General features: G+C 66.4%; 51 protein-coding genes and 1 pseudogene (1 of these 52 only partly in view). 14 read left to right on the top strand and 38 right to left on the bottom strand.

The genetic code is table 11. The annotated features are described in order from the left end of the window. Window positions 1–98: 98 nt before the first annotated feature. Window positions 99–1043 carry an outer membrane protein assembly factor BamE gene (locus V8683_RS05150; RefSeq protein WP_411187100.1) on the bottom strand — a complete coding sequence of 315 codons (945 nt, stop codon included), beginning with the start codon at window positions 1041–1043 and terminating at the stop codon, window positions 99–101. Between the two features lie 135 nt (window positions 1044–1178). Between V8683_RS05150 and fur the strand changes: the two genes are divergently transcribed. Next, on the top strand, window positions 1179–1607 hold the full coding sequence (gene fur, locus V8683_RS05145) for a ferric iron uptake transcriptional regulator (RefSeq protein WP_411187102.1): 429 nt from the start codon (window positions 1179–1181) through the stop codon (window positions 1605–1607). Window positions 1608–1701: 94 nt separating this feature from the next. Here the strand turns inward: fur and V8683_RS05140 are convergent, their stop codons facing one another. Continuing rightward, window positions 1702–2217: an ureidoglycolate lyase gene (locus tag V8683_RS05140; protein ID WP_411187104.1), complete on the bottom strand. Its 516-nt coding sequence runs from the start codon at window positions 2215–2217 to the stop codon at window positions 1702–1704. Window positions 2218–2243: 26 nt separating this feature from the next. Continuing rightward, window positions 2244–3578, bottom strand: coding sequence for a C4-dicarboxylate transporter DctA (locus V8683_RS05135; RefSeq protein ID WP_411187106.1), 1335 nt, complete (start codon window positions 3576–3578; stop codon window positions 2244–2246). A gap of 233 nt (window positions 3579–3811) precedes the next feature. Here V8683_RS05135 and V8683_RS05130 point away from each other — a divergent pair, with 233 nt between their 5' ends. Continuing rightward, complete coding sequence (locus V8683_RS05130; RefSeq protein WP_411187108.1) at window positions 3812–4540, top strand: FadR/GntR family transcriptional regulator; 729 nt, start codon at window positions 3812–3814, stop codon at window positions 4538–4540. 79 nt (window positions 4541–4619) lie between these two features. Here V8683_RS05130 and gap read toward each other — a convergent pair whose 3' ends face one another. Both gap and tkt read right to left on the bottom strand, forming a co-directional pair. Next, entirely contained in the window at window positions 4620–5630 is a 1011-nt protein-coding gene (gene gap, locus V8683_RS05125) for a type I glyceraldehyde-3-phosphate dehydrogenase (protein ID WP_411187110.1), read from the bottom strand. Between the two features lie 122 nt (window positions 5631–5752). Continuing rightward, window positions 5753–7795 carry a transketolase gene (gene tkt / locus V8683_RS05120; protein WP_411187112.1) on the bottom strand — a complete coding sequence of 681 codons (2043 nt, stop codon included), beginning with the start codon at window positions 7793–7795 and terminating at the stop codon, window positions 5753–5755. Between the two features lie 386 nt (window positions 7796–8181). Here tkt and speE point away from each other — a divergent pair, with 386 nt between their 5' ends. The 3 genes from speE to V8683_RS05105 all read left to right on the top strand — a co-directional run bounded on the left by speE (window position 8182) and on the right by V8683_RS05105 (window position 10324). Beyond that, complete coding sequence (gene speE, locus V8683_RS05115; RefSeq protein WP_411187114.1) at window positions 8182–9045, top strand: polyamine aminopropyltransferase; 864 nt, start codon at window positions 8182–8184, stop codon at window positions 9043–9045. A gap of 105 nt (window positions 9046–9150) precedes the next feature. Beyond that, window positions 9151–9564, top strand: coding sequence for a VOC family protein (locus tag V8683_RS05110; protein WP_411187116.1), 414 nt, complete (start codon window positions 9151–9153; stop codon window positions 9562–9564). A 19-nt stretch (window positions 9565–9583) separates the two neighbouring features. Further along, the gene (locus tag V8683_RS05105; protein WP_411187118.1) at window positions 9584–10324 is read left to right on the top strand and encodes a 16S rRNA (uracil(1498)-N(3))-methyltransferase; all 741 of its coding nucleotides are present in this window, start codon (window positions 9584–9586) and stop codon (window positions 10322–10324) included. A gap of 110 nt (window positions 10325–10434) precedes the next feature. Here the strand turns inward: V8683_RS05105 and V8683_RS05100 are convergent, their stop codons facing one another. The 3 genes and pseudogenes from V8683_RS05100 to V8683_RS05090 all read right to left on the bottom strand — a co-directional run bounded on the left by V8683_RS05100 (window position 10435) and on the right by V8683_RS05090 (window position 14258). Further along, the gene (locus V8683_RS05100) at window positions 10435–11028 is read right to left on the bottom strand and encodes a barstar family protein (protein WP_411187120.1); all 594 of its coding nucleotides are present in this window, start codon (window positions 11026–11028) and stop codon (window positions 10435–10437) included. A 16-nt stretch (window positions 11029–11044) separates the two neighbouring features. Continuing rightward, window positions 11045–11323, bottom strand: a pseudogene (locus V8683_RS05095) (ribonuclease); the annotation flags it as partial. A gap of 640 nt (window positions 11324–11963) precedes the next feature. Beyond that, window positions 11964–14258: an NADP-dependent malic enzyme gene (locus V8683_RS05090; protein ID WP_411187122.1), complete on the bottom strand. Its 2295-nt coding sequence runs from the start codon at window positions 14256–14258 to the stop codon at window positions 11964–11966. Window positions 14259–14447: 189 nt separating this feature from the next. On the opposite strand from V8683_RS05090, the gene thiL reads away from it, so the two are divergent. From thiL to V8683_RS05070, 4 genes are read left to right on the top strand one after another with little or no spacing between them, the layout of a single operon-like run. Beyond that, window positions 14448–15455 (top strand): thiamine-phosphate kinase, encoded by a 1008-nt coding sequence (gene thiL / locus V8683_RS05085; protein WP_411187124.1) that lies wholly within the window; start codon window positions 14448–14450, stop codon window positions 15453–15455. Continuing rightward, on the top strand, window positions 15445–16020 hold the full coding sequence (locus V8683_RS05080) for a phosphatidylglycerophosphatase A family protein (RefSeq protein WP_411187126.1): 576 nt from the start codon (window positions 15445–15447) through the stop codon (window positions 16018–16020). The genes thiL and V8683_RS05080 overlap by 11 nt, the downstream gene beginning before the upstream one ends. 41 nt (window positions 16021–16061) lie before the next feature. Continuing rightward, window positions 16062–16562 carry a CinA family protein gene (locus V8683_RS05075; protein ID WP_411187128.1) on the top strand — a complete coding sequence of 167 codons (501 nt, stop codon included), beginning with the start codon at window positions 16062–16064 and terminating at the stop codon, window positions 16560–16562. 27 nt (window positions 16563–16589) lie between these two features. Next, window positions 16590–17126 carry a cupin domain-containing protein gene (locus V8683_RS05070; protein WP_411187130.1) on the top strand — a complete coding sequence of 179 codons (537 nt, stop codon included), beginning with the start codon at window positions 16590–16592 and terminating at the stop codon, window positions 17124–17126. A gap of 67 nt (window positions 17127–17193) precedes the next feature. Here the strand turns inward: V8683_RS05070 and pyrF are convergent, their stop codons facing one another. The 14 genes from pyrF to V8683_RS05000 all read right to left on the bottom strand — a co-directional run bounded on the left by pyrF (window position 17194) and on the right by V8683_RS05000 (window position 31957). Continuing rightward, window positions 17194–18009: an orotidine-5'-phosphate decarboxylase gene (gene pyrF, locus V8683_RS05065; RefSeq protein WP_411187132.1), complete on the bottom strand. Its 816-nt coding sequence runs from the start codon at window positions 18007–18009 to the stop codon at window positions 17194–17196. A 70-nt stretch (window positions 18010–18079) separates the two neighbouring features. Then, complete coding sequence (locus V8683_RS05060) at window positions 18080–19234, bottom strand: aldose 1-epimerase (RefSeq protein ID WP_411187134.1); 1155 nt, start codon at window positions 19232–19234, stop codon at window positions 18080–18082. A 241-nt stretch (window positions 19235–19475) separates the two neighbouring features. Continuing rightward, window positions 19476–20378: an SMP-30/gluconolactonase/LRE family protein gene (locus V8683_RS05055; RefSeq protein WP_411187136.1), complete on the bottom strand. Its 903-nt coding sequence runs from the start codon at window positions 20376–20378 to the stop codon at window positions 19476–19478. Beyond that, window positions 20375–21175, bottom strand: coding sequence for an SDR family NAD(P)-dependent oxidoreductase (locus V8683_RS05050; RefSeq protein WP_411187138.1), 801 nt, complete (start codon window positions 21173–21175; stop codon window positions 20375–20377). Before V8683_RS05050 ends, V8683_RS05055 begins: the two co-directional genes overlap by 4 nt. Window positions 21176–21194: 19 nt before the next feature. Continuing rightward, complete coding sequence (araH, locus tag V8683_RS05045) at window positions 21195–22223, bottom strand: L-arabinose ABC transporter permease AraH (RefSeq protein WP_411187140.1); 1029 nt, start codon at window positions 22221–22223, stop codon at window positions 21195–21197. 23 nt (window positions 22224–22246) lie between these two features. After that, complete coding sequence (gene araG / locus V8683_RS05040) at window positions 22247–23758, bottom strand: L-arabinose ABC transporter ATP-binding protein AraG (protein ID WP_411187142.1); 1512 nt, start codon at window positions 23756–23758, stop codon at window positions 22247–22249. A 115-nt stretch (window positions 23759–23873) separates the two neighbouring features. Then, a complete protein-coding gene (locus V8683_RS05035; RefSeq protein WP_027795884.1) occupies window positions 23874–24881 on the bottom strand; it encodes an arabinose ABC transporter substrate-binding protein in 1008 nt (335 codons plus the stop codon). A 163-nt stretch (window positions 24882–25044) separates the two neighbouring features. Continuing rightward, on the bottom strand, window positions 25045–25824 hold the full coding sequence (locus V8683_RS05030; protein WP_411187144.1) for an SDR family oxidoreductase: 780 nt from the start codon (window positions 25822–25824) through the stop codon (window positions 25045–25047). Then, complete coding sequence (locus V8683_RS05025; protein WP_411187146.1) at window positions 25821–26522, bottom strand: 2-dehydro-3-deoxy-6-phosphogalactonate aldolase; 702 nt, start codon at window positions 26520–26522, stop codon at window positions 25821–25823. The genes V8683_RS05030 and V8683_RS05025 overlap by 4 nt, the downstream gene beginning before the upstream one ends. 48 nt (window positions 26523–26570) lie before the next feature. Then, entirely contained in the window at window positions 26571–27626 is a 1056-nt protein-coding gene (locus V8683_RS05020; RefSeq protein WP_411190448.1) for a 2-dehydro-3-deoxygalactonokinase, read from the bottom strand. A gap of 32 nt (window positions 27627–27658) precedes the next feature. After that, window positions 27659–28588 carry an IclR family transcriptional regulator gene (locus V8683_RS05015; protein ID WP_411187148.1) on the bottom strand — a complete coding sequence of 310 codons (930 nt, stop codon included), beginning with the start codon at window positions 28586–28588 and terminating at the stop codon, window positions 27659–27661. A 431-nt stretch (window positions 28589–29019) separates the two neighbouring features. Next, window positions 29020–29409 (bottom strand): RidA family protein, encoded by a 390-nt coding sequence (locus V8683_RS05010; RefSeq protein WP_233862175.1) that lies wholly within the window; start codon window positions 29407–29409, stop codon window positions 29020–29022. A gap of 70 nt (window positions 29410–29479) precedes the next feature. Further along, complete coding sequence (locus tag V8683_RS05005) at window positions 29480–30979, bottom strand: N-acyl-D-amino-acid deacylase family protein (RefSeq protein WP_411187150.1); 1500 nt, start codon at window positions 30977–30979, stop codon at window positions 29480–29482. 30 nt (window positions 30980–31009) lie between these two features. Then, window positions 31010–31957: a MurR/RpiR family transcriptional regulator gene (locus tag V8683_RS05000; RefSeq protein ID WP_411187152.1), complete on the bottom strand. Its 948-nt coding sequence runs from the start codon at window positions 31955–31957 to the stop codon at window positions 31010–31012. A gap of 106 nt (window positions 31958–32063) precedes the next feature. Between V8683_RS05000 and V8683_RS04995 the strand changes: the two genes are divergently transcribed. Further along, the gene (locus V8683_RS04995; RefSeq protein ID WP_411187154.1) at window positions 32064–33356 is read left to right on the top strand and encodes an amino acid deaminase; all 1293 of its coding nucleotides are present in this window, start codon (window positions 32064–32066) and stop codon (window positions 33354–33356) included. Between the two features lie 22 nt (window positions 33357–33378). On the opposite strand, the gene V8683_RS04990 is transcribed toward V8683_RS04995, so the two are convergent. After that, a complete protein-coding gene (locus V8683_RS04990; protein WP_411187156.1) occupies window positions 33379–33843 on the bottom strand; it encodes a MarR family winged helix-turn-helix transcriptional regulator in 465 nt (154 codons plus the stop codon). 29 nt (window positions 33844–33872) lie between these two features. Next, complete coding sequence (locus tag V8683_RS04985) at window positions 33873–35468, bottom strand: MDR family MFS transporter (protein ID WP_411187158.1); 1596 nt, start codon at window positions 35466–35468, stop codon at window positions 33873–33875. Window positions 35469–35578: 110 nt separating this feature from the next. On the opposite strand from V8683_RS04985, the gene V8683_RS04980 reads away from it, so the two are divergent. Then, complete coding sequence (locus V8683_RS04980; protein ID WP_411187160.1) at window positions 35579–36448, top strand: EcsC family protein; 870 nt, start codon at window positions 35579–35581, stop codon at window positions 36446–36448. Here V8683_RS04980 and V8683_RS04975 read toward each other — a convergent pair. From V8683_RS04975 to V8683_RS04965, 3 genes are all read right to left on the bottom strand, one after another. Beyond that, entirely contained in the window at window positions 36418–37383 is a 966-nt protein-coding gene (locus tag V8683_RS04975) for an alpha/beta hydrolase (protein ID WP_411187162.1), read from the bottom strand. The genes V8683_RS04980 and V8683_RS04975 overlap by 31 nt on opposite strands. A 55-nt stretch (window positions 37384–37438) precedes the next feature. After that, the gene (locus tag V8683_RS04970; protein WP_411187164.1) at window positions 37439–37873 is read right to left on the bottom strand and encodes a CHRD domain-containing protein; all 435 of its coding nucleotides are present in this window, start codon (window positions 37871–37873) and stop codon (window positions 37439–37441) included. Between the two features lie 174 nt (window positions 37874–38047). After that, window positions 38048–39169, bottom strand: a complete 1122-nt coding sequence (locus tag V8683_RS04965; RefSeq protein ID WP_411187166.1) for a porin — start codon at window positions 39167–39169, stop codon at window positions 38048–38050. A gap of 484 nt (window positions 39170–39653) precedes the next feature. On the opposite strand from V8683_RS04965, the gene V8683_RS04960 reads away from it, so the two are divergent. Next, window positions 39654–40598, top strand: a complete 945-nt coding sequence (locus V8683_RS04960) for a LysR family transcriptional regulator (RefSeq protein WP_411187168.1) — start codon at window positions 39654–39656, stop codon at window positions 40596–40598. Window positions 40599–40776: 178 nt separating this feature from the next. Here the strand turns inward: V8683_RS04960 and V8683_RS04955 are convergent, their stop codons facing one another. The 6 genes from V8683_RS04955 to V8683_RS04930 all read right to left on the bottom strand — a co-directional run bounded on the left by V8683_RS04955 (window position 40777) and on the right by V8683_RS04930 (window position 49056). Next, entirely contained in the window at window positions 40777–44493 is a 3717-nt protein-coding gene (locus V8683_RS04955) for an ATP-binding protein (protein ID WP_411187170.1), read from the bottom strand. A 32-nt stretch (window positions 44494–44525) separates the two neighbouring features. Next, window positions 44526–45257 carry an aquaporin gene (locus V8683_RS04950; protein ID WP_411187172.1) on the bottom strand — a complete coding sequence of 244 codons (732 nt, stop codon included), beginning with the start codon at window positions 45255–45257 and terminating at the stop codon, window positions 44526–44528. Window positions 45258–45435: 178 nt separating this feature from the next. Then, window positions 45436–46407: a threo-3-hydroxy-L-aspartate ammonia-lyase gene (locus V8683_RS04945; protein WP_411187174.1), complete on the bottom strand. Its 972-nt coding sequence runs from the start codon at window positions 46405–46407 to the stop codon at window positions 45436–45438. After that, the gene (locus tag V8683_RS04940; protein WP_411187176.1) at window positions 46404–47066 is read right to left on the bottom strand and encodes a helix-turn-helix transcriptional regulator; all 663 of its coding nucleotides are present in this window, start codon (window positions 47064–47066) and stop codon (window positions 46404–46406) included. The genes V8683_RS04945 and V8683_RS04940 overlap by 4 nt, the downstream gene beginning before the upstream one ends. 198 nt (window positions 47067–47264) lie before the next feature. Next, entirely contained in the window at window positions 47265–47792 is a 528-nt protein-coding gene (locus tag V8683_RS04935; RefSeq protein ID WP_411187178.1) for a single-stranded DNA-binding protein, read from the bottom strand. A 106-nt stretch (window positions 47793–47898) separates the two neighbouring features. Continuing rightward, the gene (locus tag V8683_RS04930) at window positions 47899–49056 is read right to left on the bottom strand and encodes an MFS transporter (RefSeq protein WP_411190449.1); all 1158 of its coding nucleotides are present in this window, start codon (window positions 49054–49056) and stop codon (window positions 47899–47901) included. Window positions 49057–49306: 250 nt separating this feature from the next. Between V8683_RS04930 and uvrA the strand changes: the two genes are divergently transcribed. Both uvrA and V8683_RS04920 read left to right on the top strand, forming a co-directional pair. Further along, window positions 49307–52210, top strand: coding sequence for an excinuclease ABC subunit UvrA (gene uvrA / locus V8683_RS04925; protein WP_411187180.1), 2904 nt, complete (start codon window positions 49307–49309; stop codon window positions 52208–52210). 140 nt (window positions 52211–52350) lie between these two features. Then, on the top strand, window positions 52351–53436 hold the full coding sequence (locus V8683_RS04920; protein ID WP_411187182.1) for an AI-2E family transporter: 1086 nt from the start codon (window positions 52351–52353) through the stop codon (window positions 53434–53436). A 74-nt stretch (window positions 53437–53510) separates the two neighbouring features. Here the strand turns inward: V8683_RS04920 and purU are convergent, their stop codons facing one another. From purU to V8683_RS04895, 5 genes are all read right to left on the bottom strand, one after another. Continuing rightward, window positions 53511–54380 carry a formyltetrahydrofolate deformylase gene (gene purU, locus V8683_RS04915; RefSeq protein WP_411187184.1) on the bottom strand — a complete coding sequence of 290 codons (870 nt, stop codon included), beginning with the start codon at window positions 54378–54380 and terminating at the stop codon, window positions 53511–53513. Window positions 54381–54439: 59 nt separating this feature from the next. Beyond that, window positions 54440–55309, bottom strand: coding sequence for an NUDIX hydrolase (locus V8683_RS04910; protein WP_411187186.1), 870 nt, complete (start codon window positions 55307–55309; stop codon window positions 54440–54442). A 6-nt stretch (window positions 55310–55315) separates the two neighbouring features. Continuing rightward, window positions 55316–55930, bottom strand: a complete 615-nt coding sequence (locus V8683_RS04905; protein WP_411187188.1) for a LysE family translocator — start codon at window positions 55928–55930, stop codon at window positions 55316–55318. Window positions 55931–55954: 24 nt separating this feature from the next. Beyond that, window positions 55955–56521 (bottom strand): adenine phosphoribosyltransferase, encoded by a 567-nt coding sequence (locus V8683_RS04900; protein ID WP_411187190.1) that lies wholly within the window; start codon window positions 56519–56521, stop codon window positions 55955–55957. An 88-nt stretch (window positions 56522–56609) separates the two neighbouring features. Next, window positions 56610–56659: the final stretch of a cation:proton antiporter domain-containing protein gene (locus V8683_RS04895; RefSeq protein ID WP_411187192.1), read on the bottom strand. It continues 1957 nt past the right edge of the window; the window shows 50 of its 2007 coding nt (coding positions 1958–2007); the start codon falls outside the window, past its right edge; the stop codon is at window positions 56610–56612.

Below are 56659 nucleotides of genomic sequence, written 5' to 3'. Positions count from 1 at the left end.
GGCGGCGGGGCCGGGGCGCTCGTCCCGGGGCACCCCCAGCTCCCCGGTGGGGGGGGGCGGGCGCTTCGCGCTGGGTCTGAAAACGATGGACAGCCGGATCAGCCGCCCGTTCCCGCCGCACCCGAAGCGCCTGCCGGTGCGGCCGGCACGGTCGGCGGGGCGGTAAGCGGCGTATTCTTCGACGGCAGGAGCTGGTCGGCGTTCGCGTCGCCCGTACCCTGGGCGCCCGGCGCCGGGCCAACCGGGTTCGATTGCACGCCCTGGAACTGCGGCGGCGGCGAGCGATGCAGTTGCACCTGCGACGGCATCGAGCCCACGTTCTGCGGCAGCACCGACGACGGCGGCGTGTTCGCGCGCACCGAAGGCGTTCCGCCAGTCGGCATCTGCACGGCGTCGGTCGCGCGGTTGGCGGCAGCGGCAGCCTGCGCGTTCGGGTTCTCCGGCAATGCAGCCGCGGCGGCGCCCACGCCCAGCTCGGACGTCGGCGTGCGCGCGGTGTCGGTGACGGTCGCGCCCACCGCCGTCGTGGCAGCTTCGGAAGCCGCGGACGCCGCGACGGCCGCGGAGGTCGGCGCCGGCGCGGCGGCCTTCTTCTTGCCGCTGCGGTCGCCGTCGATTTCGGCGAGCAGTTCGAGGTTCGACGGCAGATCTTCGCCGCCCGACCAGCTCGTGACCTGATCGCCGTCGAACAACACGACGAAGTCGCGCTGCTGGACGATGGCGGTCGAGCCGCGCTTGAAGTAGAAGATGTAGTCCCAGCGGTTCTGGTGGAACATGTCGGCCAGGAGCGGCGTGCCGAGCAACTGGCGCACCTGGGCGCGGGACATGCCCACCTTCATCTGCGACGCGGCTTCCTTCGAAACGAAGTTGCCCTGGACGATCGTGATCCGATACGGTGTGATGCTCTGCGCGATGCGCTGCGTCGCGCTGTCGTAAGTCGAGCAGCCTGAAAGCCCCGAAAGCGCCGCAGTAGCCAGCAGTGTGCACGCCAGGGCGCTCGAAAGACGGCCGCCCCGGCCGGTCGTTTTGGATTCTGGAATCATTTCCTCACCGTGCGGGCTTGTCGCGAAGCCGCGCTAGTTCTGCGAAGTTTTCTGTGAAAGTTTTGTCAAAGATGACCGGAACTGCAAACCGCATTAACATTAGAACCTAGCATTGTACTCCAGGGACTTATCGTCATGACCAATCCAGCCGATCTCAAGAACATCGGACTTAAGGCGACGCTGCCTCGCCTCAAAATCCTGGAGATTTTTCAGCACAGCCCGGTGCGCCACCTGACGGCCGAAGACGTGTACCGCAACCTGTTGAGCGAAGAACTCGATATCGGGCTCGCCACCGTCTACCGCGTGCTCACCCAGTTCGAGCAGGCGGGTCTCCTCACGCGCAGCAACTTCGAATCGGGCAAGGCCGTGTTCGAGTTGAACGAAGGCACCCACCACGACCACCTCGTTTGTCTCGACTGCGGGCTCGTCGAGGAGTTCTTCGATCCCGAAATCGAAAAGCGCCAGCAATCGATCGCCAACGAGCGGGGCTTCAAGCTGCAGGAACACGCGCTGGCGCTCTACGGGGCCTGCACGAAGGAAAACTGCCCGCACCGCAAGCACTAAGGCAAGCATCAGACGCGGTTCGGCGCAAGAAAGCGCAAACGCCACGGCATCGCTGCTGCCGTGGCGTTTGCTTTTCGGCGACGAACGAGGCCGCTTAGCCGATAGCTTCGGTCAGCGCCTCGCGCCTGAGGTGCAAGGGCTCGACGAGCGTGATCTCATCGCAGTTCGGCTCGCCATTGCCGCCGCGGTCGACCACGAGAAAATCGCTCACGCCGCCGAACGCGAGCAGCGGATGGTGCCAGACCCCGCGCGCGTAATTGACGCCCTGCCCCCCGGCCGCCCAGAACGCGCGCAGGCCGGCCGGATCGAACTCGCCCGCGGGCGCGACGACCACGGCGTAGCGAGCGCCCGCGAGCGGCACGAACGCCTGGCTGCCAAGCGGATGGCGCTCCATCATCGCGATCTCCACGGGCCACACGCGCGGCTGGGCCCGAAACACGTTCACGATCGCCCGCCCGCCCGCGGCGCCGACGTCGATCGACGCCAGATCGTGGTAGCGCTCGGTCGTGCCGCCGTTGATCGGGAAATGCCGGGCGCCCACGGTTTCGATCACGTCGCCGAACGGCGCGAACGCCTCGCGCGTGAGCGGTTCAATTTGCAGAATCTTCATCGTCGGTCTCCTGAGTGGCCCGGGAATCAAAGCGCGTGTGCGGGATTGCCGCCAGCAGCAGCCAGATCGCCGCCGTCGCCCTCGCCCGCCGGCACGTAGAGGAAACCCTCGTCGAAGTTGAGCACGCGCTTCGCGCGGGCCCGGTCGATGTCGTGCTCCCACACCGCCACCACGACGGTCGCGACGCAGTTGCCGATCAGGTTGGTCAGCGCGCGGGCGATGCCGACGAACCAGTCCACCGGCAGGATCAGCACGAGGCCGAGCACGGGAATCGCGGGAATGGCCGAGAGCGTTGCGGCGAGAATCACGATGGCCGAGCCCGGGATGCCGTGCGCGCCCTTCGAGGTCACGAGCGAGACCAGCACGACGACGATGAGATCGTGCAGCGAAAGCGGCGTGTTCGTGGCCTGCGCGATGAAGATCACAGCGAGGGTGAGGTAGATCGAAAAGCCATCGAGGTTGAACGAGTAGCCGGTGGGAATCACGAGGCCCACCGTGGAATCCTTCACGCCCATCCATTCGAGCTTGCGCATGATCTGCGGCAGCACGGCATCCGAGGAAGCCGTGCCCAACACGATCGACAGTTCCTCGCGCAGATAGCGGATCAGCTTGAAGAGGCTGAAGCCGGCCAGCCGCATGACGATGCCGAGCACGACCGCGACGAACACAAAGCAGCTCAAATAGAACACGACCACGAGCATGCCGATCTGCTTGAGCGACGCCACGCCATAGGTGCCCGTGGTGAACGCGACCGCGCCGAGCACGCCGAGCGGCGCAAGCTTGATGATGAAGCCCATCACGCGGAAAAACACTTGCCCCAGTTCGTCGATCAGGCTGTTCACGCGCTGCGCTTTCGGGCCGAGCAGCGAAAGCGCGCTGCCGAACAACACCGAGAACACGAGGATCTGCAGGATGTCGCCTTTTGCGAAGGCGTCGACTGCCGTGTCGGGGATGATCTTGAGCAGGAATGCTGCGGTGTCCTTGAGGTTCTTCGCATGCTCGGTGTAGGTGGCGAGCGAGGCCGCGTCGAGCGAGCGCAGATCGACGTTCATGCCGGCGCCCGGGCGTGTCAGCCAGGCCAGCACGGCGCCGATCACGAGCGCGATCGTCGTCATCGCCTCGAAATAAACCACCGACTTCAGGCCCACCCGGCCCACCTTCTTCAGGTCGCCAGCGTGCGCCATGCCGCTTACGACCACGCAGAAGACGATGGGCCCGATGACCATCTTGATCAGTTTCAGAAAGCCGTCGCCGAGCGGCCGCAGCGACTGGGCGAAATGGGGAAATATCGCGCCGACCGCGATCCCGACAACCAGCGCGATCATCACGCGCCCGAACAACGAGTTGAAGAACTTCGACACGACTTTCTCCGGTTGCAGGCCAACTGTTCATACTGGTCTGACCAGTACTGTTATGGTCGATAGTAGGAAGCCGATATACCGCCGTCAAGGAAGAAAAATTGAGTGTTTACCCGGGGCATGAAGCCGGATGCCAGTGACTTTGCACCCCGCATGAATACGCTCCCCAAGCCTGGGCAACGCGTCCGCGCGGCGGCCGACTACAATACCGGTCAGACCACGCGAGATCCGTCGCCATGAAGAACGTTCCGCATACCGTTACCGACGCCGCCGTTGCCACGATCCGCGAACGGATCGAAGGCGGCCTCTACCCGGTCGGCAGTCTGCTGCCCGCGCAACGCCAGCTTTCCGAAGAGCTGGCGATCAGCCGCGCGTCCCTGCGCGAGGCGCTGTCCACGCTCGAAGCGTTAGGCATGCTGACGATACGGGCGGGCAAAGGCGTCTACGTGACGAGCGCCGAGGCGACGAGCCCGCATCCCTGGCGCTTCGCCGCTCAGTCCTCGCTGCCGGACACGTACCAGATGCGTTACGCGCTGGAAGGGTTCGTCGCGCGCATGGCGGCTCTCGCGATCGGCGACAGCGACGTGGTCTGGCTGGAACAGAATCTCAATGCACTGCACGAAGCGCTCGCCTGCGACGAACTCGACGAAGCCGCGCAGCTCGACTTCGACTTCCACATGCGCATCGTGAGCATCGCCGGCAATGCGGCCATCGAATCGATCCTGCGCAGCAGCGCCGACATCATGAAGGAAAGCCAGCGCATGCCGTTCTACCGGCGCGAACTCGTACTCTCGACGCATCGCGAGCACGGCCTGATCGTCGCCGCGCTGAAGGCGCGCGACTGCGCTGCGGCCGGCGAGGCGATCGAGCGACATATCGCCAACGCGGCGCAACGCGCGGGGGTGTACTTTCCGACGCCGCCATCCCTCGCGCCCACATCTCAGGCGCACGCGGAGCGGGCGTAAAAAAACCGCCCCAAGGGGCGGTTTTCCGCATCTTCCGTATCGCGCGGCAGTCTGTGACTGCGCATGCTGACCCGGGTGCTTACTTCGCGTTCGCGAACGCGACAGCCGTGTCCAGCATGCGGTTCGAGAAGCCCCACTCGTTGTCGTACCAGCTCGACACCTTCACGAGACGGCCCGACACCTTCGTGAGCGTCGCATCGAACGTCGACGAAGCCGGGTTGTGGTTGAAGTCGATCGAAACCAGCGGTGCGTTGTTGTAGCCCAGGATGCCCTTGAGCGCGCCTTCCGAGGCTTCCTTCATGATCGCGTTGACTTCTTCGACCGTCGTATCGCGCCTGGCGATGAACGAGAGGTCGACGATCGACACGTTGATGGTCGGAACGCGAATGGCATAGCCGTCCAGCTTGCCGTTCAGTTCCGGCAGCACGAGACCGACGGCCGAAGCTGCGCCCGTCTTGGTCGGGATCTGGCTGTGCGTGGCCGAGCGCGCGCGGCGCAGGTCTTCGTGATACACGTCGGTCAGGACCTGGTCGTTCGTGTACGCGTGGATCGTGGTCATCAAGCCCGTTTCCAGGCCGATCTTGTCGTTCAGCGGCTTGACGAGCGGTGCCAGGCAGTTGGTCGTGCACGATGCGTTCGAGATGACCGTGTCCGATGCCTTCAGCACGTGGTGGTTCACGCCGTAGACGATCGTCGCGTCGACGTCCTTGCCGCCCGGCGCCGAAATGATGACCTTCTTCGCGCCGCCCTTGATGTGCGCGCTCGCCTTTTCCTTGGTCGTGAAAAAGCCCGTGCATTCCATCACGACGTCGACGCCCAACTCGCCCCACGGCAGCTCGGCCGGGTTGCGGTTGGCCAGCACGCGGATCTTGTCGCCGTTGACGACGAGGTAGTCGCCGTCCACCGACACTTCGCCCGGGAACTTGCCGTGCGCCGTGTCGTACTGCGTCAGATGCGCGTTGGTCTTCGCGTCACCCAGGTCGTTGATCGCGACGATCTGGATGTCATGCTTCTTGCCGTTCTCGTAGAACGCGCGAAGCGTGTTACGGCCAATGCGGCCGTAGCCGTTGATAGCGACGCGAATGGTCATGGTTTATCTCCTGATGGCTGAAAAATTCCGATACCGATACCGGTGCCGGCTGCGCCGGGGCGCGGCGCAACAAGCAATGAGCCCGCCGCATCGACTTCATCGAGCGGGCTCACGAAGCATGCTTAGTTGTCGAGAGCGGCCTTGGCTGTCGCAACGACGTGATCGACCGTAAAGCCGAAGTGCTTGAACAGCACGCCGGCCGGCGCCGACTCGCCGAACGTGTCGATGCCGACCACGCCGCCTTCGAGGCCCACGTACTTGCGCCAGAACTCGGTCACGCCCGCTTCGATCGCCACGCGGCGCACGCCCTTCGGCAGCACGCGCTCCTTGTATTCGGCGTCCTGGCGGTCGAACACGTTGGTCGACGGCATGGACACCACACGCGCGCCAATGCCTTCGCGCTGCAGCGCCTCGACGGCCTTCACCGCCAGTTCGACTTCCGAACCCGTTGCGATCAGGATGATCTTGCGGCTCGGGATGTCGTCGTTCCAGTCCTTGAGCACATAGCCGCCCTTGGCGATGTTGGCGATCTGCGCGTCGGTGCGTTCGTTGAACGCGAGGTTCTGACGGCTGAACACGAGCGACGACGGACCGTGATGCGTGATCGACTCGGTCCAGGCCACCGCCGTTTCGACGGTGTCGGCCGGACGCCAGAGCGTCATGTTCGGGATCAGGCGCAGGCTCGCGACCTGTTCGATCGACTGGTGCGTCGGGCCGTCTTCGCCGAGGCCGATCGAGTCGTGCGTGAACACGAAGATCGACGGGCACTTCATCAGCGCGGCCACGCGCAGCGCGTTGCGGCTGTAGTCGGAGAACGTGAGGAACGTGCCGCCGAACGCCTTGTAGCCGCCGTGCAGGTTAAGGCCGTTGAGCGCGGCGCTCATGCCGAACTCGCGCACGCCGTAGTTGATGTGGTTGCCCCATTGGATGCCGCTCTCGCCGGGTTTGGCCGCGCGCACGGGCTTCGAGGCCTTCCAGTTGGTGAGGTTCGAGCCGGTCAGGTCGGCCGAGCCGCCGAGCAGTTCGGGCAGCGCGGCGGCGAGGCCTTCGATGGCCTGCTGCGACGCCTTGCGCGTGGCAACCGTTTCCTTGCGCGAATCGGCGCCGGCGACGATCGCGGCGGCCTTCTGCGCCCAGTCGGCGGGCAACTGGTGGGCCATGCGACGTTCGAACTCGGCCGCTTCGGCCGGGTACTTCGACTGGTAAGCGGCGAACGCTTCGTTCCACCCGGCTTCGAGCTTCGCGCCCGTGGCCTTCGAGTCCCAGTCTGCGTAGACTTCCTGCGGCACGACGAAAGGCTCCCACTTCCAGCCCGACACCGCGCGCCATTTGGCGATTTCTTCCGCGCCGAGCGGTGCGCCGTGCACGTCGTGGCCGCCCGCCTTGGTCGGCGCGCCGTGGCCGATCTGCGTCTTGCAGCAGATGAGCGTGGGCTTGTCCGAGGCCTTCGCCTGCTTGATCGCGGCGTCGACCGCCTCGACATTCTGGCCGTCCACGTGCGGGATCACGTTCCAGCCATAGGCTTCGAAGCGCCTGGGCGTGTCGTCGTGGAACCAGTTCACGACTTCGCCGTCGATCGAGATGCCGTTGTCGTCGTAGAACGCGATCAGCTTGTTGAGCTTCAGCGTGCCGGCGAACGAGCAGGCCTCGTGCGAGATGCCTTCCATCAGGCAGCCGTCACCGACGAACACGTAGGTGTGGTGATCGACGATCTTCGCGTCGGCCTTGTTGAACTCGGCCGCAAGCAGCGCCTCGGCGAGCGCCATGCCGACCGCATTCGCGAGCCCCTGGCCGAGCGGGCCGGTAGTCGTCTCGACGCCCGGCGTGATGCCGTATTCCGGGTGGCCCGGCGTCTTCGAATGCAGTTGGCGGAAGTTCTTCAGCTCGGCCATCGGCAGGTCGTAGCCGGTCAGATGCAGCAGCGAGTACAGCAGCATCGAGCCGTGACCGTTCGACAACACGAAACGGTCGCGATCGCTCCAGTGCGGATTCGCCGGATTGTGACGCAGATGCCGCGACCACAGTGCGACCGCGATCTCGGCCATGCCCATCGGCATGCCGGGGTGGCCGGAGTTCGCTTGCTGAACGGCGTCCATGGACAGCGCGCGGATCGCGTTGGCCATCAACGAGGTGGTTGCGGGGGAAGCGGAGGACGAGGTCGTCATGTCGAGTCCGGGAACGAGTGCAAAAAGCGGTGTGGACGCCCGATAAAACGGTGGGCGGGCACAGCAGCGCGGGGGATCCGGAAGCTCGGCAAAACGGCTGCTCCGGCGCACGGTGCGGCGCCGGGAGACGCGGTACGGCCAGAGCAAACGGAAGGGGCTGCAAAGCGCATTATTCTAGCAGAATGCGCGGATAACCCCCGGCCCCGGAGCGCTCCGCGGGGGCTTTTCGAGACAGCGCGGCCAGATGGACAACCCGGGTGCGATCGGGGCACAAGCCAGGACACCGCACGAACCGCGCCCGCCGGCCGTCCTCATATAATTCCGCCGTCGCCCCATTTCCCGACAGCACGCGCGCGGAGCCGTCCCAAACCATCCGTATTCCAACCGTGAACGCCCCGCTCCTCTTCCACCCCGCCCCCGGCGCCGTCTACGGCTTTCCGGGCGCGCGCCGCCTTGCTTGTGTCGATTCGGCGTGGCAGCACATCGAGGTCTGGGACACGCCGCAGCTCGGCTGCCTGTTCACGCTGGACGGCCGGCCGATGACGGCGGCCGGCGACGAGTTCGTCTATCACGAATGCATGACGCAGCCGGCCGCGCTCACGCATCCGGCGCCGCGCGCGGCGCTCGTGCTGGGCGGCGGGGACGGCGGGGCGGCGCGGCAACTGCTGGGTCATCCGGGCATCGAGAGGATCGTCGTGGCCGAGCTGGACCCCGACGTCGTGCGGCTGACCGGCAATTACCTGCCACAGGTGCGCGGCGGCGCCTTCGACAATCCCCGCGTGGAACTCCTGATCGGCGACGCCGCGGCATTCGTGGCGCGTACGCAGGAACGCTTCGACCTCATCGTGTTCGACCTGACTCCGCCCGATTCGCCGGCAGCCGGGCTCTACACGCCGGCGTTCTACGGCGAACTCAAGCGCGTGATGACGGCAGATGCCCTGATCTCGCTCCATCTTGGCTCCCCCTGGCACCACGCCGAGCGCATCGAAGGACTGCTGACGGGACTGGGCGCCTCGTTCGCGGTCGTGCGCCCACTGGCCGCTTACGTGCCGCTCTATGGCTCGCTGTGGCTGATGGCCGTGGCGAGCGACCGCCTGGACCCCGCCGCGATGGACGTCGCGACATTACGCACGCGCATGGAGGCCCGCGGCGTCGAAGGCCTGCGCTTCTACGAAGCCGACCTGCACGCCGCTCTCTTTTCTGCCCCCTTGCTGGCTCGCAACAAATTAAGCCGAATCCCGGCCCCTTGATCGGCACCGTAAGGCAAAATCCTAGGACTAGCGCGTTCTCCGGGGCGCCCGAGCGGTCCACCGCGCCCCCTGCCGAACCGCACAACCGAAACGTGGAGAAACCCGATGACCCCACCCCGCCCCGCTGGCGTGCCGTGGCTCACTCCGTATCTGACGGTGCGCGACGCGCGCGCCGCCATGGCGTTTTTTGAGGCGGCTTTCGGTTTTGGCGTGCGCGACTGCGTGGAAGACGACGGGGCTGTCATGCACGTCGAAATGACCTATCGCGAGCAGCTCATCGTGATGTTCGCCCCGGAGGGCGCATTCGGCTCGACGGCCCGCACGCCGAAGAGCGCGGGAGCGCTGGCTCCGCAGTCCTTTTATCTCTATGTCGACGATGTCGATGCGGTTTATGCGCGCGCGCTCGAAGCCGGCGCCAAATCGCTGAGCGAGCCGCAGGACCAGTTCTGGGGGGACCGTTTCGCGCAGGTCGAAGACCTCGACGGTTACCGCTGGGCGCTGGCTCGCCACCTGTCATGAATCAATGAAAACAAGTCTTATGCCCCGCTTTTTTGTCGCTAATCCGCTAGAACCGGGCGACGTCATCACGCTGCCCGACGAAGTCACGCGTCACGTCCAGGTGCTGCGCCTGCAGCCGGGCGACGCCATCGTGCTCTTCAACGGCACGGGCGGCGAATACAGCGCGGAGATCGTCGAGATGGAGCGCCGCGATACGAAAGTGCGCGTGGGGCCCTTTCGCGACGCCGAAACCGAGCCCCCCTACCGGCTCACGCTCGCGCAGGGCATTGCCGGCAGCGACAAGATGGACTGGCTGATCGAGAAGGCCGTCGAGCTGGGCGCAACGAACTTCGTGCCGCTCACGACCTCGCGCAGCGTCGTGCGCCTTTCCGGCGAGCGCGCCCTGCGGCGCCAGGCGCACTGGCAGCGCATCGTTCAGTCGGCGTGCGAACAATGCGGCCGCAACCGTCTGCCGGACGTCGCGCCGGCGCGCGAGATCGGCACCTGGCTCTCCGCCCTGCCCCGCACGCCCGCCGAGGGCGAACTGCGCATCATTCTTTCGCCGCGCGCCAACGCGCCGTTCGCGACGCTTCCGCACGATCCGCCCAGGGGCGAAGTGACCGTGCTGGTCGGACCGGAGGGCGGATTTTCGTCGGCCGAGGAAGCGGCGGCCGTGGAGAACGGCTTCGTCCCGGTCGGACTCGGGCCGCGTGTCCTGCGCACCGAAACGGCGGGTATTGCCGTGCTCGCGGCACTCGCCGCGCGCTGGGGCGGCTGGTAAAAATGACAAGGCCCGCCGGCAGGCGGGCCTCTTTCGAATCTGTCGCGCGGATGCGACGGATTACGGCGCGGATTACGGCGCAAATTCCAACGGACTGCTGACGACAGGCGTCAGGCAAACGAATAAAAGACGCGGAACGGCACCTTGCGCTCGGCCCAGTATTCGGAGGCTTCGCGGAACACGTCGAGCAGCGTTTCGCGACCGTCCTTGTCGAACTTCTGGGCGATCGGCAGCCCGTCGAGCACGACGACGAAGCCCGGTTGCTCGCCGGCCTTCTGCACCAGATCGGTGAGGCAGTCGTACAGCCCGTCGTAGTTCTTGCCAAAATGCTTCGGAAACAGAAACGACGTGGAAATGGTTTCGAGCACCTGTTGCTTGCTCTGTGCGGTCGCGCAGTACGCATAGAGGAAATGCTGCTGCAGACGTTGCGCTTCGTCGTGGAGATCCTGTACGCGGAATGCGCGAATCGACTGGACAATATTGGGCTGCACGGTCGAGAACAGGCTCATGCCTTCCTCATCGGATGAAAGCGCGGACGAAAGCGCGGATGAAAGCGCATGCGAAGGCCCGCCGCTTTCGCCGCTCGCGGTTTCGCGTTGCTCGTCGTGCTTCATCTGCATGACTCGCTGGAACAGGTTGCCCTCCGCGGACGCGAACAGATCGCTCGCGACCCGCGGGTCGTGCGCGTAGACGTTATCGCTCATGCCGCTCTTCCCGGTGTCATTCAACAATTCGCTTAAAACTGGCGTAGTGGTCGTCGGAGTAGTAGCAGTTATCGGTCCGCCGCAGCGGCCCGCCACAAACGATGCGCCTCGCGCCGCGATTGCGCGCGTGGGGCGTCGGCACCGTGTATTCGTGGTAATAACCGCGCCGATGGGACGGCAACATCCGCTCGTAGTTGCCGAACACGACGCCATCCTTCTCGTACGGATAAGGTCCGTCCGCCGCAATGAGGCCAAGCGTATTGACCGCTTCGGGCGGCAATTGGGCCGTGGCGACCCTTCCGATGTCGGCCGCGGCGTAATCCGACTGCGCGGACGGCGTGCTTCGCGCTTGGGCTTGCTCGAAACCCGTGGAGGCAACCGTTGCCAGGGCCGCAAGAGCCGCGACTGCCGCCGCCCTGCGAATACTGTCAAAACAATGGCTTAGGCTAGTGGACTCAGCCACTACGTTGCGTACCGTCCGAGCTACCTTTTTACGCAGCCCCATGCGCGCCATCTATCCGATTCCCGCTCGTTGGTTCCTGCGTTCGACGACTATTAAAGGTGTAAGGGTATCGCTAAAGCCCCCTGGAAGCAACGTTCGCCAGGCCACCACATCGGGTCATTGACGGGGCACAAGCACCAGACCGGTAAATTTTACAATTACGAACGTTTGCAGAACGAAAGCCGGGATAGACTGATTCGGCACGCAGTGGGTGTCCGCGATGGTGGAAATCGGCACCAGGCGGCACCGATCGGCGCCGGGGGGCCAAAACTGCCACGCCCGTCGGCATCCTGCCGGCTGCGCTGCAAATGCCTGTTGAGGTGGCAGTTTGAGCGGCGTGCCCATTGCGGGCACGCCCTTTTTATGGAGCGCGCTTTATAGGGCGCGATAACCTGGCATCATTTCTCCGGTGCCAGCGACCCCATGCGGCAAATCAACGCGCCGCGTTCACGTCCGCAACCAGCAGCGCCGCCATGTTGACGATGCGACGCACCGTAGCCGAAGCCGTCAGCACGTGCACGGGCCTGGCCGCGCCAAGCAGCATCGGGCCGATCGCGATGTTGTTGCCCGCCGCCGTCTTGAGCAGGTTGTACGAGATGTTCGCCGCGTCGATATTCGGCATCACAAGCAGGTTGGCTTCGCCTTCGAGCGTCGACTCGGGCAGGACCTCCTTACGCAGGTGCGCGTCGAGCGCCACGTCGCCGTGCATCTCGCCGTCCACCTGCAGGTCGGGCGCGCGCTCCCTGAGGATTTCCAGCAGGTCGCGCATTTTCTGGGCAGACGGCGCGAGGCTCGACCCGAAGTTCGAGTGCGAGCACAGCGCAACTTTCGGCTCGATACCGAAGCGGCGCACCTCTTCGGCCGCCATGATCGTGATTTCGGCGAGTTGCTCGGGCGTCGGGTCGACGTTGACGTGCGTATCGACCACGAAGATCTGCCGGTTCGGCAGCACGAGGCCGTTCATCGCCCCATAGACGCTGCAGCCCTCCTTCTTGCCGATCACCTGGTCGATGAAGTGCAGGTGGCGGTGCGTCGTACTGATCGTGCCGCAGATCATGCCGTCGGCCTCGCCCCGCTTCACGAGCATCGCGCCGATCAGCGTGGTGCGGCGGCGCATTTCGAGCTTGGCCATCTGCTGCGTGATGCCCTTGCGCGCCATCAGCTTCGCGTAGGCCTGCCAGAAGTCGCGGTAGCGTTCGTCGTGGTCGGTGTTGACGACCGTATAGTCCTGCCCCGCGACGAGACGCAGGCCGTAGCGCGCCATGCGCTGCTCGATCACGGCGGGGCGGCCGATCAGGATCGGCTTCGCGAGCTTTTCGTCGACGACGATCTGCACCGCGCGCAGGATGCGCTCCTCTTCGCCCTCGGCGAACACGATGCGCTTCTTCTCAGGATCGGCGGCGCGCGCGAGCTGGAAGATCGGCTTCATCGTCGTGCCGCTGTGGTAGACGAACTGCTGCAGGTGCTGCTGGTAGGCGTCCATGTCTTCGATCGGCCGCGTCGCGACGCCCGAATCCATGGCCGCCTTCGCCACGGCCGGCGCGATCTTGACGATCAGGCGCGGGTCGAAGGGCTTCGGAATGAGGTACTCGGGCCCGAACTGCAGGTCCTGGATCCCGTAGGCCGTCGCGACCACGTCGCTCTGCTCCTGGCGCGCCAGCTCCGCGATCGCGTTCACCGCCGCGATTTCCATCTCGCGCGTGACCGTGGTCGCACCCACGTCGAGCGCGCCGCGGAAGATGAACGGGAAGCACAGCACGTTGTTCACCTGGTTCGGGTAGTCCGTGCGGCCCGTAGCGAGCACCGCGTCCGGCCGTACTTCGAGCGCGAGCTCGGGCAGGATTTCCGGCGTGGGATTCGCGAGCGCGAGAATCAGCGGCTTCGCGCCCATCTGCTTGACCATCTCAGGCTTGAGCACGCCGCCCGCCGAAAGGCCGAGGAAAATATCGGCGCCTTCCATCACTTGCGCGAGCGTGCGCGCATTCGTCTCCCGCGCGAAACGCTCCTTGTCCGGGTCCATCAGCTCCGTGCGACCCTTGTAGACCACACCGGCCAGATCCGTGACGATAATGTTTTCCAGCGGCAGGCCCAGGTCCACGAGCAGGTCGAGACAGGCCAGCGCCGCCGCGCCCGCGCCGGAGGCCACGAGCTTCACTTCCTTGATGTCCTTGCCGACCACCTTCAGGCCATTCGTGACCGCCGCGGCCACGACGATGGCGGTGCCGTGCTGGTCGTCGTGGAAGACCGGAATCTTCATGCGCTTGCGACACTCGCGCTCCACGATGAAGCAGTCCGGCGCCTTGATGTCTTCCAGGTTGATGCCGCCGAACGTGGGTTCGAGCGCGGCGATCACGTCCACGAGCTTGTGCGGGTCCGACTCGTTGAGCTCGATATCGAACACGTCGATGCCGGCGAACTTCTTGAAGAGCACCGCCTTGCCCTCCATGACGGGCTTCGACGCGAGCGGCCCGATGTTGCCGAGCCCCAGCACCGCCGTCCCGTTCGACACGACCCCCACGAGATTGCTGCGCGCCGTGAAGCGCGCGGCATTGAGCGGATTCTCGACGATCGCCTCGCACGCGAACGCCACGCCCGGCGAGTACGCCAGCGACAGATCGCGCTGGTTGATCATCTGCTTGGTCGGCGCGATGGCGATCTTCCCGGGGGTGGGAAATTCGTGATAGTCGAGGGCGGCTTCGCGGAGTTTGTTCGTAGCGGGATTCGACATGGGAGGGAGAGGCCGGAGGGGAGATTAGAATGGCTATTCGAATGCATTGTAGCGCCAATCTCCGGGACGATTCCTTTCAGTGCGGGCGCAGGTGCCGCGACTGAAATGACGCCAAAAGCGCGCCACTCGCGGGTGCATCCTCTCCTGCCTCACGGTCCTTTACATCGCCTTTCTCATCGCCCTTTCGCCATGCTTTCCGAGTTCTCCCTGATCGACCGGTATTTCGCGAAGCGCGCCCGCGCGAATACGCGCCGCGCGGCGCTCGGCATCGGCGACGACTGCGCGCTGATCGCGCCGCCTCCCGGCGAAATGCTGGCCGTTTCGACGGACATGCTCGTGGAAGGCCGCCACTTCCTGCCCGACGTCAATCCGCACGCGCTCGGCCACAAGGCGCTGGCCGTGAATCTTTCGGACCTCGCCGCGATGGGCGCCGCGCCGCTCGGCTTCACCCTTGCGTTTTCCTTGCCGAAGCCGCGCGAAGACTGGCTTGCCGCATTCAGCGCGGGGCTCTTCGAGCTGGCCGATCGCTACGATTGCGAGCTGATGGGCGGCGATACGACGGCGGGACCGCTCAATCTCTGCATTACGGTGTTTGGCTCCGTGCGTCAGGATGTCGCACTACGCCGCGATGCCGCGCAGCCGGGCGACGACATCTGGGTTTCCGGCACGCCCGGCGACGCGCGCGCGGGGCTGGGCGTGCTGCGCGGCGAGCCCGGCATGGCGCAGGTAGACGCCGGGGACGCCGCCGTGTTCCGCCGCGCGCTGGAGTTCCCCGAGCCGCGCATTGCGCTCGGGCTGGCGCTGCGGGGCGTGGCGCGCGCGGCGCTCGACGTTTCGGACGGCCTCGCCGGCGACCTGCTGCATATCCTCGAACGCTCGAAGGTCGGTGCGCGCATCGACGTCGATACGCTGCCGCGCTCGGCGGCGCTCGCGCGCCTGCCGCTTGCGGTGCAGCGCCAGTGCACGCTGGCCGGCGGCGACGATTACGAGCTCTGTTTCACGGCGCCGTCCGGGGCGCGCGAGGCCGTCGAGGCAGCGGCGCAACAGGCCGGCGTGCGCGTGACGCGCATCGGTACAATAACTTCCCTCGACCCGGCCGATATGACGCGCACGGCACCGGCCATCGCGTGGCACGATGGCTCCGGCGCGCCGCTCAACCTGACGTTGCAAGGCTTCGACCACTTCCATGCCGACTGACCCCACGCCGTCGCCCGCCGACGACCTGTCCGCAGCCGGACATCCGGCCGCCGCAGCGCCGCCCGCGGCCCGCCCCGCGGGTCCGCGCCGGGCCGACGCGCCGTTCATGCTGACGCACCCGCTCCACCTCCTCTCGCTCGGCTTCGGCTCGGGGCTGTCACGCATCGCGCCGGGCACGGCCGGGACGCTGTTCGCGTGGGCGTCGTTCGAGGTGCTGAACCGCTACCTCACGGTGCTCGACTGGGGTTTGCTGATTCTCGTGGGCTATTTCGCCGGCATCGTCGTCACGGGCTTCACCGCGAAGAAGCTGCGCACCGAGGATCCGTCCGCCATCGTGTGGGACGAGATCGTGGCGTTCTGGCTCGTGCTGCTGATGGTCATGCCCGCCGACTTCAAGGGCAAGCTGCTGGCATTCGTCGTCTTCCGCTTCTTCGACATGGTCAAGCCGCCGCCGATCCGCTACATCGAGCGCCGCTTCAAGGGCGGCTTCGGCATCATGCTCGACGACCTCGTCGCCGCGTTCTTCACGCTGCTCGTGGTCGCACTGTGGCGCATGTCGGTCTGATCCGCCACGCCCGCCCCTCACGCTCACCGGGTTACCCGAGTATGTCTACCGATTCCGTCCTCCATCAACTCGCCATCCGCGTCGGCAACAAGCTGCGCGAGAGCCGCATCATGCTCGCCACCGCCGAATCGTGCACGGGCGGCATGATCGCCACGGCGATCACCGCCATCTCGGGCAGCAGCGGCTGGTTCGAACGCGGCTTCGTCACGTACTCGAACCAGGCGAAGAGCGAAATGATCGGCGTGCCCGCCGAGATGATCGAAAAGCACGGCGCCGTGAGCGAACCCGTCGCGCGCGCGATGGCCGAAGGCGCGCTGCGCAATAGCCGGGCACAAGTTTCGCTATCGGTCACGGGCGTGGCCGGGCCGGGCGGCGGCACGCCCGACAAGCCGGTCGGCATGGTGTCGTTCGGCTGGAGCAACCGGCTGCACACAAGCGTCGAGACGCTGGTCTTCAAGGGCGACCGCGAGCAGATTCGCGTGCAGGCCGCGGCGCACGCGCTGCGCGGGCTGCTCGCACTGATCGACGAACAGGAACGGTAAGCGCGAACGCACAGGAGGGGCACCCCCATGGCCAACGCGAACACCTCAGTCGACGAACTGATCCGCCGCTTCGGGCTGGAACCGCATCCCGAAGGCGGTTACTACAGCGAAACCTACCGGTCGGACAAGCTCGTGCTGCGCGAACGCGCGCCGGCAAGCGATGGCACGCGTGCCGCGTCCACGGCCATCTACTTCCTGCTTGCGGACGGCGCCTACTCGGCGTGGCACCGCATCCGCTCCGACGAGCTCTGGCATTTTTACGCGGGCTCGCCCATCGAGATCCATTCGATCGATGAGCGTGGCGTGCTCTCCACGCGCAAACTGGGCCACGCGCTCGATCATCCCGGCACGGTGTTCCAGGCCCTGGTGCCCGCGGGCCACTGGTTCGCGGCGCGCTGCTGCGATCCGTCCACCTGGGCGCTCGTCGGCTGCACGGTGGCGCCGGGTTTCGAATTCGGCGAGTTCGAGATCGCCGATATCGATGCGCTGGCCGCGAAGTTTCCCCTGCATCGGGCGATTGTCGAGTTGCTCGGGAAGCCCGCGGCCGTGGCAAAGAAAGCCTGATTGGCGGCCCCAGACGCATTCATTGTGCACAAAAGGCGGCGTGCAGGACGACACGCCGCCGCGCGCGTTAGCGGAACGCGTTGATGCGGTCGCGCGTCTCTTTGGCAGCCGTTGCGGCGGCCTGCGCGTAGTCCTCGCCCTTGCTCGCGTAGATGATCGCGCGCGAGGAATTGATGAGCATGCCCGTGCCGTTCGCCGTGCGGCCGGCCTTCACGGTCGCCTCGACGTCGCCGCCCTGGGCGCCGATGCCGGGAATCAGCAGCGGCATGTCGCCCACGATCTCGCGCACCGCTTCGATCTCTTTCGGGAACGTCGCGCCCACGACGAGGCCGAGCTCGCCGCTGGCATTCCACTTCTGCGCCGCCAGCGACGCCACGACCTGGTACAGCGGCTTGCCGTCGACGGTGAGGAACTGCAGGTCGGAGCCGCCCGGATTCGAGGTGCGGCACAGCACGATCACGCCTTTGCCCGGGTGGGCGAGCCACGGCTCGATGGAATCGAAACCCATATAGGGGTTGACCGTCACCGCGTCGGCCTTGAAGCGCTCGAAGGCTTCGCGCGCGTACTGCTCGGCGGTGCTGCCGATGTCGCCGCGCTTGGCGTCGAGAATCACGGGCAGCCCCGGATGCTTTTCGTGGATATGCGCAATCAACGCCTCAAGCTGGTCTTCGGCGCGATGTGCCGCAAAGTAGGCAATCTGCGGCTTGAACGAGCAGGCGTAAACCGCCGTCGCGTCGACGATGTCGCGGCAGAATTCGAAAATCGCGTCGCTGCGGCCGGCCAACGCCGCCGGGAACTTCAAGGGCTCGGGATCGAGGCCCACGCAAAGCAGCGAGCCGGTGCGCTGCCACGCAGCGCTCAGGGTCTGGGTGAAGGAAATCATGGTGAAAAGCTCGCGGCGAGCGCCTGTGCGGTAAAAAGGAACGGCGCGTATTTTAACCGGCTTGACCGGCTTAACCGGCGCGCGCCGCCTTGCTTTCCCGCGCCCCCGCCCTGCCTCGCGCGCCGATGCGGTGCGGTCCCGCCATTGCGCGCATGTCGAGGCGCTCCACCGTGAAGGCAAAGCGCCGCACGAGGCGCTCGCCCTGTGCGAGCACGGTCATGCCGTTCGCGTCGCCGCCGCCGCTCAGGTTCACCGCGTTGATCGGATGATCGACAGGTTCGAAGCAGAAAAAGTCGGCGCCGGGCGGCGTATAGAGCACGTAATAGTCGGTGTTGGCGCAGATCGACAAAGACAGCCGCCGACGCTCCCACACCACCGCGGCACGTCCGCTCCAGCCGCTGAACGCGTGATTCACGAGCTGTTCGGGCAGCGGGTACGCCACACCGAACTGCCACGCGGGCGGCGCGGGCACGTGGCGCACCGGCAGCCAGTCCTCGCCCGAAAGCCACAGGCCGCTTGCCGGCGCGGAAAGCTCGGTCCTGGCATCGCGCGCAAGGAATGGATGCACGCCGAGTCCGAACGGCAGCGCATCGCGGCCGGTGTTCTCCACTTCGAGCACGATGGCCAGCGTCGCGCCGTCGAGCGCGTAGGTCAGCGCCGCGCGATAGGCGTAGGGCTCACCCTCGCTGCGGTCGAGCACGAGCCGCACGCGTTCGCGCTCGACGCTTTCGATGCTCCATGGCGCGAGCCAGCCGTCGCCGTGGATCGGCATCGGTTCGCCCGCGCGATTGCGCGGCACTTCGACATTGCGGCCGCCAAAATGAAAGCGGCCTTCGCCTATCCGGTTCGAATAGGGCAGCAGCGGATAGCACGCCAGCTCGTTCGGATCCATGTGCGCACTCACGCGCTCGCAGCGGCGAAACACGGGTTCGAGCGCGCCTTCGCTGCGCCAGTCGAAGCGCGTAATCCCGCCGCCTAGCTGGGGCGCGACGTCGAGCCGTAGGTATGCGTTCGCGAGCGTCACGCAGGCCACGTCGCTCACGCCTGCCGCGCCGATCGCAACCGCCGAGGTGCTCGGGCCGGGGAGGACGGGATGCGTGGCGGCTTCGAGCCGCGCGCGGCGCGCGGCAGCGGGGGAATTCGACGCAGGCAGGGTGGAGGCTGTCGCACCGCGAGCGGCTCTGGAACGGGTGGGTCGACGCACGGCGGAATTGGCGACGCTCATGAGTGGCTCCTGGAGAGGCATGTTGATTTACCGCCCCACGTTCGCGTGGGGCGGCTCACCGCGAGCCTGCCGATGCCGCGCAACGCGAGAAAACCGGCGGCCGCTTCTTGTATTCGCCCTTCTACCTCGGGTCATCCTGACAAGTCCAACAGCACACTTCCGATCGACTGCATCTGTTGCCGAAGAACAACGAACATCCGTTCGTTTGTAGTACGCACCGCATTCAATGCCGGGAACGTCGTCAAGCGCGACGGCGGCCCCGAAACAGCGGTTCTGCCAGGCCCGTCCGGCCGGTTTGCACCGCAAACACCCCGCCTGCAGCCGGGTCGCCCGCGAGCGCGGCCTCGTCCATTTCGGCCCGCGCGCTCGTCACGTAAAGCGTGTCCAGCAATGCACCGCCGAGCGTAACGCAGCTAGGCTGCGCTGTGGGAATCTTTACGCGCCCGGTTTCCAAACCATTGACACCGTAACGGACCACACGTGCGCCGCCCCATTGCGCATTCCAGAGGCCGCCTTCGGCGTCCACGGTCGAGCCGTCGGGTACGCCGGTCGCGTCGCCGAGCGCGACGAATGCGCGATCGTTTGCAATCGTTCCATCCACGCCGTAGTCACACGCACGAATCTCGCGCGTGGGCGAATCGCAGTAGTACATCGTCCCGCCGTCCGGGCTGAACGCGATGCTGTTGGAGATCGCGGGCGCAGGCAACGGCAGGCGCTCGAGCACGAGATCGGGATTGAGCCGGTAGAAGCCGCCGATCGCCTGCAGCGGCTCGCCCTCGTATTTCGTGCCGAACACGAAACGGCCCTGGCGGTCGCAGCGGCCGTCGTTCAGGCGCGTGGACAGGCCGGGCTCGACCTCCGCGATCGTTTCGACCGCTCCCGTCGCGAGATCGAAGAACGCGAGCCGCGACGCCAGCCCGAGCAGCAGCGTGCCCTCGTCTTCGCAAAGCGCAAAGCACGCGAGCCGCTCGGGCATCTCCCACGTCACGTGCGAACCGTCGCGCGGGTCGTAGCGCGACAAGCGCGCGCCTTCTATGTCGGTCCAGTACAGGCGACCGCTGCGCGCGCACCACGTCACGCCTTCGCCCAAGGTGTTTCCGGCCGGCAAGACCAGCACGGCCGTGGCCGCTCCATCCGCGCTCATGCCCAGCCTCCGTCCACGACGATGTCCTGCGCCGTGATCATGCGGCTGTCGTCGGCGGCGAGGAAGAGCGCCATGCGCGCGAGATCCTCGGGCAGCAGTTCGGCGTCGATGCACTGGCCGCGCTTGATCGACTCGCGGCCTTCGTCCGTGAGCCACAGGCGCCGCTGCTTCTCGGTCATGACCCAGCCCGGCACGAGGGTATTCACGCGAATGCCGAAGCGCCCGAGATCCTTCGCGAGACCGCGCGTGAGGCCCTGCACCGCCGACTTGCACATCGCGTAGACCGGAAAGTCGGCTTGCTTGAGCATCCAGCTAATCGATCCCATGTTGATGATCGATCCGGCACGCGCGGCCTTCATGTCCTCCACGACGGCCTGCGCCGCAAACAACTGATGCCGCACGTTCACCGCGATGCCTTCCTCGAACGACTGGGGCGTCACCTCCGCGAGCGCGTGGCGGCGGTCGTTCGCCGCGTTGTTCACGAGCACATGGATCGGGCCGTGCGCCGCTTTCACGTCGGCGATGGCGGCACGCAGCGCGTCGATATCGGTGAGGTCGCAGGTCACGAAGAGCGGCTTGTGGCGGGAGTCGCCCAGCGAGTCCGCGAGCGCCACGCCCGCGCTCGTGTCGATGTCGAAGAAGCCCACGCGCGCGCCCTGCGCGGCGAAGTGCTCAACGAACGAAGCGCCGATGCCGGTCGCGCCGCCCGTCACGAGGACGACGCGGTCGACGAGGCTCGGGTAGCGTGCATACGGTTCGTGCGCGTGGCGTGCGACGGCGTTGGCGGGGGACGTCATGATTCGGCTTCCTTAGTGGTTAGTCGCGTGCGCCGCGGTTCTTCAACTGGTCGAGCAGCACGGCCGCGAGCAGGATCGCGCCACGCACGAGGTACTGGTAGAACGCGTCGATGTTGAGCAGGTTCATCACGTTCTCGACCGTGCCCATGATCAGCACGCCGATCACCACGCCCGAGATCGTCGCGCGGCCGCCCAGCAGCGAGACGCCGCCCAGCACGCACGCCGAGATCACGTTCAGCTCGAAGCCTTCGGCCGCGTTCGGCTGGCCCGAGGTGATGCGCGAAGCGAGGATCACGCCGGCGAGCGCCGTAACCGCGCCCTGGATCAGGAAGATCCAGACGCGCGTGCGCTCGACGTTGATGCCCGCGAGACGCGAAGCCTCGGGATTGCCGCCGATCGCGAGCGTGTTGCGGCCGTACACCGTGTGATTGAGCATCACGCCGAATGCGATGAAGCAGACGAGCGTGACCCAGATCGGCAGCGAGACGCCGAAGAACGTGAGGTTGCCGAGCGCGATGAAGGTATCCGACGACACCCCCACGGCCTGCCCGTGCGAAACGATGAAGCCGAGGCCGCGCACGATCTCCATCGTGGCGAGCGTGGTGATCAGCGCGTTGATGCGCAGGTAGGCGATCACCGCGCCATTGACGAAGCCGATGGCGGCGCCCGCGGCCACGGCCGCGACCATCGCAATGAACGTGTTGTTCGTCGCGTTGAGCACCATCGCGCAGAGCACGCCCGCGAACGCGACCGTCGAGCCCACGGAAAGGTCGAAGTCGCGCGAGGCGAGACAGAACATCATCGTGCAGGCCACCATGCCGATCTGCGAGACCGAGAGGGCGAGGCCCAGCATGTTCTCGATCGAGAAGAAGTGATCGACGGTCAGCGACATCACGACGAACATGACCACGAAGATCACGATCAGGCTGTATTCCGTGATCTGCTGCCACCACTTCTGCTTGTCGCTGGCCTGCGGTATCAACGCTTCGGCAACCGTCTTCGCAGTGGTTTGCGCAGATTCGGCCGCCAGATTTTCTCTTGCTTGCATTTCAGTCACTCCTCCCCGTCCACTCATGCGGCCAACGCCTGCTCGCGCCTCGGCAGCGCGAGGTCCAGCACCGCGTGTTCGCTCGCCGCGCTGCGCGGCAACTCGCCCGAAATACGGCCTTCGCGCATCACGACGATGCGGTCCGACACGCCGAGCACCTCGGGCAATTCCGATGACACCATCACGATCGCGCAGCCGCGCGCCGCAAGCTGGTAGATCACGTTATAGATTTCGTGCTTCGCGCCGACGTCGATGCCGCGCGTCGGCTCGTCGAGTATCACGACCTTCAGATCCGGCTCCGCGAGCCAGCGCGACAAGATGGCTTTCTGCTGGTTGCCGCCCGAAAGAAAGCGGATCTTCTGGCGGCGGCTCGGCGTCTTGATCTTCAGGAGCTTGATGAAGCGGTCTGCCGTTTCGGCTTCCTTCTTGCGGTCGAGAAACACGCCCGCGCGCAGGAAATGCCGGCGGCAACTGATGTTGATGTTCTCGGAGACCGACGCCATCGCGACGATGCCCTGCTCCTTGCGGTCCTCGGGGCACAGCACGATGCCGTGACGGATCGCGTCGCCGGCGCGCTTCACCTTGATGGTCTTGCCGTCTAGCACGATCTCGCCGACGCGGCGCTTGTGCGTGCCGTACACGAGCTGCATGAGCTCGCTGCGCCCCGCGCCGACGAGCCCGAAGAAGCCGACGATTTCGCCCGCCTTCACCTCGAAGCTCGCCGGCCCGGAGAGCGGATGACCCTCCACGCCGCGCACCGCGAAGCGCACCTCGCCGAGTTCGCGCGGCGTGTAGTTGTAGATGTCGCTGATCTCGCGCCCCACCATCTCCGCGACGATCGTCTCGCGCTTCACGCCGTCGAGCGTCTCGTGCGAGGCCACCTTGCGGCCATCGCGAAAGATCGTGCAGGCGTCGCAGAGCTCGTAGATCTCGTCCATGCGGTGCGAGATATAGATCAGCGCGCGGTTATCGGCGCGCAACTCGCGCACGAGCTTGAACAGCACTTCGGTCTCGCGGTGCGAGAGCGAACTCGTGGGCTCGTCGAGCGCAATCACGCGCGCGTTGCGCAGGAGTGCCTTGCAAATCTCCACCATCTGGCGCTGCGCGATGGAAAGCTTGCGCAGCTTCGCGGCGGGGTCGAGATCGACGCCCATCGCGGTCAGACGCTCGCGCACGAACTTGCGCGCCTCGCCACGCTTGACCCAGCCGAGCGTATTCGGCAGCGCGCCCAGCAGCAGATTTTCGGCGACGGTCAGATCCGGCACGTACTGCAGCTCCTGGTGGATCACGGCGATACCCGCGCCTATCGATGCCGCCGCGTCGGGGAAACGCACTTCGTTGCCGTCCACGAGGATGCGGCCCGAGTCCGGCTGATACTCGCCGCCCAGGATCTTGAGCAGCGTGGACTTGCCCGCGCCGTTCTCGCCCATGAGGCCGTGCACCTGGCCCGAATGCACGTCGAACGAAACGCCGTCCAACGCGCGCACGCCCGGGAACACCTTGCCGATATTGTCAAAACGCAGTGTCGCTGACACTTCGGTTTCCTCTCATTCGATACGCCGCTTCGCAACCGGCGCGCCCCATGTGGTCATGCGGTGCGCGCCGGCAGCGGGCGGCGGGAAACGCTCAACTCAAGCGCAGTTCACGCGCTTACTTCGCGGCGAGACCCATCTGCTCGCGCACCTGGTTCACGTTGTCGCGCGTGGCCAGCATCCCGGTCGTCAGCGTGAGCAGCGGCGGTTCCTTGCCTTGCGTGATCCATGCGTACATCAGTTCCGAAGTTTCCTCGCCGTGGCGCTTCGGGCTGATGATCACGGTGCCGTAGAAGCCGGTCGGCGCGGGCTTCTTGAACTCGTTCAACGCCGAGTCCGATCCGCCAATGCCGATGCCGATCATGTTGTCGGCCTTGAAGCCACGGCCTTCCGCAGCCCGCACGGCGCCCAGCACGGCTTCGTCGTTCAGGCCATAGGCCACCCAGTGCTTGAACTGCGGGTTCTTCGTGAGCGCGATGTTCGCGGCGTTGAAGGCGTTTTCCGTGTCGGTCTTGGCCTGCGGCGCGGCGATGATGTTCGCCTTCGGGAAGCCTGCGGCGACGAGCGCATCGGTCGCGCCGCTCGTGCGGTCATGCGCGGTCGGCAACTGCTCGTAGGTCACGTCGATCGCACCCACGTCCTTCATGTCCCAGCCGCGCTTCTTGATCTCGGCGGCAATGCCCTCGCCCACCTGCTTGCCGATGTTGTACGCGGAGATGCCCATGTGCGGCACCGACTCGATCGGCTTGCCCGACCCGTCGACCAAGCGGTCGTCCACGGTCATCATCTTGAGGTTGTCGGCCTTCGCCTTGGCCACGATGCCCGGTCCGAGCTTCACGTCAGGCGTGCAGATGATGAAGCCCTGGGCCTTCTGCGCAGCCAGGTTGTCGATCGCGCTCATCACTTTCTCGCCCGACGGCGCGCCGATCTTCACGAGCGTGAAGCCATCCTTTTTGGCGGCCATCTCGGCGAACTTCCACTCGTCCTGGAACCACGGCTCCTCGGGCTGCTTCACGAGAAAGCCGATCTTCACCTCGTCCGCCGCCTTCGCGACCGGCGCCTCTGCCAGTGTCGCGCTTGCAGCAACCGCGGCAGCCATCAGCGTCAGAAAGATGCGTCGTTGCATGTTGTCAGTCTCCTGTCTTCTTCGTTCACGGGAAGGGTCGGCCGCCTGTTCTTCTCTCCGCCGCGGCGCGCGGCCAACGCGTCGGCGGATTCCTGCGGATTCGTGCGTATTCCTGTCTATGCTTTACGGCCCGCGATTCGGTCGTCTGCTTCAGTCGTCTGCTTCAATCGTGATAAAGCGCGGTGCGCCCGCCGTCGATCGTGATGCAGGTCGCGTTGATGAACGGCGCCTCGTCCGAGGCGAGAAACACCGCCGTCATCGCCACTTCCTCCGGGCGGCCGATACGCTTCATCGGCGGCAACGCGAGCGTGGTTTCGCGCGCGGCCTTCGGGTCGGCTTGCGAGTCCCACCAGTCGCGCGTGAGCTGCGTCTCGATGTAGCCCGGCGCAATCGCATTCACGCGCACGTTCTTCGGGGCGTATTCGATGCCGAGCGCGCGCGTGAGGCCCAGCACGCCATGTTTCGCCACCGGGTACGGGAAGCAGCCCGGAATGATCTGGAACGCGTGCGTCGACGCGATGTTCACGATGCTGCCGGCGCCGCGTTCGACCATGCCCGGCAGCACGGCGCGGCAGCCGTTCCAGACGCCGTCCAGATCCACCGCGAAGCAGCGCCGCCAGTCGTCGTCGGTCATGGCGAGCGGGTCGGCGAATACGTTGATGCCGGCGTTGTTCACCAGCACGTCCACGGGGCCGAACGCCCGCACGGCCGCGTCCACTGCCGCGCGCACCGAGCCGGCTTGGGTGACGTCGGTCTGCACGGCCAGCACCTTCGCGGTGTCCTGTTGCGCGGCGATCTCGCGCGCCGTGGCTTGCGCGGTTTCGCCGTCGAGCTCCGCGAGCACGACGGCCGCGCCTTCGGCCGCGAACGCACGCGCAATTGCGGCGCCGATACCGCGCCCGGCGCCGGTCACGAGCGCGACCTTGCCAGCCAGCCGGTTCACGCCGGCGCTCCGCGGCTCGCGCGAGCGGCCGCTTCCTGCGTTGCGTGCCAGCCCGCTACGAAGGCCTCGGCGTTCGCGCGCGTCGTGGCTGCATCCTGACCCGGCTTGTACAGCGCGGAACCCAGCCCGAAGCCGCTCGCGCCCGCTGCAAGCTGCGGCCCCATGTTGTCCGGCTTCACGCCACCCACCGGCAGCAGCGGCACGACAGTCGGAATCACCGCGCGCCACGCTTTCGTCACCGCCGGTCCGAGCTGCTCGGCCGGGAACATCTTCAGCGCGTCCGCGCCGTGCTTCAGCGCGGCGAACGCCTCGGTCGGCGTCGCGACACCGGGCACGCACGCCATGCCCTGCAGCTTCGCCGCGAGCACGACGTCGACGTCGGCGTGCGGCATCACGATCAGCTCGCCGCCCGCTGCCTTCACGTCGCGCACGCGTTCGGTGGTGAGCACCGTGCCGGCGCCGATCATCGCGTCCGCGGGAAGCGCCGCGCGCAGCGCCGCGATGCTGTCGAGCGGGCTCGGCGAATTCAGCGGCACTTCGATAAGCCGGAAGCCGGCCTCGTAAAGCGCGCGGCCGTGGTCGGCGGCTTCGGCGGGCGTGATGCCGCGCACGATCGCCACCATCCGGCACGCGCCGAACGCCGTCACGAAACCGGCATGAGGCGTATAGGGAGCAGGCAGATTCAGTTCGGATTCCATATCGTGTTCCAAGGTTCGCTGTCTGGGCTCATACCACGCGGCTTGCGCTCAGCGCGGTGCGGGCTGCGCCGATTGCACCGAGTGTGCCGGTTGCGCCGATTCCGCGACCAGGCCGGCCTTCACGGCGACGTGCCACAGTCCGCGCTCGGTGGCCCGCAACACGAGACGAGCGCGCGTGCAGCCGAACTGTTCGAGTGCGAGCTTATATCGTTCGCACAACGCATCGGCGCCGATCAACTGTGGCGCACAGGCCGAAAGCGGCACGTCGCGGCGCGCCAGCGAGGCCTCCAGGCCCAGCAGTTCATGACCGATCACCACGCCCGAGAGGTAGTCGGGCTGCTCGTCGGCCGAGAGCTGCCCCGTGAGGCCGAGCGTGCGCGAGCTGAACGCCGTCGCGAGCAACCCGGCGCAGCCGTGCTCGCGCGCCACGGTGACGCCGCGCAGGAACGCCGGCGTGTCCGGCTCCGCGGGCCGCTTCATCGTGCGGCCCAGTATCGTGTGTGCCGTGAGCGCCGCGTAAACCTCGCCGGTCATGAAGGTGTAAAAGCGCGCAATGCGCCCGCCTTCGACCACCACCCACTTCGCGTGCGTGCCGGGCAGTCCGATCAGCGCAGCCTGCCCCGCATCGGTCGCCGCCGGATCGGACAAGGCGCCAAACACCTGGGTTTCTTCGCCGCGCATGACGTTCGGCAGCGCGCCTTGCTCCAGCACGCCCGGCACGACGGTCAGCAAAGTGCCGCGCGCCGTGCGAATGCTGACCACACCCGCCACGAGCGCATCGGCGCTGGCCAGTGTCTCGACGTAGGGCGCCTGCACCCAGCCCTGCGCGCTGCCCACCATGCCCGCCGCGATCACCGGCAGCGCGGGCGCCTCGGCAAGCCATACGCCGCAGGCTTCGTCGAAGGCTTCGTCGAACCCGCCCTCCTCGGCCGGCACCGGCAGATTCATGATGCCGGCCGTCGAAACGCGTGTCGCGAGCACCTCGCCGTTCGCGTCGAACAGATAGGCACGCAGCGAGGTCGTGCCCCAGTCGAGCCCGATCAACGCCGCACGCGCGGCGAGTCCGGTTTCCTGCACGCCCTGCTCCACCGTTGCTTCCCCCATCGCGCCTCCCGTTGCATCTTTTTCGCGTGCTTTCATCGGCGAATCCTGCGCGTGGCCGGCTGCGGCGCGCGCCAGCCGAGTTCCTGGGAAATCGCGCGAGCCTCGCGCTGCACGACGGGAATCAGTTCGTCCATGCGTTCGAGCGGCATGTACGGAATCGTGCTCGCCACCGAAAGCGCGGCCACGATCGCGCCCGACGCGTCGCGCACCGGCGCCGCAACGCAGCGGATGGAAATTTCGTTCTCCTCGAGATCGAATGTGTAGCCGCCTGCCGCATAGCTCGTCATGCGCCTGAGGAAAGTATCCGGATCGAGACTATGGTCGGGACGGAAGCTCACGCCGGCGAGCGTGCGGCGCGACGCGTCGAACAGCGAGCGCCACGACGTGGGATCGAGGTCGAGCATCATCGCCTTGCCAATGCCCGTGGAGGCGAGCGGCATGCGGTGGCCCACGCGCGAGCGCATTTCGAGGCCGCGCTGCCCGGGAATCTTGTCGATGTAGAGCACGTCGTCGCCGTCGCGCACGCCAAGGTGGATCGTGTCGAGCGTCTCGCCGGCCAGCGATTCCAGATGCGTGCGCGCGACCGCCGTGAGCGGCATCTGCTCGAGCGCGATGGTGCCCAGTTCGATCAGCTTCGGACCGAGCAGGTAGCCGCCCTGCACCTGGCGCAGATAGCGCGCCTGAACGAGGCTGGAAACGAGGCGATGCGTCGTGCTGCGCGTCGTGCCCAGCACCGCGCCGAACGAGCGCAGGTCGCGCACGCCGGCCGCGGCGGCTTCGAGGATCGCGAGGCCGCGCAGCAGCGTCTGCGTGCCGGCCTGCGAGGCGCCGTCGAGCAGCGTGGCGGGCAGGCCGATCTCGTCGGAGCCAACGCGGATCTTCCGGGCGGCGGGCTTGCTGTCGGCGACTTCGTCCGCGTCATCGGGCAGACGCGCGGCAAGGGAGGACATCGCTTTGGTCATGGCGGGGCGACGAATGAGCGGTGGGAGCGGATCCGGAACGGTATGCGACGCGGCTTCAGGCGCCGCGGCGCCCGCGAGACGGGAGGCAGCGGCGCGGGAAGGCGCCCCGGTAGGACGTGAGCGGCAGAGCGCCCAACGCTTGCACGATCATGACGATGTCTCCGAATCTTGTATGGCTTGCCGCTCGCGGCCCGCTCATTCTGGTCTGGGTTCCGGGCGGCGGCGCCGTTTGCGGCGCTGCCTGCCGGTTGGTCTGGATTGTAGGTCTGTTTTTTCCCGATCTCCAATATGTGAATGTACTGCTCATATATTGGGAATCAATCCGAAAACGGGTCCTGCGTGCCGGAACGGGCGAAAAAAAAGCGGCCCTCGTTGTCCGAGGGCCGCCTTCAGGCATGCCGTCTTGCGAGCCCCGGTGCGGGGCCTGCGGCTCACTTGCCGGCCGGAGCCTTGTACGCCACGCAGTCGATCTCGACCTTGCAGTCCACCACCATGCTCGACTGCACGCAGGCGCGCGCCGGCGGATGCTCGCCGAAATATTCGCGAAAGACCTTGTTGAACGACTGGAAATCGCGCGCGTCGTCGAGCCAGACGCCGCAACGCACCACGTGCTCCGCGCCGTAGCCCGCTTCCTTCAGGATGGCGAACAGATTCTGGATGGCCTTGTGCGATTGCTCGACAATGCCGCCGTTGATCACCTCGCCGCCTTCCATCGGCGTCTGGCCGGACACGTACAGCCAGCCGTCGGCTTCCACGGCACGCGCGAACGGCAAATGCTGGCCGCCCTGGCCCTTGCCGCCTTCCGCTCCAATTCGTTTCATCGTTTGCTCCTTGTAGATCGTTCGGCACGCCGCACCCGCGCCGCGCCGCGCCGGGGTCGAAATTCGTGACTCAGAATGCCGCGGGTTCGGCTTGCGCCGCTTGCGTATCGCCCGTCTGGCGCGGGCCGCGCGCGACGAAATGGCCTGCCCGCGTTCCGGTCGGCGTGCCGTCGCGATACGACAGCACGCCGTTCACCCATACCGCGTTGATGCCCTGCGCCACCTGCTGCGGCTTTTCGAACGTCGCGGTATCGCGCACCGTCTCCGGATCGAACAGCACGAGGTCGCCGTGCCAGCCCACGTGGACTTCGCCGCGCTTGTCCAGCCCGAAGCGGCGCGCCGAAAGGCTCGTCATCTTGCGCACCGCTTCTTCGAGCGGAATCAGCGCAGCATCGCGCGCGTAGTGCCCAAGCACGCGCGGGAAGGCCCCCCACAGCCGGGGATGCGGCAGCGGATCGTTCGGCAGGCCGTCCGACCCCACCATCGTCGCCGGGTGCGAGAGGATGCGGCGCACGTCGTCCTCGGACATGTTGTGATACACCGCGCCCGCGGGCTGCAGGCGCTTCGCGGCCTCCTGCTGCGAGACGCCCCATGCGGCGGCGATGTCCTTGATGAGCTTGCCCGCCTGCTCGGGGTGCGGCGTGGACCAGGTGATCGTGATGTCGATGTCGCCCGTCACCTGCCGGAGGTCGAGCGTGGACGAACTGCGGCTGTACGGATAGCAGTCGCAGCCCACCGGCTGGTATTTGCGCGCGCCCTCCAGCGACGCCAGCACCTCGCTGCTGCGCCCCCAGTTCGACGGCCCCGCGCACTTCAGGTGCGAGATGATCACCGGCACGCGCGCGTGGCGGCCGATGTGATACGCCTCGTTCATGGCGTCGAGAATCGCGTCGAACTCCGTGCGCATGTGCGTCGTGTAAAGCGCGCCCGCCGCGGCGAGCGGCTCGGCCAGCGTGGCCACTTCCTCGGTCGAGGCCTCGTACGCGGAGCCGTAGGCAAGCCCCGTCGAAAGCCCCAGTGCGCCGTGCGCGAGCGCGTCTTCGAGTTGCGCGCGCATGGCGGCGATCTCGCTCGCCGTGGCGGCGCGCTTGAGGTCGTCCATGTGATTGTTGCGCAGCGCCGTATGGCCGATCAGCGCGCCGACGTTCACGGCCGGCCGCGCCGCGTTGACCGCGTCGACATACGCGGAGAACGTGGGATAGTGAAACGCGTCGCGCTCGCCCAGCAGATTCATCGGGTCGGGCGGATCGCCGCTGAGCGTGACCGGCGAGGCGCTGATCCCGCAATTGCCGACGATCACCGTCGTCACGCCCTGGCTGATCTTCGGCAGCATCTGCGGGGAGCGGATCACGTGCGTGTCGTCGTGCGTATGGACGTCGATGAAGCCCGGCGCGAGCGCGCGCCCGTTGGCCTCCACCACCTCTTCGGCCAGCCAGTTCGAGAGATTGCCGATCGCCGCGATGCGGCCCTCGCGCAACGCCACGTCGCGCTCGACGGGCGGCGCGCCGGTGCCGTCGTAGAGCATGGCGCCGACGATCAGCGTGTCGGCGGCTTCCGGGTGCGAATGCATAGCGGTTTCCCTCTCCTGTCGTCCTGTCTGTCAATCACCGAGCGGCTGGCGCTCGCCGCCGCCGCGATGCGCGTCGAGCGTGTGCTTCATGCGGCGCAGCAGCTCGCGGGTTTCCTCGGGCTGCGCGAGCGCGAGTTCGGTCACGAGCACGTCGAGCGCCATCATCATCGCGTAGCGCGATGACGACGGTTTGTAGATGAAATCGGTCTCGCTCGCGACGATCGGCACGAGGCAGTCGGCGAGCGCGGCGAGCGGCGAGGCGGGCGCCGTGAGCGCGATCACCGTCGCGCCGTAGTCGCGCGCGACGCGGCAACTGTCGAGCAGTTCGGGCACGCGCCCCGTCACGGAAAGCGCGACGACCGCGCACTCGGGCGACATCGTGCTGGCCACCATGCGCTGCAGCAGGCTGTCCTGATACGACGCGACGGGACGGCCAAGACGCACGAGGCGAAAGCGCATTTCGTCGGCGAGCGCGGTCGAGCCCCCGCCCATGCCGAATACGTAGATCATGCGCGCGGCACGCAGCGCAGCGGCCGCCTGGGCAAACGGCGCCTCGCGCAGCAGTTCGTGATTGCGCGCGAGCGCCGCGTGAATTTCGTCGTAGACGCGCGTGGCGAGCGACTCCGGCGCTACGCCCTTGCTGCGCCGCCCTGTGCCCTTCGCGCCGGCGCCTTCGGCGGCGCCCGCGTACCCCGCGGCCGCCCCGCGCAGAAAACGCTCGCCCACCGCCGCGGCCTGCGCGAGCCGCAGCTTCAGCTCGCGCACGTCCGCGCAACCTACCGCCTTGGCAAAGCGCGTGACCGAGGCGATGCTCACGCCAGCGCGCTGCGCGAGCTCGCCGATGCTCGCGCGCGCGGCGCTCGCCAGGTCGTCGAGAATGAGCGCGGCGACTTCGCGTTCGGCCGGTCGCAGCTCGGGCACGCGCCCTGCAATGCGCGTCACGATATCGAAACGGCCGGATTCGGTAGCGGAATTCATCGGACAGACGCTGTTAATAAATAACATTCACGCGGAGATGGTACTTTGTGTACCATCTCAAGGTCAATGCCAACCGTCTGCCAGCAGTGAAATGGAGCGAATGGAAATGAAAGTTACAAACTATCAGGGCGCGACGATCGACCCGCAGAGCAAGGGTCTCGGCAACGTGCCGGGCACGAGCATTCAGCTCGTCGACGCCGCGCGCCTCGAATGGAATCTGCTGGACGAGGACGTGAGCCTGCCCGCCGCGGTGCTCTATGCGGACCGCGTCGAGCACAACCTGAAGTGGATGCAGGATTTCGTCACGCGCTACGGCGTGAAGCTCGCGCCGCACGGTAAAACGACGATGGCGCCGCAGCTCTTTCGCCGCCAGATCGAGACCGGCGCGTGGGGCATCACGCTCGCCACGGCGCACCAGACGCGCGCCGCGTATCGCGGCGGCATTTCGCGCGTGCTGATGGCGAACCAGTTGGTCGGCCGCCACAACATGACGATGATCGCCGAACTGTTGACCGATCCCGATTTCGAATTCTTCTGCCTCGTCGATTCGGTGCAGGGCGTCGAGCAACTGGGCGAATTCTTCCGTTCGGCGCGCCGCACGCTGCAGGTGCTGCTGGAGCTCGGCGTGCCGCGCGGCCGCACGGGCGTGCGCGACACCGATACGCGCCGCGCGGTGGTCGAGGCGATCGGGCGCTATCCCGATTCGCTCAAGCTCGCGGGCGTCGAAATTTACGAGGGCATCCTCAAGGAAGAGAGCGAGGTGCGCACGTTCCTGCGCGACGCCATCAACGTGACGAAAGAGCTGGCCGCGCAGGGCCGCTTCGCGCGCACGCCCGCGCTGCTCTCGGGCGCGGGCTCGGCCTGGTACGACGTGGTGGCGGAGGAATTCGCGCCGGCGTCAGAGGCCGGCGTGATCGACGTCGTGCTGCGGCCCGGCTGCTATGTGACGCACGACGTGGGCGTCTACAAGCAGGCGCAATCGCAGATCCTCACGCGCAATCCGGTGGCGCGCCAGATGGGCGAGGCGCTGCTGCCCGCGCTGCAGCTCTGGGCCTACGTGCAGTCGATTCCGGAGCCGGGGCGCGCGATCATCGGCTTCGGCAAGCGCGACGCGGCGTTCGATGCGGGCTTTCCCGAGCCGTCGCGCCACTACCGCCCTTCGCGCGACCGCGCGAAGGGCGCGCCGCCGCGCGACATCGCGGCGAGCGAGGGCTGGGAAGTGTTCCAGATGATGGATCAGCACGCCTACCTGCAGATTCCGGCCGGCGCCGATATCGAGGTGGGCGACATGATCGCCTTCGACATCTCGCACCCGTGCCTCACGTTCGACAAGTGGCGCCAGGTGCTGCTGGTCGATCCGTCGTATCGCGTGACGGAAGTGATCGAGACGTTCTTCTGAGCTCAGGCGAGCCCGCATGGGCTCAAGCGCCGCTGCTCTCTTCGGCTGCGGCCGGCTGCGCGACGCAGGCCTCGCCGATGCGCGCCTCCATCATGCGCAGCGCGCCCGAGAGCGCGGCGAGCGCGTCGTCGGGCATGGACATCGTCAGGTTCAGAAACGCGTTGCGGCGCGGCAGGCTCGCCTCCGTGGCCGTGCGGCCCGCTTCGGTGAGCTTGACGTTCGTGATGCGGTTATCGCGCGGGTCGGCGCTGCGCTCGATCCAGTCCAGCGACTCCAGCGCCTTCAACTGCCGCGTGAGCGCGCCCGGGTCCACGCGCAGGCGCTCGACCAGACGCTTTTGCGACGACTCGCCGTTCTGTTCGTAGAGCGCCAGCAGAATGCGCCAGCGCGGCAGCGGATGGCCCACCTGGGCCTCGAACGCCGCCATGAACGCGCGATAAGTCCGTCCGAACTGCTGGACGATGGCAATGCGATCGTGTGTATCCATGTCGTGTTTCGAATGAAAGCCAGGCCGTGTCAGTCCGCATGGACGACGGGTTCGACCTTGCGGTGCAGCTTGATGGGCGGCACGCGGCGAGTTTGCCAGATCGACACCACCGCAATCGCCGCCGCCATGGCAATGCCCAGATGAATGGCGCCGACCAGCGCCTCGCGGGCGGCCTCCAGCAGCGCCGCCCCGTTGTGCCCCGCGTGCGCGAGGTCGCCTAGCAGCGTGGCCTGCGCGTCGCGGTTGATGAGGATCTGCGGATCGCCCAGTTGCGGCAGCCAGTACGTTGCGTGATCGGCGTCGAGCGCGTTGCGCACGCCGCTCGCATAGAGATGCGTGACGAGGGTTCCGGTCAGCGCCGTGCCGATCATCCCGCCTATCATCCGCAGCGACTGCAGCAGCGCCGTGGCAATGCCCAGGTGTTCGCGGCCCGCCGTCTGCTGCGCGAACACGGTGAGATTGGGCATCACGAAACCCAGCCCGAGACCGCCGACGATCATGAGCGTCATCAGGAGCGAGCGCGGCGTGCCGCGCGTGGCGACGACCACGGCCAGGCAGGCCGCCGCAATCATCGCGAAGCCGATGTAGAGCATGAGATTCGGATTGCGGATGCGTGACACGATGCGCCCGTTCGCGATGCTGCCGATCGTGATGAACACGACGAGCGGCGTGATGACGACCCCCGCTTCCTTCGGCGACATGCCGAAGCCGCCCTGGAACAGCAACGGCGCGTAGAAGAGCAGCGAGAACATCGTGAAGCCGCCGAGCACCGCCAGCGTGAAGAGCGCATTGAGGCTCGGATTGCGGAACATGTCCACGGGCAGAATGGCCTGCGGGCAGCGCAGCTCCCAGCGCCACAGTGCCCAGGCGGCCCCGACCGCCACGACGAGGAGCGCCACGGAGAAAACCCCCACGCCATGCTTCGGCAGCATTTCGACGAAGAGCTGGAGGCTGCCGAGCGCGATCGCAATGAGGAGCGCGCCGGGCCAGTCGAGCCGCATGCGCGCCTCGTGCGCCACCTGGCGCAGATGCGGCAGATAGCGCCAGACGAAGAAGAGCGAAATGAGCCCCACCGGCAGATTCACGTAAAAGACGGAACGCCAGCCGTAGTACTGCGTCAGAAACCCGCCGAGCGACGGGCCAACGGCGTTGGCAATGCCGAATGCGGAGCTCATGAGCACCTGCCAGCGCAACCTCACGACCGAATCGGGAAAGAGATCGGGAATGCAGGCGAAGGCGGTCCCGACCAGCATGCCGCCGCCGATGCCCTGCAGGCCGCGCGCGAGGACGAGGAACAACATGCTGTTGGCCGCGCCGCAAAGCACGGAGGCGCCGGTGAAAACGACGATGGAAGCGATCACGAACGGCTTGCGCCCGTAATAATCGCCGAGCCGCCCGAAAATGGGGACGGTGATGACCGAGGTCAGCAGATAGGACGTGGCCACCCACGCGTAAAGCTCGAATCCGCGCAGTTCGGCGACGATGGTCGGCAATGCGGTGCCGACGACGGTCTGATCGAGCGCGACCAGCATGGTCACGAAGGAAACGCCGAGCATCGCGAGCAGCGACTCCCGGAACGGCAGTACCTGCCCGCTTGAGTGGTGGGCCGCGGTATGAACAGCCATTTTTTGATCCCGCAACGGTTGACGCGTCAAATATTGCCCATCATAGCACGGTGCAATCCTCTACACTGGGCGAACGCCGCCAAGGCCATGCAATTCTCACCGGGAGATTTATGGGACCACAGTCCGATACCACCGCCAGCCTCGCGGGCCTCGCCGGGACGCTGTCCGACGCCGATCTGGCGGTGCTGCGCCGTGCGAAACATCAGCTCGAAAGTCCGCCCCTCGGCATGAAGCTCGCGGCCATCGTCGGCGCGCCGATCGAAAAGATGATCGCGCGGTTGCCGACGCTCGCCAGCGACAAAGTCAACGAAGCGACCCAGGCCGCGCTGCGCAAATGCCTGCAAATCGCGCTCAAGACGCTCGGCAAAGGGGGCAATGGCCTGTCCGGCGAACCCGGCGCGCTGGCCGCGAAGCCAAGCAACCTGCTGCACAAGTTCGCCGTCGCCACCACCGGCGCGGCCGGCGGCGCGTTCGGACTGTTCGCGCTGCCGGTGGAGTTGCCCGTGACGACCACGCTGATGTTCCGCTCGATCTGCGACATCGCGCGCAGCGAGGGCGAGGACCTCGCCAACCCCGACACGCAGTTGCAATGCCTGACGGTATTCGGTATGGGCGGCCGTTCGGCGGCCGACGACGAAGCCGATTTCGGCTATTTCGTCGTGCGCGGCGCGCTGGCGCAGGCGGTGTCGAAGGCGTCGTCGGAGATGGCGACGAAGGGCTTCGCCGCGCATGGCTCGACGGCATTGCTCAAGCTCATGCAGACCATCGCAACGCGCTTCTCCGTACAGGTCAGCGAGCAGGTCGCCGCCAAGTCGATTCCGGCGATTGGCGCCGTGCTGGGCGCGATGGTCAACACGGTATTCATCGATCATTTCCAGCACGTCGCCCACGGCCACTTCGCCATCCGGCGGCTCGAACGGCGCTATGGCGAAGCCGCCGTGCAGGCTGCCTACGACGCGACCGAAGTCTCGCTCGACTGAGGCCCGCGCGGGCTGGCAGTATCCGTGCCCGTGACGCGGCGCACGAAGCGCGCGGTGTCGTCGAGCGCACGGCGCGCCTCCGGCATGAACGGCGCGTAGATAGGCCAGACATGCGGCTGGTCGCGGGCGACCTCGCACTCCACTGCAACGCCGGCGGCCCGCGCACGGTCGGCTACGCGCAGCGTATCGTCGAGCAGCGTTTCCGTGCTGCCCACCCGCAGGAAGAGCGGCGGCAGGCCGCGCAGGTTGGCATAGACCGGCGACGCATAAGGATGCGTCGCGCTCGTCGTTCCAAGATAGAGCGGCGCGACGCGCGCGAACACGTTGCCGCAGAACATCGGATCGCGTCCGTCGTTGCCGAGAAAGGACGCACCCGTCGTTGCCAGGTCGGTCCACGGCGAATAGAGCACGGCGCCGGCAGGCAAAGGATCGCCGGCATCGCGCAGCGCAATGAGCGTCGCGAGCGCGAGCCCGCCGCCTGCCGAATCCCCCGCGATCACGATCGATGCCGCCGGGCGTCCCGCCGCCAGCAACTGGCGATAAGCGGCCAGCGCATCGTCGACGGCAGCGGGAAAAGGATGTTCGGGAGCGAGGCGATAGTCCAGCGAGAACACGTCGGCTTCGGCGCGCGGCGCGAGGCCGAAGGTAATCGAGCGATGCGTTTGCGGTGAGCAGAAGTAGTAACCGCCACCATGCAGATAGAGGATCGTGCGCGCCTCGCGGCGCTCGCCTGCCTCGTGCACGAGCCACTCGCCACGCAAAGGCGCATCGCCGGCGGCGTACTGCTCGCGCAACTGAAAACCGGGGGGCGGCCGTGGCGACCATAGCCGCTTCGCGGTGTTCGCTCGCACGCGAGCGACGTCGATCGGCTCGCGCGTGGCGGGCAGGAAGTGGCGCCGCAGGTACCAGCACACCAGCCTGCTCTGCCAGCTCATCAATCGGCCTCCACGGGCAGCGCCGCCTCGATGCAGGCGCGCGCCGTCGATTCGGTCAATTCGACGGCAACACCTGGCCGCGAATCTCCCCGGACGGATTCTGCTCCGTATGGATATTGAAGTACCACTGGCCCGCCATGAGATCGGCAGCCTGCTTGTCGTCCAGATTCGCCGATCCCTTCATCGGGCTTGCCAGATCGGACTTCGCGATCGGCACCTGCACCTTCGCGTTCTGACCGACAGGCGCCGGGCCATGGAAGTGAGCGGCCGTCACGGGACCCGACAGGTCGGCGTAAGTCACCGTCCATTTCAGTTGCTTCGACGACGTGTCGAACGTGGCGTCGAGCTCGCCATGGCCGTGGCTCACGCGCGGCGGAACTTCGCTGGACGGCTGGAGATTGGCCTTGAGGGCGACGGTGTCGGCAAAGGCAGCGCTCGAGGCAAGGACACACAGGGCGAAAGCGAACTGCAGCGGACGAAGTGCAAGCATGGGAGTTCTCCGTTGTCATGGTACGTCGCGTCGACCATCCGAAGCGGCGCCCCCACATGCTAGAGCAAATTTTGTGACAATGTCGGTTGCCGCCTCGCCAAGGAAAAGCGTGAGAGCGAAAAAAAGCGCCGCAAGCGGCGCTCTTCCATGCTACGACGTGTGTCCCGGATCGCGTTAGAAGCGATGACGGATACCCGTGGTAACGATGCCCTGGTTCTTGCTCGACGAGAAGTTGCTGTCGCTCTGGTAGCCAACCTGCGTGATGCCCACCGCGTTCTGGCCGGCGCCCCACATGCCGACGCCTTCGAGATAGACGTCGGTGCGTTTCGAGAGCGCGTAGTCGGCTTGCAGCGCGAACTGATGCCAGTGCGCCGAATTGCTGCCGTTCGCGTCGAGCATCGAGCCGTTCGCGTTCGTGTACGTGTACATCGCGCCGATGCCGAGGACCGGCGTCAGGTTGTAGTGGAGATTGCCTTCGAGGTTGTTGAAGCGCACCGAGCCGCCGGCCGCGCCGTCGAGACGCGACTGCGTGAACACGACGCCACCGATCATCGGACCGTAGGCATAGCTTGCACCCAAGCCCCAATTGCGTTGCAGGTCGCTCCCGCCCATTGCTGCACCGAACGTGCTGGCGAGGGGCGAGCCCTGCACCGAGCCGCCGGCGTTCCCGTCCACGCCGTTGATCTGCGTGTAGGCCGCACCGAGGCGCAGGCCAGCGTACTCGTAGCTCATACCGGCGCTGTACGCGCGGTTGCTCGCGAAACCGCCGGCCTGGTTCGAGAACGAATAGAGACCGCCGAACTGGAAGCCGGAGAGATTCGGGCTCGCGTACTTGATCGAATTGTTGAGCGAGAACGTGCCGTTGAAGTCGTCGTTATCGAGCAGGTGAGCCGTATAGGTGCCACCCCAACTGCCGACGGCCGTCATCGGGCCAACGTAGTCGATCATCGAGTCGAACTGGCGACCGAGCGTGAGCGTACCGGAGTCCTTCTGCGTCAGGCCGACGAACGACTGACGATTGAACAGCCCGCCGTTCTGCTGGCCGTTCATGACGTCGAAACCGCTTTCGAGCGTGAAGACCGCCTTCAGGCCGCCGCCAAGATCTTCGGCACCGCTCAGCCCCCAACGGGTGGCCTGAAGGTTGCCGCTCGTTGCCGCGAAATTGTTGTGACCGTTGACGTTGGTCGTATAGGTCATGCCGGCATCGACGATGCCGTACAGCGTCACGCTGCTTTGTGCATACGACGCCGACGCGAATGCTGCGGCTACGGCCGCGAAAACCAGTTTCTTCTTCATATGCTTCCTTTAATGCTGAGCCCTTGGGCAAAACTGGATGTCGGCACCGGCGTTCGTGCCGGCATTGCCTCATCCCTGCCGCGCCAGGACGGCGCTACCTTGATTTGCATCCCGAAGTTTAGGGGGATGCCTCCCTCGCCAGGCGTTGCGCATAGAGGCAAAAGCGTTTTTGAATAAATCAAATGCCCTGCAGCCAATCCGTGACTCGCTTGGCGCATAACGCTCCCGGGCTATCTCGTTTTTATCCATCGGAGCAACGCGCTGCCGTATCCCATTAAAGCGTTGCCTCAAGCCAACACGACTGTTTCGGAACGAGCCGCCGATTCAGACGAGTCCCATTCCTCGGCCACATCGCCTGTCGGTACTATCTGGCTCGAATAGCGCAGGCGTCTTGCGCAATCTCTTCGCACCCTTGCCTCTCCGCGCGCAGCCTGGCGCCGCGCGCATCAGAGTTCTCCATTCGATGTCGCTCCGGCCCAAGTCGATGAATCAACTCCAGGCGATGCGCGTGTTCTTGAGCGTCGCCGAATGCGGCTCGTTTGGCCGCGCCGCCGCCGGCCTCAATCTCTCGAACGCGGTGGTCACGCGCTATGTCGCGCTGCTCGAAACCCATCTGGACACGCGTCTTGTCAATCGCAACACGCGCAGCGTGTCGCTGACGGAGGCGGGTGTGGCGTATGCGGAAGCTTGCAGGCAGGTGATCGACGACCTGGAGCGCGTCGAAGCGCAAATTGCGCACGGCGTATCCGTACCGTCCGGGACCTTGCGCATCGTGGCGCACGCATCGTTCTCGCTGAATCGCCTCACGCCGCTCCTGCAGCGCTTTCTCGAAACCCACCCGAAGGTGCGCGTGAGCCTCACGCTGTTGCACCGGCCCGTCGATCTGATCGAGGAGGGATTCGACGCCGGCATCGTCGTGCCGCGCCAGGTGAGCGGCGGTACGCTGATCCGGCGTCCGCTCGTGACGATCGCGCCGATCGCGGTGGCCGCGCCCGCCTATCTCGCGCGGCGCGGTGTCCCGCGGTGCCCAGCCGAACTCGCGCAGCACACGCTGCTTGCGCCCTCCGCGGACATCCACGGCAACGATTGGCAGTTCGAAACGCCGGAGGGCACCTGCGAAGTGATCCAGGTCGAGCCCACCTACGCGGTCAACGACGCAGTCATGCAACGCCATGCCGTACTGGCGGGCATGGGCATTGCCATCCTTTCCTCGGATCAGGTGGAAGCCGACCTCGCGAGCGGCGCCGTGGTGCGCGTCTTTGCCGGTTACGAAATTCGCGATGCCGACAAGGAACTCTCGCTCGTCTACCCCGGCCGCCGTCATGTCCCGGCAAAGACACGCTCGTTCGTCGACTTCACCGTCGACTGGTTCCGCGGCCAGCCCGCCTCGGCCGCGCCCGCCGCCCAAGATTCCCGGCATTTCCCGTAACAATCAATTGATCGTTTTTGCCTCGATCTTTTTCGGGATAGTGACTACGCTAACCATTGCGAGAAGTGACTCTTCACCGAAGGGTCTCCAACTTTGAACGCGGCTTCGGCCGCGTTTTTTTTGCCCCTTGGCGTCGCTCTTCGTCGCCGCCGACGGCCATCCCCGGCAAACCGGCCGTTCAGGTCAGCAAAGCGGCTTGCTTCTCGATATCGTCCAGCATGGCGCGGCAGGTGCGAACCAGCGCGAGTCCCTCTTCGCGCAGTTGCGCCGGCCTGTGGGTATCCATGTGGCGACGGTAGGTCTCGAGGAGCGCGAGCAGCGCCGGATAGTGAAGCACGCCCACCGCACCGGCAAGGCGATGATGCCATTCGCGCATGCGCGCAATTTCAACCTGTTCGAGCAGCGGCGACAGCGCGTCCAGATCGTCGCGCACTGCCGAAACGAACGACCCCAGCAGCGCCTTGACGGTCGCCTCGCTGCCCCATACCTGAATCATGCGCGTCAGATCGAGCGGTCCGGAATCGCGCGTGCCGGCAGACGCAACGGCCGCCGGGTTGGCGCGCGGCGTGACCGCGGCGCTTTCGTCCAGCAGGCGGTGCGCCCCCCCGGCGCCGAACCAGCCTGCAAGGCGCTCGCGCAGCGTCTCCAACCGCGTCGGCTTGACAAGGCAGTCGTCCATGCCCGCGGCGTGGCACAACTGGAGGTTTTCCGGCGCCGTGTTCGCCGTGATGGCAAGAATCGGCAGACGGTGGCCGTCGCTCCGCTCGCGCTCGATCTCCCGTACCCGCCGCGCCAGATCGTAGCCAGATACATTCGGCATATGGCAATCGGTAATCAGGCAGCCATAGCGGTTCTCCTTCATCGCCGCGAGCGCCTCGGCGCCGTCGTTGACGACATCGCAGGCAAAGCCGAGCAGCGCCAGTTGATGGCGAATCAACTCCTGATTCACGGGATGATCTTCCGCAACGAGTATCAGTCGGCCCGCCGCATGCTCCCTTTCGCGCTCGGGCGCGGCGAGGGCCGCTTCGGCGCCGCTCGCAGGATGCGCAGGGACAGCCGGCAGTCCCGCCAGCGCCACCGCGCAGGCAGCGCTCAGCCCGCGCCACGAGAGCGGGTTCACGCTCACGCGCACGCCGTTCTCCGCGATACGGTAGCCAGTGGGCTTCGGCTTGCCGGTCAGGCGGATGACGGGCGCGCCAAGCCTGGGCAAATCGGATACGTACGAGTCGGAGGCAAGAACCAGATCGATCGAGTCCACGAACGAAGCCAGGCTCCGTGCCGGAAATTCGCCGCGCACGTCGCCTGGCAGGCACGTCATGCGCATGCCTAGCGACGTGCCGAAGTGAGTCAGCGCAACCGCCACGCGCGCATCGTCGCAAAGGACCAGCGCGCGCTTGCCGAGCAGTCCGTTCGCATGCGCCGACCGTGCTTCGATCGGCAGCTCGATCTGCAGCGTGAGTGCCGTCCCGCGCCCCGGTTCGCTTTCCAGATCGAGCGCGCCGCCCATGAGCGCCGCCAGCCGGCGGCAGATGGTCAGACCGAGCCCCGTACCGCCGAAGCGGCGCGTCGTCGACGACTCCGCCTGCGTGAACGGCTCGAACAATTTCGCCTGGGCATCCTGAGCAATGCCGATGCCCGTATCAGCAACCACCATCACCAGACGCTGGCATGCCGGCGACGAGGCCGCCGCGCCGACGGGCTGCACGGCCGATACGCTCACGCTCACCTCGCCCGCCGGCGTGAACTTGATCGCATTGCTCAGCAGGTTAAAGAGGATCTGGCGCAACCTCACGCTGTCGCCGCGCAGCCTCGCGGCCACCTCGGAGCCGACGTCCACGCGCATCGTCAGGCCCTTCTCGTGCGCACGCTGCGCCAGCAGGCCGACCGCGTTGTCGACGAGCGCGCGCACCTCGAACGGCTCGCTGACGATAACGAGCCGCCCAGCCTGGATCTTCGAATAATCGAGCAGATCGTCGAGTATCTGAAGCAGCGCCCCTGCCGACTCATGCACCATGTCGATCATCCGAGTCTGGTCGGCGTCGAGCGGCGTGCGCTCGAGCACCTCCACGAGGCCAAGCACGCCGTTCATCGGCGTGCGGATCTCGTGGCTCATCATCGCGAGGAAATCGTCCTTCGCGCGCGATCCCGCCTCGGCGAGATCGCGTGCGCGCGCGATGGTTTGCTCGACGCGGCGGCGGCGGCGCACCTCGCGCTGAAGCAGAACGTAGGCGCGCAGCGTGACCAGCAGCACCACCCCGAAGGCGATCACGAATGGCAACAGCCGCAGCGCGTTGACGCTCCAGCGCTGGGTATGGCCCGCGGCGCCCGTCGTCCAGCGGTTGCGGATCTGCTGGCGCTCGTCAGGCGGCATCGCCGCGAGCGAGCGGTCGATGAGCGCCGCGAGCGGCGCCAGGTCGCGGCGCACGGCGAAGCCCACAGCATCGTCGACGGCGAGCGTGCCGAGCACCTTGAGCGATCCGGCGTACTGACGGCTGAGCGGCACGTCGAGCGCCGCCGCATTGCCGATCGCCACGTCCGCCTGGTCGTGAGCCACCATCCAGAGCGCGGCTTCGACGCTTGCCGCGCGCAGGGTGCTCACGGCGGGCGGGTCGGCGGCGAGTTGGGCGAGACCGGGGGTGTGCGGCGCGAACACGATGCGACGCCCCGAGAAGTCGTCTACACCGCGTGCCATCGGCTCGTCGCGACGGCCCACGAGCACGAGCGGATAACGCTCCAGCGGTTGCGTCGACACCGCGTTTGCGCCGGCGACTTCGTCATGCAAGGAAGTCGCGAGCAACGCGAGGTCGCCGTGGCGAAACGGCTCGGCGGCGCGCACCCAGATGGAGACCGGCACGCGCTCGAACACCACGCCGAGCGTGCTGCGCAGGTAGTCGAGATAGTCATTCGCAATGCCTTCCGGGCGCTGCGCGCCGCCGATGAAGCTGAACGGCGGCCAGTCGGCGTCGACACCGACTTTCAACGGCGGCAGCGCGCGCAGCCACGCGCGCTCGGCACGGGTAAGCGTGAACGTGGGCGCTGCGGGCATCGGTCCGGCCGCGCCGTCGAGCCAGCGCGCGCGTACGCCGCTCGCGGCGGCGGGACGCACGCTGGCCAGCGCCATGTTCAGCCGGTCGCGCAGAGCGCCCTTCGAAGCGGGTACGGCGAAGCGCAGATCGCGCAGACGCAGGCGCTCCGTGCAGGCAATGCGCAGCATCCGGAAAGCGTCGAGTGAAAGCCGGTAGCGCACGACCGGAGCGAAGCCCGCATAGACGTCCGCCGTGCCTGTGGCGACGGCCCGCAGCGCCTCATCCGTGCTGCCATAGGAACGAATGTCGGCGAGCGGAAAACGTTCGCGCAGGACCGGCTCCAGCGCATACCCTCGCTCGACCGCGAGACGCGCGTGACCGAGTTGCCGCGCCGCCGTGACAACCCCCTCGTTGCCCTCATGCGTGACGAAGACGGTCGAGCCGCTCAGATACGGCGCCGTGAACGCGAGACACCGCTCTCGCAGCGGCGAGCGCGCAAGACTCATGATCACGTCGACCTCGCCGGCGCAGGCCCCGGCAAGCAAGGCAGGCATGTCGTGATAAATACGCGGTTCGAGCGTCACGCGGGCGCCGACGGCAAGACGCAGATAGTCGGCGCTGAAGCCGGTGAGCGTGCCGCCGTCGAGCACGTCGAGCGGCGGCCAGCCGCCGGCAACGACGCCGACGATCAGCTTCGAGGGAAATGACGGCGTCTCGCCCGCCATGGAGACGGCAGGCGGCGCACTCGCCTCGCCGGCCGAAGCACCCGCCCGCGCGGCGCCAGGCGCGAGCGCCACCGCGAGCATCAGCGCAGCGAAGACCAGGAACGCGCGACGCGAGTACACAGCCGCCAGAGCGTAGCCGGACATGCGCGCGAGCGCTTTCATCTGCGCGGTGTGGGTCAGGCTTCTGCGTCACCGGGTTGCCGCGCCGCCGCACGCCGTATCCGCGCGTAACGATGGCACAGCCCCGCGCCGATCGCTCCCGCCATCGGCGCGGCCCAGAAGAGCCAGAGCTGGTCGAGCGCCCAGTCGCCGACGAACAACGCCGGGCCGCTCGAGCGCGCCGGATTGATGCCGCCGTTGCTGACGGGAATGCCGATGAGATAGATCACCGTGAGCGCGATACCCAGCGCCACGGGCGCCGATCTGCGCCGCTCGGGCGAAGCCGACATGAGCAGGTGCATCGAGACGAACATGAACGTCAGAACGCACTCCACCATGAGCACCGCGCCGAACGCGTAGTCGCAGGGCGAATGTTCGTCGTAGCCGTTGGCGCCGAACTCCGAAACGGAAAGCGCAAACCCCGGCCGCCCGCCGGCGACCCATGCGAGCAAAGCCGCGCCGGCGATCGCACCGGCTGTCTGTGCCGCGATGTAGGGCGCCAGGTCGCGCACGGGAAAACGCCGCGCGACGGTGTAGCCTACAGTGACAGCGGGATTGAAATGGGCACCGGCCCCATGGCCTGCGGCGAAACTGGCAACCGCAAGCGCCAGCCCGAATGACGCCGCCATCTCGAATATGCTCCAGCCCTGAGCAGGCATACTGGCATTGAGCGCCACACTCGAGCAGCCCGCGAATACGAGCCACGCCGTCCCGGCGCCTTCCACCGCCAACCGCATACCGAGCTTCATCGTTCCGTCTCCGCTTCACGCGCCGCCCCGGCCGGCAGGAATCGCGCTGCTCGCGTGACGACGTACGACAATTCACTCACTGAGTCTGGAATTATCGTGAGCGCCTGTCCGTCATCGGATAGGACAAGTCTTAAAAGACACGAGGAGACAACGGATCGATGAGTGCAACGATCTTGGCTTATGCCGGTGCGCCGACCAGCTCCGCAAAGCGCAGCAGATCGACGTTACCGCCCGACACGACGATCCCCACACGCTTGCCGCGTACGTCAAGTTTCTGCGCAAACACCGCTGCCGCCGCGAGACAGCCCGTCGGCTCGACGACGATCTTCATGCGGCTCGCGAAAAACTTCATCGTCTCGACAAGTTCGGCATCGCTCACCGTGACGATCTCGGCCACGCGCTCGCGGATCACTGCGAAGGTGTACTGACCGAGATGCTGCGTCTGCGCGCCATCGGCGAGCGTCTTCGGCGTGTCGATATGGACGATCGAGCCGCTCTGCAGGCTGCGCTGGCCGTCGTTGCCGGCCTCGGGCTCCACGCCGATCACCGTGCAGGCGGGCGCCAGCGCGTGCGCCGCCGTCGCGCAGCCCGACAGCAGGCCGCCGCCGCCGAGCGGCACGAACAGCATGTCGAGCGCGCCCGCCTCTTCGAAGAGTTCCTTCGCGGCCGTGCCCTGGCCAGCCATCACGTGCGGATGGTCGTACGGCGGAATCAGCGTGAGGCCGCGCTCCGCCGCGAGCCGCTTGCCGAGCGCCTCGCGGTCCTCGGTGTAGCGGTCGTAAAAAATGACTTCGCCGCCGTAGCCGCGCGTCGCTTCGACCTTGATGGCGGGCGCGTCGTTCGGCATCACGATCACGGCCTTCACGCCAAGCAGCTTCGCCGACAGCGCGATCGCCTGCGCATGGTTGCCCGACGAGAACGTGATGACGCCGCCCGCCTTCTGCTCGGGCGTGAACTGCGCGATGGCGTTGTAGGCGCCGCGAAACTTGAACGCGCCCATGCGCTGGAAACTTTCGCACTTGAAGAAGAGCTCCGCGCCGACGCGCTCGTTGGCCGTGCGCGAGGTCAGCACCGGCGTGCGGTGCGCAATGCCGCGAATGCGCTCGTGCGCGGCGGCGACGTCTTCGAAGGAAATCGGCAAGGTGCTCATGATCGGTCTTCCGTGGGCAAATAGGTGTAGACGGTCGAACGGGCGACGCCCAGTGTACGCGCCACCTCGGCGTGAGCGTGGCGCAGGTTGAGAAGGCCGCTTTCGGCCAGTTCGCGCACGGCTGCGCGGCGCTGCGCCAGCGTCATGCCGATGGGCGTGGTGTTGCGCGCCGCGGCGAAGCGCTCGAGCGCGGCGCGCACGTCGTCGCCCGTGCGCGGCCAGAGCGTTTCGGGCACGGGCGCGGCGGCGTCGGTGCGCATCAATTGCCCGAGACCCGCCGTGACCGCGCCGAGCAGGGACACGTCCATGTTCAGGCAGAGCGCGGCGACGTACTCGCCAGCGCTGTTCTTCAGGCCGATCGACGTGCTCTTGACCGGACGGCCGTCGGGAAACGCATTCGGATAGTTGGGCACGACCTCGGGAAAGCCGGGGTTGGTGATGCGCGCGAGCCCCATCTCGGTGACGGCATCGCCGACCTGACGGCCCGAGAGATTGTTCGCGATCGCCACGACCGAATGCTCCGGCCTCGTGAGGTCATGCAGCACGACCTCGACAAGCGGCGCGAGCGTCTGGCCAAGCGCCTCGACGATCTTGCGGCCCTCGCGCAGGAGGAGCGCGTTTTCGCTTGCGTGCGGATCTGTGTGTTTCGATTTCGTCATGAATGACATTTTGACTATTTACGACAAAATGTCAATTTCGGGACGACGTGTGCTGCGAAGAGGTGTGCGGAAAACCCGTTCCCGGCGGATGGATATGAAAAAGAAAAGCCCCAGATTCCACACTGCGCAGGCGTGCCTGCAAGCGCGAATCCGGGGCCGGGAGTCTGTTGCCGGAAGGCCTGGCCCGGCTGCTTCCCTTCAGAACGGAATATCGTCGTCCATTTCGTCGAAGCCGCCGCCAGCCGGCGCGCTCGGACGGCCGCCACCACCGCCGCCGCTCGGGCGCGAAGCGCCGCCGCCCGAAGCGCGGCCGCCGCCGCGCGGCTGTTCGGCCGGCTGGCGGCTATAGCCGCCGTCGTCGCCCATGTCGCCGCCCATCGAGGCGCCGCCGCTGCGGCCGCCCAGCATCTGCATCTGGTCCGCGACGATTTCGGTCGAATAGCGGTCCGTGCCGTCCTGCGCCTGCCATTTGCGCGTGCGGATGCGGCCCTCGATGTACACCGACGAGCCCTTCTTGAGGTACTCCGAGACGATCTCGGCGAGGCGCCCGAAGAACGACACGCGGTGCCACTCGGTCATTTCCTTGAATTCGCCCGAGGCCTTGTCCTTGTACCGGTCGGTCGTAGCGAGACGGATGTTCGCCACGGCATCGCCGCTCGGCAGATAGCGCACTTCCGGATCGGCGCCGAGATTGCCGACGAGAATGACCTTGTTCACGGATGCCATGAATTTCTCCTGTTGATTCCGTTGCGAGAAGCGGCCGCGCGGCGCGCGTGCGGGCAACCGCCATCGCCGCGTGCAGGCCGCCTCCGCAAAAACTGTTCGACCGATGTCAGGCGCGTTTGACCGGCGCCTTCATATTGGCCGCGATTATAAGCCAGCACAACACGAGCCCAGAGCACGTGTAGAACACGGCGCTCGCCCCGTCGTGCTTGAGGAGCCACCCGCCCACCACGCCGCCGAGCGCAAGACCGATCGACTGCGTGGTGTTGTAGACGCCCGTGGCCGCGCCCTTGCGCGCGCCCGGCGCAAGCTTCGAGACGAGCGACGGCTGCGACGCCTCCAGAATATTGAACCCGAGGAAGTACACGAACAGCACGGCTGCCACAACCATAATGGTATGCGTCAGCGAGCCGAGCAACAGTTGGCCGATCAGGATAAGCCCAATGGCCGAGAGCAGCACGGCCTTCATCTTGCCCCGTTTTTCAGCCGCAATGATGGCCGGAACCATGAGCACGAACGAGAGGCCCATCACCGGCAGATAGATCTTCCAGTGCGAGGCGACCGGCAGCCCCGCATCCACCAGCAGGCGCGGCACGACGAGAAAGAGCGCCGTCTGCGTGGCGTGCAGCACGAGCACGCCGAAGTTCAGGCGCAGCAGCTCCACGTTGTGCAGCACCTCGGCGAACGGTGCGCGCACGTGCACGGGCTTCGGCGCATTGGGCACCACCCACAGCACCACGCCCACCGCGAGGATCGAGAACACGCCGACGAGCGCGAAGAGCCCGCTCATGCCCACCCACTGATACACGATCGGCGCGCCCACGATCGCCACGGCGAACGACATGCCGATCGAGCCGCCCACCATCGCCATGGCCTTGGTGCGGTGCTCCTCGGCCGTGAGGTCGGCGATGAACGCGAGCACGGCGGAGGAAATCGCGCCCATGCCCTGGATCACCCGGCCGACGATGATCCATGCGATGTCGTGCGCGCCGGCCGCCACGAAGCTGCCGACGGCGAAGATCACGAGGCCGGCGACGATCACGGGCTTGCGGCCCAGCTTGTCGGAAAGCCAGCCGTAGAAGATGTACAGGAGCGACTGCGTGACGCCGTACGCACCGAGCGCAATGCCGACGAGCAGCACGTTGTCGCCGCCGGGGATCGTTTTCGCGTAGACCGAAAACACCGGCATGATCATGAAGAGGCCCAGCATGCGCAGCGCGAAGATCGAGGCGAGCGACAGGGTTGCGCGCCGTTCGGGCGCGCTCATGCGGGTAGAGGTGGCGGACGGATTGGACATCGGGGAACGTGTTCTGATTGGGCCGTCGCTGCCCGCGCGTGCTGGTGCGGCGCCGCCGCATTGCGCAGCGCGCCCACGGCCGCGCGACGCTCCCGAAACCTCCGCGGTTGCCCCTTCGGTTGTCGCTTCGAAGGCCCGCGAAGACCGTCGGCAAGCCGTAACGGCGGTCTGGAAAAGTCGTTATAGTAGCAGGTTTAGCCTCCCCTTCTCCCGCAGGTTCATGGAACAAATCCGTATCCGTGGGGCCCGAACCCACAACCTGAAGAACGTCAATCTGGACCTGCCGCGCCACCAGCTCGTGGTGATCACCGGGCTTTCGGGCTCGGGCAAGTCGTCGCTGGCGTTCGACACCCTTTATGCGGAAGGCCAGCGGCGCTACGTGGAGAGCCTCTCTGCCTACGCCCGCCAGTTCCTGCAATTGATGGAAAAGCCCGACGTCGACCTGATCGAGGGTCTGTCGCCGGCCATTTCCATCGAGCAGAAAGCGACTTCGCACAATCCGCGCTCCACGGTCGGCACGGTCACGGAAATCCACGACTACCTGCGTCTGCTCTATGCGCGCGTGGGCACGCCGTACTGCCCCGATCACGAGATTCCGCTGGAGGCGCAAAGCGTCTCGCAGATGGTGGACGCCGCGCTCTCCTTGCCCGAGGAAACCCGGCTCATGATCCTCGCGCCCGTGGTCGTGGACCGCAAGGGCGAGCACGCCGAACTCTTCGACGACATGCAGGCCCAGGGCTTCGTGCGCTTTCGCGTACGCTCGGGCGGCGGCACGGCCAACGAAGGCGAGGCGAAGATCTACGAGGTGGAGTCGCTGCCGAAGCTCAAGAAGAGCGAGCGCCACACGATCGACGTGGTGGTGGACCGGCTGAAGGTGCGGCCCGACATGAAGCAGCGCCTCGCCGAATCGTTCGAGACGGCGCTGCGCCTCGCCGAAGGCCGCGCGATCGCGCTCGAAATGGACACGGACAAGGAGCACCTGTTCAGCTCGAAGTTCGCCTGCCCGATCTGCTCGTACTCGATTCCCGAGCTGGAGCCGCGCCTCTTCTCGTTCAACAACCCGATGGGCGCCTGCCCCGAGTGCGACGGCCTCGGCCAGATCACGTTCTTCGACCCGAAGCGCGTCGTGGCGCACCCCTCGCTCTCGCTCGCGGCAGGCGCCGTGAAGGGCTGGGACCGGCGCAACCAGTTCTACTTCCAGATGCTGCAGAGCCTTGCGGCGTTCTACGACTTCGATATCGACACGGCGTTCGAAGACCTGCCCGAGAAGGTGCGCAAGATCCTGCTCTACGGCTCGGGCAAGCAAGAAATCCCGTTCTCGTACATCAACGAGCGCGGGCGCACCTCGGTGCGCGAGCACGTATTCGAAGGCATCATCCCGAACCTCGAACGCCGCTACCGCGAAACCGACTCCGTGGCCGTGCGCGAAGAGCTCGCAAAGTACCAGAACAATCAGCCCTGCCCGCATTGCGAGGGCACGCGCCTGCGCCGGGAAGCGCGTTTCGTCCGTATTGGTTCAAATGCGGGCTCGAACGAGGATGCACGCGCCATCTATGAAGTGAGCGGCTGGCCGTTGCGCGACGCGCTCGGCTACTTCCAGACGCTGCGGCTCGAAGGCGCGAAGCGCGAGATCGCCGACAAGGTCGTCAAGGAGATCGTCGCGCGCCTCATGTTCCTCAACAACGTGGGCCTCGACTATCTGTCGCTCGAACGCAGCGCCGAAACGCTCTCGGGCGGCGAGGCGCAGCGCATCCGCCTCGCCTCGCAGATCGGCTCGGGCCTCACCGGCGTGATGTACGTCCTCGACGAACCGTCGATCGGCCTTCACCAGCGCGACAACGACCGCCTCATCGCCACGCTCAAGCACCTGCGCGACCTCGGCAACTCGGTGATCGTCGTCGAGCACGACGAGGACATGATCCGCATGGCCGACTACGTCGTCGACATGGGGCCGGGCGCGGGCGAGCACGGCGGGATGGTGATTGCGCAAGGCACGCCGGGAGAGGTGGAGCACGACCCGGCTTCGATGACGGGCCAGTACCTGAGCGGCACGCGCCGCATCGAGTACCCCGACGAGCGCAAGGAGGCCGACGAGCGGCGCCTGCGCATCGTGGAAGCCTACGGCAACAACCTCAAGCGCGTGACGCTCGACCTGCCGGTGGGCTTGCTCACCTGCGTGACGGGCGTTTCGGGCTCGGGCAAGTCCACGCTCATCAACGACACGCTCTACCACGCGGTCTCGCAGCATCTGTACGGTTCGTCGGCGGAACCGGCGCCGTTCGAGGCGATCGAGGGCATGGAGCACTTCGACAAGGTGATCAACGTCGACCAGTCGCCGATCGGCCGCACGCCGCGCTCGAACCCGGCCACCTACACGGGCCTCTTCACGCCGATCCGCGAACTGTTCGCGGGCGTGCCGGCGGCCAAGGAGCGCGGCTACGAGTCGGGCCGCTTCTCGTTCAACGTGAAGGGCGGCCGCTGCGAAAGCTGCCAGGGCGACGGCGTGCTGAAGGTGGAAATGCACTTCCTGCCCGACGTCTACGTGCCCTGCGACGTCTGCCACGGCAAGCGCTACAACCGCGAGACGCTGGAGATCCTGTACAAGGGCAGGAACATCAGCGAAGTGCTCGACATGACGGTCGAGGCCGCCTACGAGTTCTTCAAGGCGGTGCCGGTGGTGGCCCGCAAGCTCAAGACGCTGCTGGACGTGGGCCTCGGTTACATCCGGCTCGGCCAGTCGGCCACCACGCTCTCGGGCGGCGAGGCGCAGCGCGTGAAGCTCTCGCTGGAACTTTCCAAGCGCGACACCGGCCGCACGCTGTATATACTCGACGAGCCGACCACGGGCCTGCACTTCCACGACATCGCCCTGCTGCTGGAGGTGATCCACCGGCTCCGCGACCAGGGCAACACGGTGGTGATCATCGAGCATAATCTCGATGTCATCAAAACCGCCGACTGGGTCGTGGACATGGGCCCCGAGGGCGGCGCGGGCGGCGGCCAGATCGTCGCCCAGGGCACGCCCGAGCAGGTGGCGAAGTCGAAAGCGAGCTTCACGGGCCGCTATCTGGCGCCGCTCCTCAAGCGCCAGGCGGACGCGGCAACGGCATCGGCCGGCCGGTAGCACGACAACGGGGTCGCCCGGGGGAAACGCGCAGGAAAGCGCGCGCGGGCAGCAAGAACGAAGCAGTAGATCGACGGGAAAACCGCGCGACAGGGAAACCGCGCGTTTCCCATGGATCGGCAAACGGGTACACCGAATTTATGGTCAAGCGCAACGAAGCCACCGACGACAAACCGGTGCGCGACCTCAGGCCGCGTCCGGTCAGGCTGACGAGCGACATGAGCCTGCCGAAGCTCTCCGCCGTGGAGACAGGCAGCTACATCGCGGCCGTTGTCGGCATGTGGGCAGTCCTGCAACTGAACCTGCTCGGCGCACTGCTCGCGGGTGCGCTCGTGTTCCAGCTCGTCCATACGATCTCGCCGCTCATCGAACGGCGCATGTCGAGCCACCGGGCTCGCTGGGCAGCCGTGGTGCTGCTGTCGATCGTGATCGTGGGCACGTTGACGGGCCTTATCGTCGGCGTTATCGAGCACTTCGAGGACGACGTGCCGAGCGTGCAGAAAGTCATGGGCCAGATGATGGCCTTCGTCGACCAGGCGCGCGGCCGCATACCCGAGGCCGTCGCCGCCTACCTGCCCGTGGACGTGGACCAGATGAAGGTCAAAGCGTTCTCGCTCATGCACGAGCATGCCAACCAGATCCAGCAGGGCGGCAAGAACGCGGCGCGCATCTTCGGGCGTATCGTGATCGGCATGATCATCGGCGCCATCATCGCCATCGGCGCGCAGAAGAATGCGCAGCGCCTGCCGCTCTCCACGGCGTTCGTCACGCGCGTCGCCCGCTTCTCCGACGCGTTTCGCCGCATCGTCTTCGCGCAGGTGAAGATTTCGGCCATCAACACCGTGTTCACCGCCCTCTTCCTGCTGCTAGCGCTGCCGATCTTCCACGCGCCGCTGCCGCTCGCGAAGATGCTGGTCGTGGTGACCTTCGTGGTGGGTCTTTTGCCGGTGATCGGCAACCTGATCTCGAACACGCTGATCGTTGCCATCGCGCTGACCGTGAGCCTGCCCGCCGCCGTCACCGCGCTCGTGTTCCTGATCGTGATCCACAAGCTCGAATACTTCCTGAACGCGCGCATCGTCGGTGGGCAAATCGAGGCGCGCACGTGGGAGCTGCTCGTCGCGATGCTCGTGATGGAAGCGGCGTTCGGCATCCAGGGCGTGATCGCCGCGCCCATCTTCTACGCGTATATCAAGCGCGAACTGATCTATCTGCGGCTGGTTTAGCGGCACGCGCAACAAAAAACCGGCTCCCTTGCAGGTTAGCCGGCTTTTTTTACGCCTGTGCGCGCCGCAAAAGCTTAACGGAACACCACCGTCTTGTGCCCATTGAGCACGATGCGATGCTCCGTATGCCACTTCACCGCGCGAGCGAGCGTGACGCACTCCACGTCGCGGCCGATCGCCGAGAGCTGGTCCGGCGTCATGCTGTGATCCACGCGCTCCACTTCCTGCTCGATGATCGGGCCTTCGTCCAGATGGCTCGTCACGTAGTGCGCCGTCGCGCCAATCAGCTTCACGCCGCGGTCGAACGCCTGGTAATATGGCTTCGCGCCCTTGAAGCTCGGCAGGAACGAGTGATGGATGTTGATCGCGCGGCCTTCCAGTGCGTCGCACAACTGCGGCGAGAGAATCTGCATGTAGCGCGCGAGCACCACGAGGTCGGCGCGCTCGTTCTTCACCACTTCCAGCACGCGCGCTTCCTGCGCGGCCTTGCCTTCGTCCGTGGCGTTCAGCAGCGGGAAATGATGGAACGGAACGTTGTAGCTCGCCGCGAGCTGATAGAAGTCCTTGTGATTCGAGATGATCGCAGGGATCTCGATCGACAGTTGCCCCGTGCGGTAGCGGAACAGCAGATCGTTCAGACAGTGGCCGATCTTCGACACCATGATGACGACGCGCGGCTTCACGCTCGCGTCGTGCAGCTCCCAGCGCATGCCGAACTCCTGCGCGAGCGGCGCGAAGACTTCGCGCAAGCCGTCGAGCCCGGGATCGCCGCCCACCTGCTGGAAGTGGACGCGCATGAAGAACTCGCCCGTGTGGCTGTCGCCGAACTGCGCCGAATCGAGAATGTTGCTGCCGCGCTCGAACAGGAAGCCCGAGACGGCGTGAACGATGCCGGGCCGGTCGGCGCACGACAGTTTCAGAATAAAGCTGTGATCGGTCGACATGACCTTGGTAACTCCCTTCAAATCTTCAGCAGGGCTGATGCCTAAAGAACCGAGCCCTTTCACAGCATCGGCGGTTCGAAGATCGCGGCAATGCCCACGCACGCGTCTTCGTCGATCCAGCGGCGTCGCAGCAGGCAGTCGAGCGTCGCGAGGCTCGCATCCACGGTCATTACGCCTTCCTCGATCCAGCGCGCCGTTTCGTCGATGCGCGCGAGACGGTGCTCGCCCACTTCGCCATCCTGATTGTGCGGAACGAAATCCTCGGGCAGCGCGAGATCGTAGATGAAGATCTGCTCGGCCTGGGTGCCCTCGGGCAAGGACTGCAACACGTGGGCCGTGCGGCCCGGAACGGCGCGCGAGGCGAGCGCCGCCTCGATGCCCGCCTCTTCCCAGCACTCCTTGACGATCGTGGCCTCGATCCCGAAGCCCCAGCCGATGCCGCCCGCCACCACGTTGTCGAGCATGCCGGGGTCGGTGGCCTTGGTGTCGCTGCGGCGCGCGATCCAGAGCTGCGGCGCGCCGGGTGACGACGACCCCGACGACGACCCGGCGTATTCTACGACGCCGTTCAGGTGCACCGCGTACGTCATCGTCCCGAAGAAGCGCGACGCGGCGCGTTCGATGTACGCGAGCGGCGGCGCGTCGAAGGTGTTGCGGATCGCGTAGGTCTCGTCGCGCCAGCCCGGAATGCGGCCTTCGGCGGCCAGCGCGCCGATCACGGCGCCGAGCGCCGCGCTGCGCGCCGTCGGGTTGTCGAATTTCGCGGACAAGGTCACGCGTACACCGTCGACTTCGAAGACGTCGGGCCAGCGGGCCAGCAACCGGGCATCGGGCAGGCGGATCCAGCCGACGCGTTCCGCGCCGATCCAGAACGGCAAATGGGCGCTCGCGTCGAAGCGGCGTGCGGCGCTGATGCAGGGCAAGGTCATGGCGTATCAGTCACGCAGCGCGACACGGATGCCGATGGCGATGAACGTGACGCCCGCGAGGCGGTCGAGCCATACGCCCGCGCGCGGCCGGCGCTTGAGCCAGCCGCCGATGGTGCCGGCGCACAGGCCGAAGACCGAGAACACCACAACGGTCTGCAGCATGAACAGCAGGCCCAGTTCGAGCATCTGCAGCGTCACGGCCTGCGCGCCGTGCGGATCGACGAACTGCGGCAGGAACACGACGAAAAAGAGCGTGACCTTCGGATTCATCATGTTGCCGAGCACGCTCTGGCGGAAAACCGTTGAGAGCGGCTGGCGCGGACGGTCGCCCGCGGCGGCGAGACCCTGGCTGCGCAGCGCCTTGATGCCGATCCAGATCAGGTACGCGGCGCCCGCGAGCTTGAGAATCTGGAACGCCACGGGGGACGAGCGCAGCACGGCGGCAATGCCAAGCGCGGCAAGCGTGGTGTGGAACGTGATGCCCGCGGCAAAGCCGAGCGCGGCGACGAGGCCCGCGGCGCGGCCCTGCGAGATGCCGCGCGCGAGCACCTGGAGGTTGTCCGGGCCGGGCGCGAAGGTAATGGCGATCGAGGTCGCGAGAAACAGGGCGAAATTGGGCATGGGATCAGTTTCCGCGATCAGTGATCAGTGGCCGCCAAAGGACGTCACGGTATAGAGCTGCAGGCCCGCATCGGCGAGCAGCTTCGAGCCGCCCAGGTCCGGCAGGTCGATGATCGCCGCGCCTTCCACGACCGTTGCGCCAAGGCGCTCCAGCAGCAGCTTGCCCGCCAGCATCGTGCCGCCGGTGGCGATCAGGTCGTCCACGATCACCACGCGGTCGCCCTTGCCGCAGGCGTCCTCGTGGATCTCGACGGTCGCCGTGCCGTATTCGAGCGTGTAGGTCTCGGAAACCGTCTTGTACGGCAGCTTGCCGATCTTGCGGATCGGCACGAAGCCCACACCCAGTTCATAGGCGACGATCGGCCCGATGATGAAGCCGCGCGCGTCGAGGCCCGCGATGTAGTCGAGCTTCGCGTCCACATAGCGCTCCACGAAGAGATCGATCAGGACCCGCAGGCCCTTCGCGTCGCCGATGAGCGGCGTGATATCGCGAAACTGCACTCCCGGCTGAGGCCAGTCGGGCACCGTGCGGATCAGGTTCTTCACGAACTGCGCGGTTTCGGCGGGCGCGTTCGCAGGTGCGTTGGACATGATTTCTCCGGGTAGTCTCAGGAATGATCAGGCGTGAAAAACAGGCGATACGGTTTTGGGGCCGGATAACTCCGGCCACCGGCTGCGCTCAGACCGCCGTAGCGCCGGCGCCGGCCCTGCGGTGCCGCGACAGCCGCT

This window comes from Paraburkholderia sp. AV2, assembly GCF_054968425.1.
This window is presented reverse-complemented; position numbering and strand designations above follow the sequence as displayed.

Bases quoted from the DNA above. Each gene is read 5' to 3' on its own strand.
- V8683_RS05150 (WP_411187100.1), bottom strand. From the start codon at position 1,043: ATGATTCCAGAATCCAAAACGACCGGCCGGGGCGGCCGTCTTTCGAGC.
- fur (WP_411187102.1), top strand. From the start codon at position 1,179: ATGACCAATCCAGCCGATCTCAAGAACATCGGACTTAAGGCGACGCTG.
- V8683_RS05140 (WP_411187104.1), bottom strand. From the start codon at position 2,217: ATGAAGATTCTGCAAATTGAACCGCTCACGCGCGAGGCGTTCGCGCCG.
- V8683_RS05130 (WP_411187108.1), top strand. From the start codon at position 3,812: ATGAAGAACGTTCCGCATACCGTTACCGACGCCGCCGTTGCCACGATC.
- gap (WP_411187110.1), bottom strand. From the start codon at position 5,630: ATGACCATTCGCGTCGCTATCAACGGCTACGGCCGCATTGGCCGTAAC.
- tkt (WP_411187112.1), bottom strand. From the start codon at position 7,795: ATGACGACCTCGTCCTCCGCTTCCCCCGCAACCACCTCGTTGATGGCC.
- V8683_RS05110 (WP_411187116.1), top strand. From the start codon at position 9,151: ATGACCCCACCCCGCCCCGCTGGCGTGCCGTGGCTCACTCCGTATCTG.
- V8683_RS05105 (WP_411187118.1), top strand. From the start codon at position 9,584: ATGCCCCGCTTTTTTGTCGCTAATCCGCTAGAACCGGGCGACGTCATC.
- V8683_RS05100 (WP_411187120.1), bottom strand. From the start codon at position 11,028: ATGAGCGATAACGTCTACGCGCACGACCCGCGGGTCGCGAGCGATCTG.
- V8683_RS05090 (WP_411187122.1), bottom strand. From the start codon at position 14,258: ATGTCGAATCCCGCTACGAACAAACTCCGCGAAGCCGCCCTCGACTAT.
- thiL (WP_411187124.1), top strand. From the start codon at position 14,448: ATGCTTTCCGAGTTCTCCCTGATCGACCGGTATTTCGCGAAGCGCGCC.
- V8683_RS05080 (WP_411187126.1), top strand. From the start codon at position 15,445: ATGCCGACTGACCCCACGCCGTCGCCCGCCGACGACCTGTCCGCAGCC.
- V8683_RS05075 (WP_411187128.1), top strand. From the start codon at position 16,062: ATGTCTACCGATTCCGTCCTCCATCAACTCGCCATCCGCGTCGGCAAC.
- V8683_RS05070 (WP_411187130.1), top strand. From the start codon at position 16,590: ATGGCCAACGCGAACACCTCAGTCGACGAACTGATCCGCCGCTTCGGG.
- pyrF (WP_411187132.1), bottom strand. From the start codon at position 18,009: ATGATTTCCTTCACCCAGACCCTGAGCGCTGCGTGGCAGCGCACCGGC.
- V8683_RS05060 (WP_411187134.1), bottom strand. From the start codon at position 19,234: ATGAGCGTCGCCAATTCCGCCGTGCGTCGACCCACCCGTTCCAGAGCC.
- V8683_RS05055 (WP_411187136.1), bottom strand. From the start codon at position 20,378: ATGAGCGCGGATGGAGCGGCCACGGCCGTGCTGGTCTTGCCGGCCGGA.
- V8683_RS05050 (WP_411187138.1), bottom strand. From the start codon at position 21,175: ATGACGTCCCCCGCCAACGCCGTCGCACGCCACGCGCACGAACCGTAT.
- araH (WP_411187140.1), bottom strand. From the start codon at position 22,223: ATGCAAGCAAGAGAAAATCTGGCGGCCGAATCTGCGCAAACCACTGCG.
- V8683_RS05035 (WP_027795884.1), bottom strand. From the start codon at position 24,881: ATGCAACGACGCATCTTTCTGACGCTGATGGCTGCCGCGGTTGCTGCA.
- V8683_RS05025 (WP_411187146.1), bottom strand. From the start codon at position 26,522: ATGGAATCCGAACTGAATCTGCCTGCTCCCTATACGCCTCATGCCGGT.
- V8683_RS05020 (WP_411190448.1), bottom strand. From the start codon at position 27,626: ATGGGGGAAGCAACGGTGGAGCAGGGCGTGCAGGAAACCGGACTCGCC.
- V8683_RS05015 (WP_411187148.1), bottom strand. From the start codon at position 28,588: ATGACCAAAGCGATGTCCTCCCTTGCCGCGCGTCTGCCCGATGACGCG.
- V8683_RS05010 (WP_233862175.1), bottom strand. From the start codon at position 29,409: ATGAAACGAATTGGAGCGGAAGGCGGCAAGGGCCAGGGCGGCCAGCAT.
- V8683_RS05005 (WP_411187150.1), bottom strand. From the start codon at position 30,979: ATGCATTCGCACCCGGAAGCCGCCGACACGCTGATCGTCGGCGCCATG.
- V8683_RS05000 (WP_411187152.1), bottom strand. From the start codon at position 31,957: ATGAATTCCGCTACCGAATCCGGCCGTTTCGATATCGTGACGCGCATT.
- V8683_RS04995 (WP_411187154.1), top strand. From the start codon at position 32,064: ATGAAAGTTACAAACTATCAGGGCGCGACGATCGACCCGCAGAGCAAG.
- V8683_RS04990 (WP_411187156.1), bottom strand. From the start codon at position 33,843: ATGGATACACACGATCGCATTGCCATCGTCCAGCAGTTCGGACGGACT.
- V8683_RS04985 (WP_411187158.1), bottom strand. From the start codon at position 35,468: ATGGCTGTTCATACCGCGGCCCACCACTCAAGCGGGCAGGTACTGCCG.
- V8683_RS04980 (WP_411187160.1), top strand. From the start codon at position 35,579: ATGGGACCACAGTCCGATACCACCGCCAGCCTCGCGGGCCTCGCCGGG.
- V8683_RS04975 (WP_411187162.1), bottom strand. From the start codon at position 37,383: ATGAGCTGGCAGAGCAGGCTGGTGTGCTGGTACCTGCGGCGCCACTTC.
- V8683_RS04970 (WP_411187164.1), bottom strand. From the start codon at position 37,873: ATGCTTGCACTTCGTCCGCTGCAGTTCGCTTTCGCCCTGTGTGTCCTT.
- V8683_RS04965 (WP_411187166.1), bottom strand. From the start codon at position 39,169: ATGAAGAAGAAACTGGTTTTCGCGGCCGTAGCCGCAGCATTCGCGTCG.
- V8683_RS04960 (WP_411187168.1), top strand. From the start codon at position 39,654: ATGAATCAACTCCAGGCGATGCGCGTGTTCTTGAGCGTCGCCGAATGC.
- V8683_RS04955 (WP_411187170.1), bottom strand. From the start codon at position 44,493: ATGTCCGGCTACGCTCTGGCGGCTGTGTACTCGCGTCGCGCGTTCCTG.
- V8683_RS04950 (WP_411187172.1), bottom strand. From the start codon at position 45,257: ATGAAGCTCGGTATGCGGTTGGCGGTGGAAGGCGCCGGGACGGCGTGG.
- V8683_RS04945 (WP_411187174.1), bottom strand. From the start codon at position 46,407: ATGAGCACCTTGCCGATTTCCTTCGAAGACGTCGCCGCCGCGCACGAG.
- V8683_RS04940 (WP_411187176.1), bottom strand. From the start codon at position 47,066: ATGACGAAATCGAAACACACAGATCCGCACGCAAGCGAAAACGCGCTC.
- V8683_RS04935 (WP_411187178.1), bottom strand. From the start codon at position 47,792: ATGGCATCCGTGAACAAGGTCATTCTCGTCGGCAATCTCGGCGCCGAT.
- V8683_RS04930 (WP_411190449.1), bottom strand. From the start codon at position 49,056: ATGAGCGCGCCCGAACGGCGCGCAACCCTGTCGCTCGCCTCGATCTTC.
- uvrA (WP_411187180.1), top strand. From the start codon at position 49,307: ATGGAACAAATCCGTATCCGTGGGGCCCGAACCCACAACCTGAAGAAC.
- V8683_RS04920 (WP_411187182.1), top strand. From the start codon at position 52,351: ATGGTCAAGCGCAACGAAGCCACCGACGACAAACCGGTGCGCGACCTC.
- purU (WP_411187184.1), bottom strand. From the start codon at position 54,380: ATGTCGACCGATCACAGCTTTATTCTGAAACTGTCGTGCGCCGACCGG.
- V8683_RS04910 (WP_411187186.1), bottom strand. From the start codon at position 55,309: ATGACCTTGCCCTGCATCAGCGCCGCACGCCGCTTCGACGCGAGCGCC.
- V8683_RS04905 (WP_411187188.1), bottom strand. From the start codon at position 55,930: ATGCCCAATTTCGCCCTGTTTCTCGCGACCTCGATCGCCATTACCTTC.
- V8683_RS04900 (WP_411187190.1), bottom strand. From the start codon at position 56,521: ATGTCCAACGCACCTGCGAACGCGCCCGCCGAAACCGCGCAGTTCGTG.